Annotated in this window: 54 protein-coding genes (2 of these 54 cut by a window edge); 20 read left to right on the top strand and 34 right to left on the bottom strand. The window is 63.4% G+C overall.

Annotated features, from left to right (window positions below; all coding sequences use genetic code 11):
• A protein-coding gene (locus CHU95_RS10435; RefSeq protein WP_245838118.1) for an aromatic ring-hydroxylating oxygenase subunit alpha crosses the window boundary here: on the bottom strand, nucleotides 1-917 show its 5' portion. The gene continues 112 nt to the left of window position 1, outside the view; the window shows 917 of its 1,029 coding nt (coding positions 1-917); it begins with the start codon at nucleotides 915-917; its stop codon lies off the left edge, out of view.
• 5 nt (nucleotides 918-922) lie between these two features.
• On the opposite strand from CHU95_RS10435, the gene CHU95_RS10430 reads away from it, so the two are divergent.
• Nucleotides 923-1,684 (top strand): tetratricopeptide repeat protein, encoded by a 762-nt coding sequence (locus CHU95_RS10430; protein WP_245838116.1) that lies wholly within the window; start codon nucleotides 923-925, stop codon nucleotides 1,682-1,684.
• A 27-nt stretch (nucleotides 1,685-1,711) separates the two neighbouring features.
• Here the strand turns inward: CHU95_RS10430 and CHU95_RS10425 are convergent, their stop codons facing one another.
• The 11 genes from CHU95_RS10425 to CHU95_RS22880 form a co-directional block, all read right to left on the bottom strand.
• Nucleotides 1,712-3,505, bottom strand: coding sequence for an acyl-CoA dehydrogenase family protein (locus tag CHU95_RS10425; RefSeq protein WP_094456261.1), 1,794 nt, complete (start codon nucleotides 3,503-3,505; stop codon nucleotides 1,712-1,714).
• 94 nt (nucleotides 3,506-3,599) lie between these two features.
• Nucleotides 3,600-5,054: a TrkH family potassium uptake protein gene (locus CHU95_RS10420; RefSeq protein WP_094456260.1), complete on the bottom strand. Its 1,455-nt coding sequence runs from the start codon at nucleotides 5,052-5,054 to the stop codon at nucleotides 3,600-3,602.
• Nucleotides 5,055-5,216: 162 nt separating this feature from the next.
• The gene (locus CHU95_RS10415; RefSeq protein ID WP_054168339.1) at nucleotides 5,217-5,480 is read right to left on the bottom strand and encodes a DUF2312 domain-containing protein; all 264 of its coding nucleotides are present in this window, start codon (nucleotides 5,478-5,480) and stop codon (nucleotides 5,217-5,219) included.
• A 97-nt stretch (nucleotides 5,481-5,577) separates the two neighbouring features.
• Nucleotides 5,578-6,477, bottom strand: coding sequence for a DMT family transporter (locus tag CHU95_RS10410; RefSeq protein ID WP_094456259.1), 900 nt, complete (start codon nucleotides 6,475-6,477; stop codon nucleotides 5,578-5,580).
• A 91-nt stretch (nucleotides 6,478-6,568) separates the two neighbouring features.
• Nucleotides 6,569-8,710: an elongation factor G gene (gene fusA / locus CHU95_RS10405; protein ID WP_094456258.1), complete on the bottom strand. Its 2,142-nt coding sequence runs from the start codon at nucleotides 8,708-8,710 to the stop codon at nucleotides 6,569-6,571.
• A gap of 413 nt (nucleotides 8,711-9,123) precedes the next feature.
• Nucleotides 9,124-9,552, bottom strand: a complete 429-nt coding sequence (gene rplQ / locus CHU95_RS10400; protein WP_094456257.1) for a 50S ribosomal protein L17 — start codon at nucleotides 9,550-9,552, stop codon at nucleotides 9,124-9,126.
• A gap of 298 nt (nucleotides 9,553-9,850) precedes the next feature.
• Nucleotides 9,851-10,867: a DNA-directed RNA polymerase subunit alpha gene (locus tag CHU95_RS10395; RefSeq protein WP_094456256.1), complete on the bottom strand. Its 1,017-nt coding sequence runs from the start codon at nucleotides 10,865-10,867 to the stop codon at nucleotides 9,851-9,853.
• 131 nt (nucleotides 10,868-10,998) lie between these two features.
• Complete coding sequence (gene rpsK, locus CHU95_RS10390) at nucleotides 10,999-11,397, bottom strand: 30S ribosomal protein S11 (RefSeq protein WP_054168333.1); 399 nt, start codon at nucleotides 11,395-11,397, stop codon at nucleotides 10,999-11,001.
• An 18-nt stretch (nucleotides 11,398-11,415) separates the two neighbouring features.
• Nucleotides 11,416-11,784, bottom strand: coding sequence for a 30S ribosomal protein S13 (gene rpsM, locus CHU95_RS10385; protein ID WP_094456255.1), 369 nt, complete (start codon nucleotides 11,782-11,784; stop codon nucleotides 11,416-11,418).
• 346 nt (nucleotides 11,785-12,130) lie between these two features.
• Complete coding sequence (locus CHU95_RS10380; RefSeq protein WP_245838114.1) at nucleotides 12,131-12,604, bottom strand: thermonuclease family protein; 474 nt, start codon at nucleotides 12,602-12,604, stop codon at nucleotides 12,131-12,133.
• 154 nt (nucleotides 12,605-12,758) lie between these two features.
• On the bottom strand, nucleotides 12,759-12,926 hold the full coding sequence (locus CHU95_RS22880) for a succinate dehydrogenase assembly factor 4 (protein ID WP_245838112.1): 168 nt from the start codon (nucleotides 12,924-12,926) through the stop codon (nucleotides 12,759-12,761).
• Between the two features lie 145 nt (nucleotides 12,927-13,071).
• On the opposite strand from CHU95_RS22880, the gene htpX reads away from it, so the two are divergent.
• Nucleotides 13,072-14,034, top strand: a complete 963-nt coding sequence (htpX, locus tag CHU95_RS10370) for a zinc metalloprotease HtpX (RefSeq protein WP_094456254.1) — start codon at nucleotides 13,072-13,074, stop codon at nucleotides 14,032-14,034.
• Between the two features lie 36 nt (nucleotides 14,035-14,070).
• Here the strand turns inward: htpX and CHU95_RS10365 are convergent, their stop codons facing one another.
• Entirely contained in the window at nucleotides 14,071-14,955 is an 885-nt protein-coding gene (locus CHU95_RS10365) for a ribose-phosphate diphosphokinase (RefSeq protein ID WP_094456253.1), read from the bottom strand.
• A gap of 267 nt (nucleotides 14,956-15,222) precedes the next feature.
• Here CHU95_RS10365 and CHU95_RS23040 point away from each other — a divergent pair, with 267 nt between their 5' ends.
• On the top strand, nucleotides 15,223-16,215 hold the full coding sequence (locus tag CHU95_RS23040) for a protein phosphatase CheZ (protein ID WP_094456252.1): 993 nt from the start codon (nucleotides 15,223-15,225) through the stop codon (nucleotides 16,213-16,215).
• A gap of 6 nt (nucleotides 16,216-16,221) precedes the next feature.
• Nucleotides 16,222-17,496: a pentapeptide repeat-containing protein gene (locus CHU95_RS10355; protein ID WP_094456251.1), complete on the top strand. Its 1,275-nt coding sequence runs from the start codon at nucleotides 16,222-16,224 to the stop codon at nucleotides 17,494-17,496.
• Between the two features lie 443 nt (nucleotides 17,497-17,939).
• On the opposite strand, the gene acs is transcribed toward CHU95_RS10355, so the two are convergent.
• On the bottom strand, nucleotides 17,940-19,880 hold the full coding sequence (gene acs, locus CHU95_RS10350; RefSeq protein ID WP_094456250.1) for an acetate--CoA ligase: 1,941 nt from the start codon (nucleotides 19,878-19,880) through the stop codon (nucleotides 17,940-17,942).
• A 299-nt stretch (nucleotides 19,881-20,179) separates the two neighbouring features.
• On the opposite strand from acs, the gene CHU95_RS10345 reads away from it, so the two are divergent.
• A complete protein-coding gene (locus CHU95_RS10345; protein WP_094456249.1) occupies nucleotides 20,180-20,401 on the top strand; it encodes a hypothetical protein in 222 nt (73 codons plus the stop codon).
• A gap of 124 nt (nucleotides 20,402-20,525) precedes the next feature.
• Here the strand turns inward: CHU95_RS10345 and CHU95_RS10340 are convergent, their stop codons facing one another.
• The 6 genes from CHU95_RS10340 to fdxA all read right to left on the bottom strand — a co-directional run bounded on the left by CHU95_RS10340 (nucleotide 20,526) and on the right by fdxA (nucleotide 24,021).
• Complete coding sequence (locus CHU95_RS10340) at nucleotides 20,526-20,864, bottom strand: Rieske (2Fe-2S) protein (protein WP_094456248.1); 339 nt, start codon at nucleotides 20,862-20,864, stop codon at nucleotides 20,526-20,528.
• Nucleotides 20,861-21,274 (bottom strand): EVE domain-containing protein, encoded by a 414-nt coding sequence (locus CHU95_RS10335; protein ID WP_094456247.1) that lies wholly within the window; start codon nucleotides 21,272-21,274, stop codon nucleotides 20,861-20,863. The genes CHU95_RS10340 and CHU95_RS10335 overlap by 4 nt, the downstream gene beginning before the upstream one ends.
• Before the next feature lie 122 nt (nucleotides 21,275-21,396).
• On the bottom strand, nucleotides 21,397-21,675 hold the full coding sequence (locus CHU95_RS10330) for a YciI family protein (RefSeq protein WP_094456246.1): 279 nt from the start codon (nucleotides 21,673-21,675) through the stop codon (nucleotides 21,397-21,399).
• 173 nt (nucleotides 21,676-21,848) lie between these two features.
• Entirely contained in the window at nucleotides 21,849-22,667 is an 819-nt protein-coding gene (locus CHU95_RS10325; protein ID WP_094456245.1) for a metallophosphoesterase family protein, read from the bottom strand.
• A gap of 178 nt (nucleotides 22,668-22,845) precedes the next feature.
• On the bottom strand, nucleotides 22,846-23,346 hold the full coding sequence (locus tag CHU95_RS10320) for a CarD family transcriptional regulator (RefSeq protein ID WP_054168790.1): 501 nt from the start codon (nucleotides 23,344-23,346) through the stop codon (nucleotides 22,846-22,848).
• A gap of 342 nt (nucleotides 23,347-23,688) precedes the next feature.
• Entirely contained in the window at nucleotides 23,689-24,021 is a 333-nt protein-coding gene (gene fdxA / locus CHU95_RS10315) for a ferredoxin FdxA (RefSeq protein ID WP_094456244.1), read from the bottom strand.
• 146 nt (nucleotides 24,022-24,167) lie between these two features.
• On the opposite strand from fdxA, the gene CHU95_RS10310 reads away from it, so the two are divergent.
• Complete coding sequence (locus CHU95_RS10310) at nucleotides 24,168-24,776, top strand: DUF938 domain-containing protein (protein WP_094456310.1); 609 nt, start codon at nucleotides 24,168-24,170, stop codon at nucleotides 24,774-24,776.
• Here CHU95_RS10310 and CHU95_RS10305 read toward each other — a convergent pair.
• Both CHU95_RS10305 and CHU95_RS10300 read right to left on the bottom strand, forming a co-directional pair.
• The gene (locus CHU95_RS10305) at nucleotides 24,770-29,128 is read right to left on the bottom strand and encodes a translocation/assembly module TamB domain-containing protein (protein ID WP_094456243.1); all 4,359 of its coding nucleotides are present in this window, start codon (nucleotides 29,126-29,128) and stop codon (nucleotides 24,770-24,772) included. The two genes, CHU95_RS10310 and CHU95_RS10305, sit on opposite strands and share 7 nt — an antisense overlap.
• Nucleotides 29,129-29,141: 13 nt before the next feature.
• Nucleotides 29,142-30,956 (bottom strand): autotransporter assembly complex protein TamA, encoded by a 1,815-nt coding sequence (locus tag CHU95_RS10300; RefSeq protein ID WP_094456242.1) that lies wholly within the window; start codon nucleotides 30,954-30,956, stop codon nucleotides 29,142-29,144.
• A 370-nt stretch (nucleotides 30,957-31,326) separates the two neighbouring features.
• On the opposite strand from CHU95_RS10300, the gene typA reads away from it, so the two are divergent.
• Nucleotides 31,327-33,153 (top strand): translational GTPase TypA, encoded by a 1,827-nt coding sequence (gene typA / locus CHU95_RS10295; protein ID WP_094456241.1) that lies wholly within the window; start codon nucleotides 31,327-31,329, stop codon nucleotides 33,151-33,153.
• Nucleotides 33,154-33,483: 330 nt separating this feature from the next.
• Here typA and CHU95_RS10290 read toward each other — a convergent pair whose 3' ends face one another.
• Together CHU95_RS10290 and msrA are read right to left on the bottom strand one after the other, a co-directional pair.
• Nucleotides 33,484-34,371, bottom strand: a complete 888-nt coding sequence (locus tag CHU95_RS10290) for an RNA polymerase factor sigma-32 (RefSeq protein WP_094456240.1) — start codon at nucleotides 34,369-34,371, stop codon at nucleotides 33,484-33,486.
• Between the two features lie 86 nt (nucleotides 34,372-34,457).
• Nucleotides 34,458-34,967: a peptide-methionine (S)-S-oxide reductase MsrA gene (gene msrA, locus CHU95_RS10285; protein WP_094456239.1), complete on the bottom strand. Its 510-nt coding sequence runs from the start codon at nucleotides 34,965-34,967 to the stop codon at nucleotides 34,458-34,460.
• Nucleotides 34,968-35,103: 136 nt separating this feature from the next.
• On the opposite strand from msrA, the gene CHU95_RS10280 reads away from it, so the two are divergent.
• The gene (locus CHU95_RS10280) at nucleotides 35,104-36,426 is read left to right on the top strand and encodes an RsmB/NOP family class I SAM-dependent RNA methyltransferase (protein WP_094456238.1); all 1,323 of its coding nucleotides are present in this window, start codon (nucleotides 35,104-35,106) and stop codon (nucleotides 36,424-36,426) included.
• A gap of 1 nt (nucleotide 36,427) precedes the next feature.
• Here CHU95_RS10280 and CHU95_RS10275 read toward each other — a convergent pair whose 3' ends face one another.
• Entirely contained in the window at nucleotides 36,428-36,811 is a 384-nt protein-coding gene (locus tag CHU95_RS10275) for a YraN family protein (RefSeq protein ID WP_094456237.1), read from the bottom strand.
• Complete coding sequence (gene rsmI, locus CHU95_RS10270) at nucleotides 36,795-37,754, bottom strand: 16S rRNA (cytidine(1402)-2'-O)-methyltransferase (protein WP_094456309.1); 960 nt, start codon at nucleotides 37,752-37,754, stop codon at nucleotides 36,795-36,797. Before rsmI ends, CHU95_RS10275 begins: the two co-directional genes overlap by 17 nt.
• A 31-nt stretch (nucleotides 37,755-37,785) precedes the next feature.
• Between rsmI and CHU95_RS10265 the strand changes: the two genes are divergently transcribed.
• Genes CHU95_RS10265 through deoC form a run of 4 tightly spaced genes read left to right on the top strand, consistent with a single transcriptional unit; the run spans nucleotide 37,786 to nucleotide 40,930 of the window.
• Nucleotides 37,786-39,123: a penicillin-binding protein activator gene (locus tag CHU95_RS10265; RefSeq protein ID WP_165772114.1), complete on the top strand. Its 1,338-nt coding sequence runs from the start codon at nucleotides 37,786-37,788 to the stop codon at nucleotides 39,121-39,123.
• 8 nt (nucleotides 39,124-39,131) lie between these two features.
• A complete protein-coding gene (locus tag CHU95_RS10260; RefSeq protein WP_094456235.1) occupies nucleotides 39,132-39,701 on the top strand; it encodes a L,D-transpeptidase family protein in 570 nt (189 codons plus the stop codon).
• Between the two features lie 34 nt (nucleotides 39,702-39,735).
• Nucleotides 39,736-40,149 carry a cytidine deaminase gene (gene cdd, locus CHU95_RS10255; RefSeq protein ID WP_094456234.1) on the top strand — a complete coding sequence of 138 codons (414 nt, stop codon included), beginning with the start codon at nucleotides 39,736-39,738 and terminating at the stop codon, nucleotides 40,147-40,149.
• A gap of 1 nt (nucleotide 40,150) precedes the next feature.
• Nucleotides 40,151-40,930 carry a deoxyribose-phosphate aldolase gene (gene deoC, locus CHU95_RS10250; RefSeq protein WP_207762441.1) on the top strand — a complete coding sequence of 260 codons (780 nt, stop codon included), beginning with the start codon at nucleotides 40,151-40,153 and terminating at the stop codon, nucleotides 40,928-40,930.
• Here deoC and CHU95_RS10245 read toward each other — a convergent pair.
• The 4 genes from CHU95_RS10245 to galU form a co-directional block, all read right to left on the bottom strand.
• Complete coding sequence (locus tag CHU95_RS10245) at nucleotides 40,924-41,568, bottom strand: ATP-binding cassette domain-containing protein (protein WP_094456233.1); 645 nt, start codon at nucleotides 41,566-41,568, stop codon at nucleotides 40,924-40,926. The two genes, deoC and CHU95_RS10245, sit on opposite strands and share 7 nt — an antisense overlap.
• Nucleotides 41,561-42,259, bottom strand: coding sequence for a molybdate ABC transporter permease subunit (modB, locus tag CHU95_RS10240; RefSeq protein WP_094456232.1), 699 nt, complete (start codon nucleotides 42,257-42,259; stop codon nucleotides 41,561-41,563). The genes CHU95_RS10245 and modB overlap by 8 nt, the downstream gene beginning before the upstream one ends.
• Nucleotides 42,259-43,026, bottom strand: a complete 768-nt coding sequence (gene modA / locus CHU95_RS10235; protein ID WP_094456231.1) for a molybdate ABC transporter substrate-binding protein — start codon at nucleotides 43,024-43,026, stop codon at nucleotides 42,259-42,261. The genes modB and modA overlap by 1 nt, the downstream gene beginning before the upstream one ends.
• 148 nt (nucleotides 43,027-43,174) lie before the next feature.
• On the bottom strand, nucleotides 43,175-44,044 hold the full coding sequence (gene galU / locus CHU95_RS10230; RefSeq protein WP_094456307.1) for a UTP--glucose-1-phosphate uridylyltransferase GalU: 870 nt from the start codon (nucleotides 44,042-44,044) through the stop codon (nucleotides 43,175-43,177).
• 346 nt (nucleotides 44,045-44,390) lie between these two features.
• On the opposite strand from galU, the gene CHU95_RS10225 reads away from it, so the two are divergent.
• From CHU95_RS10225 to CHU95_RS10210, 4 genes are all read left to right on the top strand, one after another.
• Nucleotides 44,391-45,035 (top strand): LuxR C-terminal-related transcriptional regulator, encoded by a 645-nt coding sequence (locus CHU95_RS10225; protein WP_094456230.1) that lies wholly within the window; start codon nucleotides 44,391-44,393, stop codon nucleotides 45,033-45,035.
• Nucleotides 45,036-45,163: 128 nt separating this feature from the next.
• Complete coding sequence (locus tag CHU95_RS10220) at nucleotides 45,164-46,102, top strand: SAM-dependent methyltransferase (RefSeq protein WP_094456229.1); 939 nt, start codon at nucleotides 45,164-45,166, stop codon at nucleotides 46,100-46,102.
• A 151-nt stretch (nucleotides 46,103-46,253) separates the two neighbouring features.
• Nucleotides 46,254-46,796: a hypothetical protein gene (locus CHU95_RS10215; protein WP_094456228.1), complete on the top strand. Its 543-nt coding sequence runs from the start codon at nucleotides 46,254-46,256 to the stop codon at nucleotides 46,794-46,796.
• Nucleotides 46,797-46,934: 138 nt separating this feature from the next.
• Entirely contained in the window at nucleotides 46,935-47,927 is a 993-nt protein-coding gene (locus CHU95_RS10210) for an NAD(P)H-dependent glycerol-3-phosphate dehydrogenase (protein WP_094456227.1), read from the top strand.
• On the opposite strand, the gene CHU95_RS10205 is transcribed toward CHU95_RS10210, so the two are convergent.
• Genes CHU95_RS10205 through gloB form a run of 3 tightly spaced genes read right to left on the bottom strand, consistent with a single transcriptional unit; the run spans nucleotide 47,924 to nucleotide 49,812 of the window.
• Complete coding sequence (locus CHU95_RS10205; protein WP_094456226.1) at nucleotides 47,924-48,382, bottom strand: cupin domain-containing protein; 459 nt, start codon at nucleotides 48,380-48,382, stop codon at nucleotides 47,924-47,926. The genes CHU95_RS10210 and CHU95_RS10205 overlap by 4 nt on opposite strands.
• Nucleotides 48,383-48,387: 5 nt before the next feature.
• Complete coding sequence (locus tag CHU95_RS10200; protein ID WP_094456225.1) at nucleotides 48,388-48,999, bottom strand: glutathione S-transferase N-terminal domain-containing protein; 612 nt, start codon at nucleotides 48,997-48,999, stop codon at nucleotides 48,388-48,390.
• A gap of 42 nt (nucleotides 49,000-49,041) precedes the next feature.
• Nucleotides 49,042-49,812, bottom strand: a complete 771-nt coding sequence (gene gloB, locus CHU95_RS10195; protein ID WP_094456224.1) for a hydroxyacylglutathione hydrolase — start codon at nucleotides 49,810-49,812, stop codon at nucleotides 49,042-49,044.
• A 305-nt stretch (nucleotides 49,813-50,117) separates the two neighbouring features.
• Here gloB and CHU95_RS10190 point away from each other — a divergent pair, with 305 nt between their 5' ends.
• The 4 genes from CHU95_RS10190 to purH all read left to right on the top strand — a co-directional run bounded on the left by CHU95_RS10190 (nucleotide 50,118) and on the right by purH (nucleotide 55,192).
• Complete coding sequence (locus tag CHU95_RS10190; protein ID WP_094456223.1) at nucleotides 50,118-50,990, top strand: alpha/beta hydrolase; 873 nt, start codon at nucleotides 50,118-50,120, stop codon at nucleotides 50,988-50,990.
• 85 nt (nucleotides 50,991-51,075) lie between these two features.
• Nucleotides 51,076-51,762, top strand: a complete 687-nt coding sequence (rpe, locus tag CHU95_RS10185; RefSeq protein ID WP_207762439.1) for a ribulose-phosphate 3-epimerase — start codon at nucleotides 51,076-51,078, stop codon at nucleotides 51,760-51,762.
• Nucleotides 51,763-51,783: 21 nt separating this feature from the next.
• Nucleotides 51,784-53,418, top strand: coding sequence for a heparinase II/III family protein (locus tag CHU95_RS10180; protein WP_245838110.1), 1,635 nt, complete (start codon nucleotides 51,784-51,786; stop codon nucleotides 53,416-53,418).
• A gap of 190 nt (nucleotides 53,419-53,608) precedes the next feature.
• Nucleotides 53,609-55,192 carry a bifunctional phosphoribosylaminoimidazolecarboxamide formyltransferase/IMP cyclohydrolase gene (gene purH / locus CHU95_RS10175; RefSeq protein WP_094456221.1) on the top strand — a complete coding sequence of 528 codons (1,584 nt, stop codon included), beginning with the start codon at nucleotides 53,609-53,611 and terminating at the stop codon, nucleotides 55,190-55,192.
• Nucleotides 55,193-55,235: 43 nt separating this feature from the next.
• Here purH and CHU95_RS10170 read toward each other — a convergent pair whose 3' ends face one another.
• A protein-coding gene (locus tag CHU95_RS10170) for a Fic family protein (protein WP_245838107.1) crosses the window boundary here: on the bottom strand, nucleotides 55,236-55,885 show its 3' portion. Its footprint extends 403 nt past the window's final position; only the last 650 of its 1,053 coding nucleotides appear in the window; its start codon lies off the right edge, out of view; it ends in the stop codon at nucleotides 55,236-55,238.

Below are 55,885 nucleotides of genomic sequence, written 5' to 3'. Positions count from 1 at the left end.
TCGGCGTCTTTGATCAGCATCAGGGTTGGTTCATGGACCAACCCCTTCTGCTGCATCACGACCACATCACGGTCTTGGCCCAGGAAACGGCGCACGAAACGGCGCAGGATGGGCTTGGCGAGATCGGCCCAGCCCAGCGTCCAATAGAAGCTGTTGGTCACCTCGGTGTTGTTGGCGTCCAGTGGCGTGACGGTGGTCAGGTTTACGATGCGGTGCCGCCCGGCGGCGATGTGTTCGGTCCGTATGCCAGGAAGCCGGAAGGTGATCTCTGTCTCCGGTGCGCCGCCCAGCAGCTTATAGGCGGCAGAGTTGGAAGAAGGGCGGTGACGCTTCATGGCAAAGCCATAGGGGGCGGGACCAAAGGCCTTTGCCTTCTCATGGATTGAGCGGGACGACCGCCAATACCAGCTTTGATGCACAAAAGGCCCATGGGCAGGGTCCATCAGGCCGATGACGGCATGATCGACGGGGCAGGGGAAATGCATGACCTCTGTCAGATTGGGCACCCGCCCGTCCATGTCAGGCATCTGCGCCGGCTCGCCCTGCGGTGCGCTGTTGCCCATCCATATCCAAAGATTACCCTGCGCCTCCACGACCGGGTAGCGGCGGACCTTAATGCGGCTGATATCAAAATCCTGGTCGGGCACCAGAGAGGGGATGGCGGTGCAGCCGCCACCGCCATCGAATCGCCAGCCATGATAGCGGCACTCCACCTCCCGCCCGTCGAATCGGCCACAGGAAAGCGGGATGCCCCGGTGCGGACAGATGTCGCGCAGGGCGAAGGCCACACCGTCATTATCCCGCGCGAACAGGACAGGCTGACCCAGCAGGGTCTTCGCCTGCATTCGGCCGCGCTTCAGCGTCGCAGACGGCAGGGCGAAGTACCAGATGTCGGTCAGGAAGGCGGGTATATCCACCGTTCTTGCTCCAGGCGTTGAAACACTTTGCGGGCACCATAGGCGGGAGCCGGGGCTTCGTCCATCGCGGGGCTCTTGCTGCAATTGTGGATGTTGTTGAGTTGAATTACCTTCAATCGATACAAGAATGGGGTTGGGTGGTGATAGCGATGAGGGGACTTCATTTCTGCGTTTCGGCTGTCTTGGCGCTTTGTTTGTTCTCTGCGATCCCGTCATCGGCCGATGACATGGTCCAGATGCGGCAGGGGTTCGAAAAATCCTGCGCTGAAGGTGTTCCGGAGGGCTGCTTCGGTCTGGCCAACATGATGCATGCCGGTGCGGGTGGCCCAATGGATGAGTCGCAGGCGCGGCTTTTCTATGCAAAGGCCTGCGACGCCAGCGAGCCCCGCGCCTGCTTCAATTTGGCAACCATGTATGAGAGCGGTGCGGGCGGCTCCGTTGACCTGGCCAAGACCCGCGAGTTGTTGGGTCGCACCTGTGACCTAGGGGTACTCCAGGGTTGCGCGGTTGTGGCGACGATGCAGAGGAACGGCGAGGGCGGTCCGGCGGATTTTCCTGCTGCCCTCAAGAATTACGGTGCGGTGTGTGATTCCGGGGACAGCAATGGATGCATGATGGTCGGCATCATGACCTTCACCGGCCAGGGCACCAAAGCCGACCCCCAAGCCGGCTGGAGCAAGATGACCGATGCATGCAAGGCCGGCAATCAGATGGCTTGCGATACAGTAAAACAGCTTGAGGCCCTGATGCGTAAGAAGGGTGGCTGACCGCCAGCCACCACATCATTACCGGCGTCACAGCCACGCCGTCTCCACATCCAGAACCGTGCGGTCCAGGCTGGTGAGGATGCTGGCCTGTGTAACGGTCTTGGGCAATTCATGGGCGAAGAACCAGCGGCAGGCGGCCAGCTTGCCGTGCAGGTGATTGGTATCGCCTTTGCCCGCTGCCAGCCAGCTATTGGCCACCAGCGCCTGGCGCAGCCAGATCCAGGCCATGACGGTGTGGCCAAACATCTCCAGGTAGGTGGTGGCATTGGCCAGCGAAAGGGCTACCTGGCCACCCGCCCGCACAGCCCCCAGATGGCTGGTGACAGTGGCGACCCGGACCAGGGCCTCGCCCAGTGCGGCGGCGTGCGGGGCGAGAGCGGGTTGCCCGGCGGCCTGGGCGATGGTCGCGTTGATCTCTGCCCCCAGCACCTGCAGCGCGGCGCCGTTGTCCATGAACACTTTACGGCCCAGCAGGTCATTGGCCTGGATGCCGTAGGTCCCCTCATGGATCGGGTTCAGGCGGTTATCGCGGTAATATTGTTCCACTGGATAATCGCGGGTATAGCCATAGCCGCCCAGGATCTGGATGGCCCATTTATTGGCCTCCAGGCAATGCTCTGACGGCCAGGATTTGGCGATGGGGGTCAGCAGTTCCAGCAACAAGGTGGCGCGGCGGCGACCGGCTTCATCGGTCGCTGTACGTTCCTCATCCACCAGCCGGGCGCAGAGCAGGCAGAGTGCGATGGCGCCTTCCGATGCCGCCTTCTGCTGCAACAGCATGCGACGGACATCGGCATGCTCGATGATAGGTACCATGGGGCTGCTAGGGTCGCGCGCCTCCAGCGGGCGGCCTTGTGGCCGCGTGCGGGCATAATCGGCGGAATAGCGGTAGCCGGCATAGCCCAGTGCCGCTGCCCCCAGCCCGACACCAATCCGCGCCTCGTTCATCATCTGGAACATATAGGAAAGGCCGTGATGGGCCTGACCCACCAGGAAGCCCTGGCAACGCCCTTGCTCACCAAAGGACAGAATGGTGCTGGTGGTACCGCGATAGCCCATCTTATGCAGCAGGCTGACCAGCCGCACGTCATTGTCGGGGCCGATGCTGCCGTCATCATTGACGCGGTAACGTGGCACGATGAACAGGCTGATGCCCTTCACCCCCGCCGGCGCGCCCTTGATCTTGGCCAGTACCATATGGACGATATTGTCCGACAGCTCATGTTCGCCAGCGCTGATCCATTGTTTGGTGCCGGTGATGCTATAGCTCCCATCCGCATTGGGAACGGCGCTGGTGCGGATATCGGCCAGGCTGCTGCCGGCCTGGGGTTCGGACAGGGCCATGGTGCCGAAGAACCGGCCCGTCAGCATGGGGGCCAGAAACTTGGCTTGCTGCGCTTGGCTGCCGAAACTGCGGATCAGGTTGCCCGCCCCGATAGTTAGGAACGGATAGGCAGCGGTAGCGACATTGGCCGTCTGGAAGAAGCTGAAGGCCGCCTGCACCACACACCAGGGCAATTGCAGCCCACCCAGTTCCTCATCATGGTGGGCGGCCAGGAAGCCGGCCTCGGCAAAGGCGTCCACGGCCTCCTTGACGGCGGGCAGCATGACCACTTTGCCATCAATCCGGTCGGGCTCGTTCTTGTCGGCCTCGTGATAATGCGGCCCGAACTTCTCATCCGCCAGACCGGCGGCGGTATCCAGGACCTGGGACAGGGCGTCGCGGTCCAGATGGCTGAAACGGGGGCGCGACAGCAGGCTGTCCAGTTCCAGCAGACCATCCAGGATGAAATCAATCTCGCCACGGTCCATCCGGCTCATGCCCGCATCCTCCCGATACCTGTTTGCGGCCAGTGTGGTCTCGGCCTTCAAACAGATGTTTAAATTGTCGGGCGAAGCCTGTCGAGAGGCAGCTTCAGCGGCGCCAGAAAGAGGGGCTGAGCAGCACGAAGACCGTGAACAGTTCCAGCCGGCCCAGCAGCATGGCCAATGACATGATCCAGACCGCAAAATCATGCAGGGGTTCGTAATTGCCGACCGGACCGATCATCGGGCTGAGGCCGGGGCCGACATTGCCCAAGGCTGTGGCAGCGGCAGAAATCGCCGTCACATAGTCCAGCCCGGTCAGGCCCAAAAGCACCGCAAACATCATGATCAACGCGATATAAAGGAAGGTGAAGCTCATCACGGAGACGATGACATCGGCATCGACCAGCTTGCCATTATAGGTCAGCGGGATCATCCGGTTGGGGCTGAACAGGCGGTTGATCTGCATACGCAAAGCCAGCCACAGAATCTCGAACCGGAACATTTTGATCCCGCCCGAGGTGGACCCCGTGCATCCCCCCACCAGGGTCAGGATAAAAAACAGGGCTACGGGACCGTGGCCCCAGGCGAGATAATCGGTCGAGGAAAAGCCCGTTGTCGTGATCAACGACACGCAGTTGAACAGTGCATGCCGGATCGCTTCCATCGGCGCCAGATGGTCTTTGGCGATCAGATAGAGCGCCAGCAATCCTGCAACAATCAGCGTGAAGGCGGTGTAATGGCGAACCTGGCTGTCATGCCATAGCGCTTTCGCATCCCCCTTCATCATTGAAATAAACCGGACGAATGGCAGGCTGCCCAGGAACATGAACAGAATGATGGTCCATTCCACCCCGGCATTCTGGAAGTAGCCGATTGACGTGTCCTTGGTGGAAAAGCCGCCCGTCCCCAGAGCCGTCATTGAATGGTTGATGGCATCAAACATAGGCATGCCGGCCAGCCGCAGCATGATGATGCAGGCAATGGTCAGTGCCAGATAGACCCAGCCGAAACCCAGCGCCATGTCGGCCGCACGCGGCACCACCTTGTCCGACTTATCGGAGGATTCGCTGCGGAATAACTGCATTCCGCCGACCCGCAGGAAGGGCAGGATCACGATGCCCATGCCGACAATGCCAATGCCGCCCAGCCAGACCAGCAGCGACCGCCACAGCAGCAGGCCGGGCGGCAGCGATTGCACCGTGGCATAGGCGCTGGCACCGGTTGTTGTCAGGCCTGACATGGCCTCAAAGAAAGCATCGGCATAGCTCAGACGCTGTTCCGCGAACGTAAAGGGTAGGGCAGCAAAGGCGCAGACCACGATCCAGGCAAAAGTGGTCAGGATAAAGGTCTGCCGTAGCGACAGGGCGATCCGGTCAGCCCGGTTCACCAGCATCAGCAGAACGCCGAAAAACAGGGTCAGGCCGGAAGACACCGCAAAGACGCGCCAGTCATCTTGCCCCGCCGCCAGATCGGCAATCATCGGCGCCACCATCGCCAGGGCGATGACGGACAGAAGCGCACCGATTACATAGAAAATGGGACGAACGTCCAGGGAGAGCATGGCACTCCGGCGGTTAGGCAGGAAACCGCAGCCTTAATGGCGCGGAACGCGACACACACCCTTGTTGAAGCCGGCATGGCAGTCAAGCCCGCTTTGCCGCCCCGGAACAGCAACGGCCGGGGAAAGCCCCGGCCGTCCTCAAAGGTGCTCAAGAGGCTGGGGTCACTCGATCCCCAGAGCAGCCTTATACAGTTCCAGAAGCGCGTCCATCTCCTGACGGTCTTCTTTCTCCATCCGGCGGATGCGGATGATCTGGCGCATCACCTTGGTATCAAAGCCGGTGCCCTTGGCCTCGGCATAGATGTCCTTGATATCGTCCTGAATGCCCTTCTTCTCTTCCTCCAGGCGCTCAATGCGCTCAATGAAGGAACGCAGGCGGTCGGCCGCGATTCCGCCGACATCGTTGGAGGTTGCGGCGTCAGACATGGTGTCACTTACCTTGGCAAGGAGGGTGGAAAGTGCCGGGACCTTAGCCAGCCGGACGCGCTGACGCAAGCCGGTTGGTGGTCGGGATTGTCGACCCTTATCCCCGCCGGAGAACCAGGGCCACACCGACCACCGTCATCGCCATGCCACCCAGGGCCAGCGGGCCCAGTCTTTCCCCGAACAAAGCCCAGGCCATCAGAGCGGTGACGGGCGGGACCAGATAGAACAGACTGGCGATCCTGGAGGCTGCTCCCTGCCGGATCAGGGCGAACAACAGGAAGATCGCCCCTACCGACAGGACCAAGCAAAGCCAGACCAACGCAAAGATGAAGTCAGCGGTCCAGTTGATTTGCATGGTTTCCAGGAATGGCGCAGCAATGGCCAGCACGGTACCGGTTGCCGCATATTGGAGGGTGGTGCCGGTGCGCAGATCCATGTCGGCGCAGAAGCGCTTCTGGTACAGGGTGCCGATGGAAATGCCCAGCAGGGCTGCCGCCGATAGGCCAATGCCCAGTGGGCCGCCCATGTTCAGCGACAGCTTCTCCCACACCACCGCCGTCACACCGGCCAGACCCAACGCAAAGCCAAGCCATTGCCATCCCTTGATACGCTCGCCCAGCAGCGGCCCGGCGATCAGCGCCGTCAGCAAAGGCTGCAGACCAACAATAAGGGCCACGCTGCCGGCCGGCATGCCCTGCTTCAGGGCGCCAAATACCCCCCCGAGATAAATGCCATGCACCAGAAGACCAGCCACCGCGATATGCCCGACGGTGCGCCAGGAGGTGGGCCATGGCGCCTTCTGCCACGCGGACAGGGCCAAGAGCATCACAGCCACCAGCGCCATACGCCAAAGCAGAAAGGTCAACGGTTCTGCGTGGGGCAGGCCAAGCTTTCCGCCAATGAACCCCGTGCTCCACAGCAGGACAAACAGGGCGGGGGCCAGTTGCCCCCAGTCGGGTGCGGAAAGACCACCGGTGGGGGGTGACGGCGTGTTCATGTGACAGATCCCGAAACGGCAAACGGCCGCCCCCCGGGTAGGGAAGCGGCCGTCGACCTAACAGACCGAACAGATAACAGCGTGACCGTGATCAGCCGTTGTTCTTGCCCTGCTTGGCCACGATTTCGTCAGCGACGTTCTTCGGCACCGGGTCATAGTGCGAGAATTCCATCGTGAACGAACCACGGCCAGAGGTCATGCCGCGCAGCTGACCGATATAGCCGAACATGTCGGACAGCGGCACATGTGCTTCCACGGCGATGTTGTTGCCGCGCTCCAACTGACCCAGGATCGTGCCACGACGACGGTTCACGTCGCCGATGACATCACCCAGATAATCTTCCGGAACGACAACTTCGACCTTCATGATCGGTTCCAGCAGAACCGGACCAGCCATCTTCATGGCTTCGCGGAAGCAGGCCTTGGCGGCGATTTCGAACGTCAGGGCGTTCGAGTCGACGTCGTGGTACTTACCGTCAACCAGCGTGGCCTTGAAGTCCACAGTCGGGTAGCCGGCGATGACACCGTCTTCCTTCTGCATCTGCAGGCCCTTGTCCACCGACGGGATATATTCGCGGGGAACGGTACCACCAACGACCTGATCGACGAAGGCATAGCCAACGCCACGATCCTGCGGCTCGAAAATGATCTTCACTTCAGCGAACTGGCCCGAACCGCCGGTCTGCTTCTTGTGGGTATAGATGTGCGTGACCGGGCGGGTGATCGTTTCACGATAGGCCACCTGCGGACGACCCATGACGCCTTCCACACCATACTCGGTACGGACACGGTCCAGGGTGACTTCCAAGTGCAGTTCGCCCATGCCGCGCAGCAGGGTCTGACCGGTTTCGCGGTCGGTTTCCAGACGCAGCGAGGGATCGGCACGGACCATCTTGCCGATGGCGGCGCCGAACTTGTCCTGGTCAGCGCGGTTCTTCGGCTCGATCGAGACAGAGATCACGGGCTCGGGGAAGCGCATGCGCTCCAGCACCACGGGGGCCGTGGCATCGCACAGCGTATCACCGGTATCCGTTTCGGCCAGCGACACGAAGGCGACGATGTCACCAGCGCGGCATTCTTCCAGATCGTTGGTGTCCTTGGCGAACATTTCCACGATACGGCCGATACGCTCGCGCTTGCCACGGGTGGCGTTCAGCAGGGTCGTGCCCTTGGTGACGACGCCCGAATAGACGCGCACGAAGGTCAGCGAACCGTACTTGTCGTTCAGCACCTTGAACGCCAGACCGGAGAACGGCTCGTCGTCAGAGCACAGACGCTCGCCATTCGGGTTACCGTCGGGGTCCACCGTCTTGATGGCTTCCACGTCGGTCGGGGCCGGCAGATACCAGACAACGGCGTCGAGCAGCTGCTGCACACCCTTGTTCTTGTAGGAAGAACCGCACAATACCGGCACGAAGGCGCCGTTCAGGGTGGCCTTGCGGATGCACTCGCGCAGCTGGTCAGCCGACGGCTCGTTGCCTTCCAGATAGGCTTCCATCAGGGCGTCGTCCTGCTCCACGCAGGCTTCCACCAGATCCTGACGGTACTGCTTGTACTGCGACAGCAGTTCACGATCATAGGCGTTGGTGATCTTCAGCTTGTCAGCCAGATCATCCGTAACGTCCCAGATCTCCCACTTGCTGTCCTTTTCCTCGGAGAACCAGACATAAGCCTTCATCTCGACGAGGTCGATCATGCCATGGAAGTCATCTTCCGAGCCGATCGGCATCTGCAGGCAGACCGGACGCGAACCGAGACGATCAACAACCATCTTCACGGTGCGGCGGAAGTTGGCGCCCGAGCGGTCCATCTTGTTGATGTAGCACATGCGCGGAACCTTGTAGTTGTCCGCGAGGCGCCAGTTCGTCTCGGTCTGCGGCTCCACACCGGCCACACCGTCGAACACCACGACAGCGCCGTCGAGCACGCGCAAGCTACGGTTCACCTCAATGGTGAAGTCCACGTGGCCCGGGGTGTCGATGACGTTGATCTTCTTGCCCTTCCAGTGGCAGGACACGGCAGCCGACTGAATCGTGATGCCGCGCTTCTGTTCCTGCTCCATATAGTCGGTCGTCGTCGACGTCTTCAGATCCTTGGTATCATGAACGTCGATGATCGTGTGCTTGCGCCCGGTATAGTACAGGATGCGCTCAGTCGTGGTCGTCTTGCCGGCATCGACGTGGGCGATGATGCCGATATTCCGGATATCAGAAAGCGGGGTAGTGCGGGGCATAAGAAGGGCTCCGTCGTCCAGCGTCGTGTCAAAACAGATCAACCGACCCGGCGTGGTGAGGTCGAGTGCGTGGATGAGGCGGGAGGAACCACGATACCGCAGCACCCATCCCGCACGAAAAAAACCGGGGTGCCGTCAGCGCCAAGCGCCTCGGTTCCCCGGTGGCGGCCTATGTAGCGCGGATGCAGCCTTATGCCAAGGGGGGATATGGCATGACGGGTAAGCGCGTGGGCGATGGTGCAGTCCCGTATCGCGGACGCAGAGTGACATTGTGGATAGTCACCAGCATCATCAGACGGGACTTGCCGCCCGGCGCTCCCGGCCTACGGTGGCGTCTGGCAGGTCAGAAAAGAAAACCCCGCCGGAATTGCTTCCGGCGGGGTCTCTCTCAACCTTTAACGGTCGGGTCTGGATCAGGCGGCGGCTTCTTCGCCGTCCTCGTCCTTCACCAGCACCGGGCCGCTGTCCTTGCCCTTGGCGGACGTATCGCGGTCAACGAACTCGATGATGGCCATCGGGGCGTTGTCGCCATAGCGGAAGCCGGCCTTCAGGACGCGGGTGTAGCCACCGGCGCGGTCCTTGTAACGCTCGGCAATGACGGTGAACAGCTTGTCCACAACGGCATTGTCGCGCAGTTCGGCATAGGCCAGACGCTTGTTGGCGAGGCCGCCCTTCTTGCCGAGCGTGATCAGCTTTTCGACGATCGGACGCAGGTCCTTGGCCTTCGGCAGGGTCGTCTTGATCTGCTCGTGCTTGATCAGGGCGTTGGCCATGTTGGAGAACATGGCGAGACGGTGAGAAGTGGTACGGCTGAACTTACGCCCGGAAACACCGTGACGCATGGTTGCTCTCCTTCATATCCTGGCCCCGCTGGGCGGAACCGATGGCGATCCCCGCAAGCGCCGGTACCCGGATGGGCCAGTACGGCGGGGGTGGGCAGAATGCCCGAACCTGTACATTTCCCGTTGCTGGCAAGCCATCAACGGGCCTCAGTCGCCGGCGCCGACATCCGTCGGCTTGGCTACGCCGCATGGGCGGCGCGGCAGCAGTCGCTGCCGAGTTTAACAAAGGACAAGCATTGCCTGTCCTTTGTCAAATTGAGGCGGCGGACCATAGGGACCGCCGCCGACAAGGTCAAGCTCAGTACGGCTCTTCCAGACGCTTGGCCAAGTCCTCGATATTCTCGGGCGGCCAGTTCGGGATTTCCATGCCGAGATGCAGACCCATCTGGGCCAGCACTTCCTTGATCTCGTTCAGCGACTTGCGGCCGAAGTTCGGGGTACGGAGCATCTCCGCCTCGGTCTTCTGCACCAGGTCGCCGATATAAACGATGTTGTCGTTCTTGAGGCAGTTGGCCGAACGGACCGACAGTTCCAGCTCGTCCACCTTGCGCAGCAGGTTCTTGTTGAAGGGGATTTCGTCCGCCTTCGACTCGGCCACGGCTGCCTGCGGCTCCTCGAAATTGATGAACATCTGCAGCTGGTCCTGCAGGATGCGGGCGGCGATGGCCACCGCGTCTTCCGGCGTGACAGCACCATTGGTCTCAACGGTCAGCAGCAGCTTGTCATAGTCCGTGGTCTGGCCGACGCGGGTGTTTTCCACCTTGTAGGCGACCTTGCGGACGGGGGAGAAAATGCTGTCGACCGGGATCAGACCGATCGGTGCATCTTCCGGACGGTTCAGAGAGGCGGGGATGTAGCCCTTGCCCGAATGAACGGTCAGTTCCATGTTCAGCCGCGCGCCGGCATCCAGCGTGCAGATGACGTGATCGGGGTCCAGCACCTCGATATCGGCGCCGGTATCGATCATGCCGGCAACAACGTTGCACGGGCCTTCGGCGCGCAGACGCATGCGGCGGGGGCCTTCGGCACCCATCTTCAGCGCCATGGCCTTGATGTTCAGAACGATGTCCGTCACATCCTCGCGCACGCCGGGGATCGACGAGAATTCATGCAGCACGCCGTCAATATGGATCGACGTGACAGCGGCACCCTGCAACGACGACAGCAGGACACGACGCAGCGAATTGCCCAGCGTCAGAGCGAAACCACGCTCCAGCGGGCCTGCAACGATCATGGCTTCACGCTTCGGGTCGTTGCCCGGCGTGATTTCCAACTTGTTCGGCTTTTCGAGAGTCTGCCAGTTTTTCTGGATCACGGCTGTGCCTCATGCCATCGGGGACAAAACAACGTCCCGACACCGGGGATTCCGTTCCATTCTGGGCAGCCACGATGGCGTGTGACTGCCTTTCCCGAACGGGGCCTGTGCCGGGACGCGCTGTACTTGGATCAGACGCGGCGCTTCTTCGGCGGGCGAACGCCGTTGTGCGGGATCGGCGTCACGTCGCGGATGGACGTGATCTGGAAGCCAATCGACTGCAGCGCGCGCAGAGCCGATTCACGGCCCGAACCCGGACCCTTCACTTCGACTTCCAGCGTCTTCATGCCGTGCTCCTGGGCCTTGCGGCCCGCGTCCTCGGCCGCCATCTGGGCGGCGTAGGGCGTGGACTTGCGCGAACCCTTGAAGCCCATCGTACCGGACGAGGACCAGGCAATGGTATTGCCCTGGGCGTCGGTGATGGTGATCATGGTGTTGTTGAAGCTGGCGTTCACATGAGCGACGCCAGAGGTGATGTTCTTGCGCTCGCGACGGCGAAGACGTGCGGCGTTGGCATTGGGCTTGGCCATTTGGTCTTACTCCGTCTCTTACTTCTTCTTGCCGGCGATCGGCTTGGCCGGGCCCTTACGGGTGCGCGCATTGGTATGCGTGCGCTGGCCACGAACGGGCAGGCCCTTGCGGTGACGCAGGCCACGATAGGCCACCATGTCCATCAGACGCTTGATGTTCATGGCGGTTTCACGACGCAGGTCGCCTTCGACCTTGTAGTCGCTGTCGATGGTCTCGCGGATGCGCAGGACTTCGTCGTCGGTCAACTGGTTGACGCGACGCTCGGCCGGGATGCCGACCTTGGCGCAGATGTCAGAAGCGAACTTCGGGCCAATGCCATGGATGTACTGAAGGGCGATCACCACACGCTTTGCCGTGGGGATATTGACGCCAGCGATACGCGCCACGTGTCTTCTCCTCGTTATGCCCGACCACGATGGCCGGGCGATCTTCGTCCACATCCCGCCTGCCAGCGCCGGTACCCGTGGCGGGGCGTCCGGTTGGCTTCGGGACATCTCATCCGAAAAAACCCGGCTGATGCCAGGGCCTCCAAATGCATACGCACGACATAGCCTCCCCTCAGCCTTTCTTGGCTGACGGGCGGGCATGATCGCGCGCGTCCGATCCTGAGGGGTCAGGACCAGAGGCGCGGAGTATAGGCAGGGGAAGGGACGAGTCAAGTCGCAACAATGTGCAGTAAAGATGGCTGGGCAAGGGTTTGGCGCATGGCAGGGTCTGCGGCGAAGCGGGTTCTCACATGCCTTCACACCAGGGTTGGCGCTTGCCCCCCTGATAGGGGCGCGCATGGCCCGCGTTTATCATAGCCTGGGCCAGATCGGTTCCATCGGCGAGGGTAACGCGGGCCCTGACCCGCCCACCAAACTTGTCATGTTCGACATCATGCAGCCGGATTGTGCCATTGCCCTTGCCCTCGGTTGCCGTGGCAACAAGGGACGCCAGTTTCTGGCGTGCTTCCTGGGCCATTCGTTTTTCTTCGGCGCAGGCGGAGCGGCTTTCCGGCGTGTCGATCCCGTCGACCCTGACCCTTGTCGTCACCTCCTGGTCCAGCCAGACGGTGACGCGCACAGCCAGGGTATCGCCATCCACCACGGCCGTGACCCGGGCAAGCAGGGGGCCGCTGACCCGGCTGACTGCCGACGACGGCACGACACCCTGCATCAGCAGCGCAACCAGAGCCAGCATGATCAAGGGGCGGCGGCGTGGCATGGTCAGGAAAGGGTTCCGATCGTTAAGCACCCTATTCTAGGCGCATCCCGACCGGAACGGAACAAGAAACTGTGACCATCGTCCTAAGATGAATATACTTAGGATCATTAGCGCAAAAAACACTTACAAGTAGGTTCATCTGCAACTGACAGGATCAGAAATCGCTGCAACGACCCTTGAATTCCCAGTCCCCGAAACGTGTCGGCTCGGGTCCGGCTGGCCCGCCGATCTCGCCTGGGGGCTGGGTGACCGGTTGTTTGCGGGCGGGAGGGGTCTGGGTGGTCGCCTGTTCGGGTGTCTTGGTCTCTGTGTCGGTCATCATGCTCTCCGTCATGCCATTTGGAAGATATGGCGCGGCGCCGTGCTGGCGCCAAGTCTTGATGCGGGTGGTACCGGGGCCATATCTCAATGGCGTACAATCGGGTCCGCGCAACGGTTCAGGCATGAAGGAGCCTTAGGGTCAAAAAATGAACGGCTATTTCCGTACCGCCTTGTTGCTGGCTGGGTTGACGGGCCTTTTCCTGGCCGTCGGCTTCATGCTGGGCGGGCAGTCGGGCATGGTCATCGCATTGGGCGTGGCCGTGGCCATGAACGCCTTTGCCTATTGGAACTCCGACAAGATGGTGCTGCGCATGTATGGCGCGCGTCAGGTGGATGCCGCCAGCGCCCCGCAATTCTACACGATGGTGCAGCGTCTGGCACAGCGGGCAGAACTGCCCATGCCCAAGGTCTTTATCATTGAGAATGAACAGCCCAACGCTTTTGCCACCGGCCGCAACCCGGAGAACGCGGCCGTTGCCGCCACGACCGGGTTGTTGAACCGGTTGTCGGCGGAGGAGGTGGCGGGCGTCATGGCGCATGAACTGGCCCATATCAAGAACCGCGACACACTGATCATGACTGTCACGGCCACGCTGGCCGGTGCCCTGTCCATGCTGGCCAATTTCGCCATGTTTTTCGGCAGCTCTCATTCCAGTGACGGCGAGAATCGCAGCAACCCGCTGGGCTTTGTCGGGGTAATTCTGGTCTCCATCCTGGCCCCGATCGGCGCCATGCTGGTGCAAATGGCCATCAGCCGGTCACGTGAATATGAGGCCGACCGCATCGGCGCCGAAATCAGCGGCCGGCCCGACTGGCTGGCTGATGCGCTGGAAGGTATCCAGAGCGGTGCCACCCGTGTCCCCAATTACCAGGCAGAGAACAACCCCGCCACGGCCCATATGTTCATCATCAACCCGCTCCATGGCCGGGGTGTCGACAGCCTGTTCTCTACTCACCCCAGCACACAGGAGCGGGTCCGTCGGCTGCGGTCCATGGTGCTGGGAGGCACGGTACCGCCACACCGACCTGCGGGCACCCCGCCTCGACGCGGCGGCAGTGTGCCGAATGCCGGCGGCCATCGACCGCAAAAGCCCCGGCCGTGGGGCTGATGCGCCCTCTGTTCGGACCGCGATTGGTCATTGTGCCTAAAGCTGCCGAAGGCACTCGCCGATCAGGTCTGAAAGCCCGATCTGGTTGGTCGGGTGGGCGATGCCATCCGCCGACACGACCGTGTCAATGCCGGCGGCGTTGAAGGCCGCCATCCGGTCCATGGGGAAAACCGCATGCACGGTGGCGGCCAGAACGCGGGCCGCCCCGTGGGCGTAAGCGGCCTTGGCAGCATCAATCAGGGTGCTGCCGGAACTGATGATGTCATCGACAAACAACACAGTCCGGCCCGACAGGTCGGTTCCTTCGGGAAGGCCGACGGACACGTCATGGTCGCCACGCCGCACCTTCAGCCCGACAATGCCTTGGATGCCGGCAGCCTCAGCCGCACCCCGCACCAGATGCTCCGACTCCTCATCCGGTCCCAGCACGACCCAAGCCTGGGCCGTGGCCCCCTGTGCCCTGGCCCAAGCGCCCAGCAGCGGCCCGGCGGACAGGGCGGCCGAGCGGCCACCGGGAAATACCTCGCCCAGATCATGAGTGCGGTGCAGATGCGGATCGACCGTGATGATGCGGTCAAACAGCCCGCCCAGCCAGCGGCCCATGATGCGCTGGCTCACCACCTCTCCGGGCCGGAACTCCATATCCTGGCGCATATAAGCCAGATAGGGGGCGACCAGGGTCAATTCCTTGCACCCGCGCTCGCGCAACGCACCGGCCAGGAAGTGCAGTTCCACCAACTTGTCATTGGGCTGGTCAAGCGATCTGACAATGATGGCCCGGTCTGGGGCGGCCTCCAGCCTGACCAGGCTTTCGCCATCGGGGAATCGGTGCAGCGCCACAGGGTACAGGGCAAGCCCGGTGCGCGCTGAAAGGTTGTCGGCCAGGGCCATCCCCTCCGGAAAGCCGATCAGAATATCCATGATCTTTCCATCCCCACCGGGCCGTTGTCCGGGCCCCTTCTGTGATATCGCGGGATCAAACTACACCTGTCGCCCCGCCGGACGCACGCGGGAAGCGCGGATGTCAAATCACTCTGGCGAAATTTGGCATTTTTAGTTATCGGCTGTAATATCGGGAGGCTTGGGTCATTCTTAGGCAATTGTTGCAAGGTTCACCGATGCGCCGCTTGCTTCGATCATTGCGTTGGCGGCATCTTTGCGCTGGTGTCGTTTGAAAGGGGTGGCCCGATGTGGGGGCTTGGCGGTAGCGGCGGCTTAGATCCGTTGGAACTCTCCGACAAGGAATATGCTGCCCTGGAAGAGGCGCTGATGGCATCTGCCCGCGGGCGGGCCTTTCTGCGCCAGCGCGACCGGCAGACGCGGATCGTGGCCCAGGATGACTGGCGTGCCCTGCTGTCCGGCATGACGGAACAGGTCACACGCCTGCAGGGCATTGGCGGTGCGGCTGCTGCCGGGGCTGTTGTGGCAGACCAGAGCCCGCATCTCCACATCATGCGCGAAGAGCTGAAGCAGCTTTCCAATTACATTGAGCAGACGCGCCAGGAGATTGCCCAACTGCGACCCATGGATGCCGGTGCCAACCGCATCATGGCCGCCACCAACGAACTGGACGCCATCGTCACCGCCACCGAACGCGCCACCTCCGACATTCTGAACGCGACGGAGCGGATACAGGCCCTGGTCGCCCGGTTGCCGTCCAGCGACATCACCAACGATATCGATGCCCAAACCATCGAGATCATGACCGCCTGTTCATTCCAGGACATCACCGGTCAGCGCACCACCAAGGTCGTCAATACGCTGCGTTATATCGAGCAGCGTGTGAACACGATGATCGAGATCTGGGGCGTAGAGGATACGGAAGTTGGCGCCAAAAAGCTGGGCACCGACGGATTGATCGCCCTGCGTCCGGACGACGACCGACCGGACAAGCACCTGTTGCATGGCCCAGCGCTGGAGGCGGTCAGCCAGGCCAATATCGATGCCCTGTTCGACAGTCTGGATGGCCCGGCCATGCCGGCCAAGGCCGATGCCAATGACGCCCTGACCAATATGGATGATTGGGGGCTGCCGGCGGAGGAGATGGCACCACCGCCCCCTCCGCCGCCACCGCCTCCACCGCCGCCCCCTCCACCACCGCCGCCGCCACCCCCACCACCGCCCGCGCCGGCGGCCGGTGCGACGGTGTCGCAGGCCGATATCGACGCCTTGTTCGGATAAGCCGCCATGTCTGCAGACGGCAACAATGTCGCTCCCCGTGTGCGTCTCTCGCAGGCGCAGTTGGACCGCGCGTGCGAACGGCATCTGGCCTACCTGTCGGGCATGCAAGGCGGGGCCAAACTGAGCCTGCCCTTCTTTGACCTGTCGGGCATGTCGTTTAATGCCCGTAACCTGACCAATGCCAACCTGTCGGGTGCCATCCTGCGCGGCACCAGCTTTGTCGGGGCCAAGCTGGACTATGCCGACCTGTTCGGCTGCGACCTGTCCAATGCCGATCTGTCGGGCGCGCAACTGGTGCGCACCGACCTGCGTGCCGCCAGTCTGCGGGGGGCGATCCTGCGCGGCGCCAAGATGGTGGAATGCGACCTGCGTGATGGCAACATGGCCGTCAGCACCCGCAGTGATTTTAAGGTCCTGGGCCTGGATATCGGACCGGCCGACATCTCCTCCGCTGTCATGATCAATGCCGACCTGACACGCGCGCGCCTCACCGGTTCCTGCGCGCGGGAGGCAGATTTCTCCGGTGCCACCATGGCCGGCGCACAACTGGCCCGTGTCGACATGCGCAATGCCCAGTTCAAATCGGCCAACATGGACGGTGTCGATCTGGCGGATGCCGACCTGCGCGGGGCCGACCTGTCCGGTGCCAAGGTTTCGGCCCAAGCCCTGCAAGCCGCCATCCGAACCGATGAGGACGCAGCCCAGCGCGGCGTTGGCCAGCAATCCGAGATGCCACCGGCGCCGCCTGCGCCCGAGGCCATGCCCAACAGTCCGCCACCGCCTGAGCGGTTGGATGCCATGTTGCGCGCCCATGCGCAGTGGGTGGCCACGGGCGGGCAGGCGGGGCACCAACTGGATATCAGCGGACTTGACCTGTCGGGCAGTGACATGGCGGGCCGGGTCCTGACCTTGATGAAGGCGACGGGCGCCAATCTGCGCGGTGCCGACCTGCGCGGCGCCCAGATGCAGGCAGCGCAGCTTTCAGGGGCGGACCTGCGTTCCACCAATCTCAGCTTTGCCGATCTGCGGGGGGCCTGTTTGGACCGCGCCAACCTGATTGATGCGAACATCGAAAAGGCCAACCTGTCCAAACTGAAGACCGCGCGCGGGCACGAGCTGCGCACCTCTCTTGTGCGTGCCCGTCTGGCCGCTGCCATTCTGCGTGGTGCCGACCTGACCCTGGTCGACTTCACCGGTGCAGACCTCTCTGCCACCGTTCTGGATGGCGCCGACCTGACCGGCGCCACGCTGGAGGCGGCACGGGGCATCAATCTCGGGTGACATGGACCCGGCCGGGTTCGGGTGCCCCGTTGCGACAATTCCGCCGACTTGGACATCACACCCCCGTGATCGGAACCGATCATGGGACCTTTATCGCGGCCGCATCCGATCCGGCAGCAGGCCATGCGGCGCAGACAGGCGGGCTGTCAACGCGGTCCATTCGGAGATGGGGTCGTGTCAACTCCGGCCAGATGCAACCAAGTGAAACAGAAAATGAAGGGGTGTTTCACCATGCACGCCTCTCCCGCTCCGAAAGCGGGCGTCTGCGAATGCGCGCGCGGGAATGGCTTTGTTGGGGCAAGAATAACAGGATTGGTGCGGAAAGTCAGCAGATAGGAGCGGATCGCCGTTGTGACGGTATCGGGCCAGAGCCTTGCCCCATCACACATGCAAACGGCGGGGTTGCCCCCGCCGCCTGCCTTACCCCAACCGCTTCGCAAGCCTCAGCCGCGGTTCATGCGGCTGCTGACCAGGTCATTGACCACATTGGGGTCGGCCAGCGTGCTGGTATCGCCCAGGGCTTCATGTTCGTTGGCGGCGATCTTGCGCAGGATGCGGCGCATGATCTTGCCCGACCGGGTCTTGGGCAGGCCGGGAGCCCACTGGATCAGATCGGGTGTAGCGATGGGGCCGATTTCCTTGCGGACCCAGGCGACCAGTTCCTTGCGTAACTCTTCTGTCGGGTCCTCCCCGGCATTCAGCGTCACATAGGCGTAGATGCCCTGGCCCTTCAGGTCGTGCGGGTAGCCGACCACAGCGGCCTCTGCCACCTTGGGATGGGCGACCAGGGCGCTTTCAATTTCGGCGGTGCCCAGGCGGTGGCCGGATACATTGATCACGTCATCGACGCGGCCCGTGATCCAGTAATAGCCGTCCTCGTCGCGGCGGCAGCCGTCGCCGGTGAAATACTTACCCTTGAAGGTGCTGAAATAGGTCTGGATGAAGCGTTCATGGTCGCCGAACACGGTCCGCATCTGACCCGGCCAGCTATCCACAATGCAGAGATTACCCTCTGTCGCCCCTTCCAGGATGGTGCCTTCATTGTCCACCACCTGCGGCTGGACACCGAAGAAGGGCAGGGTGGCCGACCCTGGCTTCTGCCCGATGGCGCCCGGTAGCGGGGTGATCAGGATGCCGCCGGTTTCCGTCTGCCACCAGGTGTCGACGATCGGGCAGCGGCCATCGCCCACCACGCCGTGATACCACAGCCAAGCCTCTGGATTGATGGGCTCACCCACCGAACCCAGCAGGCGCAGGGAGGCGCGGCTGGTCTTCTTTACCGGCGCCTCGCCCTCACGCATCAGGGCGCGGATGGCGGTGGGGGCGGTGTAGAAGATGTTTACCTTGTGCTTGTCGATCACCTCCCAGAACCGGCTGACCGACGGGTAATTGGGAATGCCTTCAAACATCAGGGTCGTGGCGCCATTGGCCAGCGGGCCATAGACGATATAGCTGTGCCCGGTGACCCAGCCCACGTCAGCGGTGCACCAGTATATGTCGCCCTCGTGATAATCGAAGACATATTGGTGCGTCATGGCAGCATAAACGAGATAGCCGCCGGTCGTGTGCAAGACGCCCTTGGGCTTGCCCGTGGAACCCGACGTATAGAGGATGAACAGCGGGTCTTCGGCCCCCATCACTTCGGCGGCGTTCTCAGCGGAAACCTTCGCCATTTCATCATGGTACCAATGGTCACGGGCTTCATTCCAGGCAACGTTGCCGCCCGTGCGCTTGACCACGATCACCGAGGTCACGCCCGGCGCTTTTTCCAGCGCCTTATCGACATTGGCTTTCAACGGCACCTTGCGGCCACCGCGCAGGCCTTCATCGGCGGTGATGACCAGTTTGCTGTCGCAATCAACGATACGGTCATAGAGGCTGTCGGGGGAGAAACCGCCGAACACGATGGAATGGATGGCCCCGACCCGCGCGCAGGCCAGCATGGCATAGGCCGCTTCCGGGATCATCGGCAGATAGATGGTGACGCGGTCGCCCTTTTTGACGCCCTGTGCCTTCAGCACATTGGCCAGACGGCTGACCTTCTCATGCAACTCACGATAGGTGATGTGGGCGGATTCGGCCGGGTTGTCGCCTTCCCAGATGATGGCCGTCTGATCCCCGCGCGTGGCCAGATGCCGGTCAACGCAATTATAGGCGACGTTGGTGGTGCCATCCTCAAACCAGCGGATGGAGACATCGCCCTCAAAGCTGGTGTTTTTTACCTTCGTATAGGGAGTGAACCAGTCGATCCGCTTGCCATGCTCGCCCCAGAACGCATCCGGGTCCTTCACCGACTGTTCGTACATGGCCTTGTACTTGGCCTCGTCGACCCAGGCGGCGGCGGCCACCTCTTCCGTCACGGGAAAGAAAGTCGGGCTGCTCATGGCGTTGTTTCTCCCAAGTTTGGCGGGTGGTGACATCACCTCGCCGGTTGGTTGCCGGCCCCGCTTATCACTGGCGTCCGGAAGGGGGCGGCGTTGTCCGCGCCTGTCGGTCCCGTTCGCTTACGCAATTTATGTAAGCACTGGGCGCTGACATGGGAACATGTACATTCGTCGCGTGCGCATTTCGACGCATTCAACGGTTTTTCCAGGGAAATGTTGACACCGCCATACTGCGTGCGGGGTCTTGTGCGGCATGGTATGGTTGACGTTACGCAGTATGGAAACAAGGCGGGCAGGGAATGAGCGGGGTGATTCCCGAAGAGGGGGACAAGCATGGCCCCGGTGACGACCCGGCCCGTCTGGGTTTGCGCACCAGTCTGATGACCCTGAACCTGTTGCTGTCATCCCTGCCGACGGGCGCATCGGGCTTTGCCGATGCGGCGGCCGATGCCCGCTGTCTGTCGCGGCGTATTGCCAGGGCGGTGGGTGATTTCGGTGATGTGATGTGCAAGGCCGGGTAACGCGCCGCAGGCTTTGCCTTCACCCTAGCTTTTTCGCGGCTCCACCGTCGCCGGGGCAACAGCTTCTTGGTATTGATCGGTTGGCTTTGTGCGGTTTTCTGGAAGACCTCTCAGGTTCTTCCCATCAATCCCCGACCGCCACCACCCCATCATGGACCGTCAGCGGTACCGACCGCAGCGGGCGGCCTGCACAGGGGCCGATGATGCACATGCCATCTTCGACCCGGAACTGGGCGCCGTGCGTGCTGCATTGAAGCCAGCGGCCATCGATGCTCATGAAATCGTCCGGGTCCATTTCCAACGGCACCCCGACATGCGGGCAGGCGTTACGGTAACCGAAAACCTTGTCGCCCTTGCGGGCCACCAGGATCTTCACTTTCGTTTCGCCCTTCGGCCAGTCGAAGCCGCGTGCCGTGCCGTCGGGGATTTCCGCCACCCGGCACAGGACATGGCCGCCGCTCATGCCGGCACCCCGGCCAGGGCGCAGATATGAGCCCATTGATCGTCCGTGACGGGGCAGACGGAGAGACGCGACTGTTTGATCAACTGCATATCAGCCAGGGCGGGGTCACCCTTCATCTGCTTCAAGGTGACGGGGGTCTTCACGGCTGTCACTGGCTTCAGATCCACCATCACGAAGCGGCCGGCCGGATCGGACGGGTCGGGATAGGCCTCGCGGACGATCTCCGCGATGCCGACAATCTCCAGCCCTTCGTTGGAATGATAGAAGAAAGCCCGCTCACCGACCTTCATGGTCTTCAGATTAAGGGCCGCCTGATGGTTGCGCACACCATCCCAATGGGTGCGGCCATCGGCCACGAACGTGTCCCAGGAATATTTGAACGGTTCGGACTTCACCAGCCAGTAGGCCATGGTTGGTAACCTTTTCCTTGTTCGCTCAGGCGCGGGGCGCGGTCATCCGGCAGGGTAACGGCCTCGCGCTGCGGGCCGGCGGTCGCATTCTGCATCCTATCGGATTTCGCCGTGCGGCGGGCTTACGGCAGGACCTTGCGATAGGGGCGGATGCTCACCGACTGGAACAGCCCGGCCTTGGCATAAGGGTCGCCGGCAGCAAAGGCCTCGGCAGCATTCTTGTCGGCAAATTCCATGATCAGCAGGCTGCCCACCGGCTTTTCACCGGCATCATCCAGCAGCGGGCCCACAATGGCGATCTGCGGCAAAAAGCCATTCAGATAGTCGAGATGCGCCGGGCGGTTGGCCATGCGCAGATCCAACTTGTCGGGTTTATCGAGACAGGTAATGGCAAAAAGCATGGGATGATCCCGTCAGTTCGTGATGACGCTGTCATGCTTGGAGTGTGACCAATTCAAATAGGCTGATTTGAACTGTTCGCCACACGACAGAGCAAAAGCGGCGTGTTGATCTGATGTTTTTATAAACTTGGATCGGATTCTAGCCGGGCCGCCAGCCCTCGTCCAGAGGGGCGTCAGGCTTCGACCAGTTCCAGCAACTGCCCATCGGGTGCAAAGCAGGCACAGATCAACCGCCCGCCAAACCCGGCCCCACCATCCAGGCTGGCTGTGAAGTCGGTGACGGTCGGCCCTGGCCCATGGGTTGGATCATAGCCGCGGACGACCCGGCGGAAACCGTTATACGGTTCGGCGATGCGGGTAAAGCTGCTGCCGCCCCACCAGAAGATATCCGCCTGCATGTGTAAGGGTTTGGCCGGGTCCAATCCGGCATTGACGAACAGCAGATCAGTGGGGCTGCCGTCGCTGGCACTGGTATAGGCGCAGCGGCGCACAGCACTTAGCAGATTGTCATGACCGGGGGCGGCGCGCAGGGCAGCCCGCAACTCTCCGGTCCAGCGCGCCAGGGTCACGGCACCGTCGCGGGCCGCAGCCAGGCCGTGCTGGGCATTGCCGCCATAGGCCGCCAGGGTCGTGTCCAGACCTTGACCGATCATCCATTGAAGGACGGCGGCAGGGTCCGGGGCGAATTGCAGTTGCAGCAGCTTGTGCCACATTTCCTCCTGCCCGCCGCGCAGATAGGTGATGTCGGTGACCACCACCCCACGCAACGCCAGGATCTGACGACGGAAGGAGAGCAATTCTTCCATCGTGTCGCGCACGGCAGTGCCGCGACCGATCATATTGCCCAGATAGACCAGACGGTCACCGGGATAAAACCGTTTGCAAACGTCATCATGCAGGGCCGCCAGCCGTGTGGCCTCGCCATGGATGGCGCCAACGGCCCAGACACGGCGGGGACGACCCAACAAGGCATATTTGCGATCATCCGACATGGGTACCCGGCAGTAACGTCGCGCGGCCAGTGTAGGACTTGCGGCGGTGCAAAAAAAGAGGCGTTCAGCCCGTGAACGCCTCTTACATACTAAATATCCCACAATTGTAACAGCGGGATGCTTGATCTTGTGTGCGGCTGGTCTGGCCTGCGCCCTCCGGCGGCAGGCCAGGACAGCATCAGGCGGCCTTGCTCAGCACCGCTTCCAGCTTCTCGGTCGCCTTGCGTTCGTCGATCTTCTCGACCACCGCCAGCTCCCGGGCCAGACGCTCCAGGGCGGCATGATAGATCTGCCGTTCGCTGTAGGACTGGTCGGACTGATCTTCCCCGCGATACAGGTCACGCACGACCTCCGCGATGGAAACCGGGTCACCGGAATTGATCTTCGCCTCATATTCCTGGGCGCGACGGCTCCACATGATCCGCTTGATCTTGCTGGGGCCCTGCAGGGTCTCCATCGCGGCCTTGATCCGGTCCTTGGTGGACAGACGGCGCAGGCCGGAAGCCTTAGCCTTCGCCACCGGTACCTTCAGCGTCATCCGTTCCTTTTCGAACTGGATGGCGTACAGCGTCACGCTCATGTCGGCGATGCTGTGCGTTTCGATCCCGATGATCTGACCCACGCCGTGGGCCGGATACACAACGTGATCCCCAGTGGTGAAATCTAGGCTCTCGGACATGTTCGGTTGCTCTCTTCTTCCGCGCGGGCGGCGCGCCACGGGAACAAAAATAACTCAAGCCCCGACCGCGCCGGCGGCGGGACCCATACTAACGAAACACTGCGATGGCGAAAGCGGTCGGCACATCAAGCCACAATCACGGGCGCCGTGCCGAACCTCGCTGAATGGAATATAGTCGATGTTACGCCAACATGACAGAGGCGGAACGCATTGTTCGCCATCCGTTCCGCGCAAAGCGCGTTATGTCGGTCATGCGCCCATCGCATGGGCATGGCGCCGGCTTCTTAACCATCGGTCAAGCTTTTTGGACAGGGCCGGCGCCGCAGCCTGTTCCGGGCCGTGTTACTTGCCTGGCTTGGGGCTGAAATGCTGGGCGAACTTATCCGGCACACCCTTCCAGTCGTCGGCATCGGGCAGCGGGTCCTTGCGCCGATTGATCACCGGCCACTGTCCGGCGTATTCGCGATTCATGGCCAACCACTGCTCAGCGCGCGGGTCGGTGTCGGGCAGGATGGCTTCCGCCGGGCATTCCGGCTCGCACACGCCGCAATCAATGCATTCGTCGGGATGGATGACCAGCGTGTTCTCACCCTCGTAGAAGCAGTCCACCGGACAGACTTCGACGCAGTCAGTGTACTTGCACTTGATGCAGGCCTCGGTGACGACGTAGGGCATCCCCAAACTCCAACAAACATGCCGCGCGCGACGTGGATCAGACAGGGGCAGAGGTAGACAATCCCCGCATTGTGCGCAACTGCTTCCATGGTATCAGCGGTCATGCGCCCGCCAAAGGGCTGAAGCAGGATCAGGGGATTGACCGGATGACCGACGAGAAACGCCACGCGCCCGCCACGCTGCGCAATCGTCAGCCGCTGTTGGAGGCCCTGCGCCCCCATCTGCCAAACACCGGGTTACTGCTGGAGATTGCCAGCGGCAGTGGCGAGCATGCGGTTTTCCTGGCTGAAAACCTGCCTGGCCTGGTCTGGCAGCCCAGCGACCGGGACGCCGACGCGTTGTCCAGCATCCGCGCCTGGATGGGTGACGCGGCCTTGCCCAATATCCAGCCCCCCTTGCTGCTCGATGCCGGCGATCCCCGGACCTGGCCGGATCTGCGGCCCGATGCGATCCTGTGCGTCAACATGATCCACATCGCCCCGTGGTCGGCCACGCTGGGTCTGTTCGCCGGTGCCGCTTCGCTGCTCCGTCCGGGGGCGCCCCTGTGCCTTTACGGTCCATACAAGCGGGCCGGACAGCACACGGCGGAAAGCAATGCTGCCTTTGATGCCGATCTGCGTGCCCGCGACCCGGCATGGGGGGTGCGGGACCTGGAGGCGGTGGCAGAAGTGGCGGTCGGCCATGGTTTTGCCCCGCCGGTGATTGTGGAGATGCCGGCCAACAATCTGACGGTCATTTTCCGGAAGGCTCAATAATCCCACTGGAACTGCACACCGACCTTGCTCTCGGTCCCGACCTCGCCGCGGGCCTTGATATGGTCGGTAATGCCATACTCGACCGTTGCCTTGCTCTGGCCCGTGCCCAGCTCCTGCTCCACCCCGACATAGATGTTGTCACCGATATAGCGACCAGCGGCCACGGTGCCGGCCCCGCTTCCGTCCTCGCTGCCACGGAATTCCAGGCGATCGACACCCAGGGACCGTTTGACATTGTCGACAAAACCCGGACCGCCGCCAAAAAGGCCGGATAATTGCGCCGCCGACTGCGCCAACTGCACGGCTTCAAGGGCCGACAATTGTCCGGCCCCGCGGTTGAAAAGCAGCCGAGCCAGCACCTCATCCTCAGGATAGGGCGGTTGTGAGGACAGTTTGACAGACGGCTTCGACGGGCGGCCGGTGACAGCGACAATGGCGGTCAGTTCCCCGCGCTGTGTCCGGGCCTCCATATCCAGGGATGGGTCCAGGGTGCCATCGCCCAGGAAGGTGATATTGGCGCGCGACAGGGTAAAGGTCTGACCCAGCAGGGCCAATTCGCCCTTTACCAGAGAGACATTGCCGGATACCAGCGGCAGGTCCGCCGTCCCCCGCAATTTCAGGGCGGCTTTCAGTTCCGCATCCAGCCCGCGCCCGCCAATGTAAACCTTGTTGGGCGCCTCGATATCGATGTTCAGCCGGACGATAATGGCGGGCGTGTCGTTGCCTGCTGCGTCGGCGGCAGCATCGCTGTCGGCGCCGGGTGGGCCAAGACGGCGGGGGCGGTTGATCTCCACCACCTTCACTTCCACCACGGTGGGCGGCAGTTTGTCGGGGATGCGGATATGGGCGTTGGCCACGTCCACGCGGCCGGCGATCATCATGTCGGTGGGCATGCCGGTTACGGTGATTTCCGCCCCGGCCACCGCTTCCACCATATCAATGCCTGCCAGTTTGGCTTTGGTCGCCGTCAGGCGCAGGTCGATCTGCCGGTCACCCCGTTCGGGCCGCAACCCGACGCTGCCGGCCACAGAGACGGTACCGCCACCCGGCGTCTTGCCTTCAAACCTTTCAATCAGCAGTCCCTGCGGGTCGCCCTTCAGTACGGCCTGGATATCCGTGACCAGCGTGCCCCATTGCTGGTTTTCATAGCGTGCATTGTTCAAGGTCACACTGCCTGTCAGTTGCCGGTCGGCCAGTGTGCCGCCCAGCGTCAGGTCCATGACCATCTGTCCACCCAGCCGATCACCGCTTGTAGCCAGCAGGTCATTGAGCCGGCGCAGCGCCAGATTGCCCTCCAGCCGGCCGTTGACCGGCTTGTCGGTGGGGATGGTGATGGCCGTGACCGTCCCCTGCATCTCCAACGGCAGGTTGGCGCGGGCCGACAGGCCGACACCCGATCCGGCACTGTCGATGCGGGCGTCCAGCGCCACACGACCGGCCTGCCAGTCCGCGGTCAGGGTGGCCCCCAGCGGAGACGGCCCCTTCAGCACCTGTGGTGCCAGCGCGAAATCGGACAGGGTCAGGTCCAAGCGGCCGCGCGGGTCAGCCACGGTGCCCGACAGGCTGGCCGTTCCATCCAGGTGACCATAGAGCGTCAGGGTTGGGTCGATCAGGCGCACCCAGGTGAGGGGCAGCCGGGTCAGCGATAAATGCCCGCCCAGACCCGTAGATGACAGGTCAGCAGTGACCGCCACCCGCGCATCGCCGGCCAGCAGCACCAGCCCCTGGACGCCGATCACCCCATTCCCGATGGCCAGGGAAGCGGGGTTGGCCAAACGGAAGTCGGTATCGGCATACGCGCCCGTCAGGGTGGCCAGCCCCATGCGGGTGATACCGTCCTTGGCGCCGGTGGCCAGTTGCCCGTCCAGTGTGAGACGGACCGGCACCGATCCACGCTTGCCCGACAGGTCGAATGCCAGGGCCGCGGCTGACAGGGGGCCACGCATGGAGCCGGTGATCCGGTCCAGGTCAAGGGTGCCGGCATCAAGGCCGGTGATATTGAACCCCGCGTCAATACCGGAAGCGCCGGGCGCAGCCTCCAGGCGTGCCGCCAGGGAGAGTGTGGCCACCTTCTGTCCATGCCAGCGACGCCACAGTTTCTTGAAATCGGCCTTGATGCTGGCCGATTGCTGCCCACCATCATGTGACAGGGCCACATTCACCGTGCCATTGCCCCAGACCTCATCCCCGGCAATGAAGGCCAGGATGCCCAGATCGGGCACTGTGCCTGCCACATGCCCGGCGGCGAGCCCGCTGCTGGTTTCCAATCTCAGGTCGCCCTCGAACCGGTTCAGGCCGATGACCGCGTCAATCCCCGACAGCGACAGGGTTGAACCTGAATGACCAAGGTCGCTGCCAAGGGCGATACGCTGGCCGTTCAGGGTGGTTTCCAGGTCCAACCGGCCCTTCGATGCCTTGGGTAGTCCGCTCAGCCGGGCGGCCAGGCGGGTATCAACCAGCCGCAGCCCATCGATCTCCAGCCCGTCTCCCGCCATTTCCAGGCTCAGCGTGTCGGGTGAGGGGCTTTTCAGCCGGGCGGTGACGGCGCCGGCCATCCGGATGCCCAGGGCTGGGGTCAGGGGTGACAGGTCCGCCACTTGCACCAATGCATCGGCACGGAGCCCGGCGGGTCCAAAGCGGCCTTCCCCCCCAATCGTCAACTGTGGATTGCGGATCGACAGCCGGTGCAGCACGGTGTCCGTTCCGGCGGTGAGGTCGGCGGAAAATTCCGTGCGACCGGACAGCAGCGGGTCCAGGGCCGTGATGCCGGCGGCCAGGTCCCGTCCCTCCCCCTTGACCTGCAGTGCCGTCTGTCCCGCCTGTCGGCGCAGGGTGGCCTCTGCTGTCAGGAGCCCAGCCAGATTGCGGCCGGTCAGTCCCGACAGGGGAGCCACGTCCTTGACCGACAGGGTCAAGGTCAGGTCGCCATCCCGGCCCCACCCGGTAAGGGTCCCGGCGGCCGTAGCGGACAGGGCCGTGCCGACAAAGCCCGATTTGGCGATGTCGATGCGCCCGCTGCCGGGCGTGAGGGTGGTTTCCGCCGTCAACCGGGCGCTGGGACCGGTGAGGCTGGCCAGAGGCCCCGCTGCCCCCTGCATCTGAAGTTCGGTGGTGATGGACAGCGTGTCCCGGCCCTTGCCCACCAGCTTTACGCCCAGGCGTTCCACTGTGAGGTCGGGCAACCGGATAGTGTCCAATGCCAGGTCGGTGGCCAGTTGTGGCAGCTCGGGTGTGCCGGTCAGGGTCAGGCTGCCGCGAAAGGCGGAGAGGGTGGCGGGGGCGGTCAGCGGTGACAGGAAGGCCCCGTCCGGCATCTCCACCCAGGCGCCGACATTCAACGCGCGGGTTTGCAGGTCAAACTGCCCACCGCCGGAAAGGGTGCCGGCCGCCGTGCGGATGCTGACACCATCCAGGGCCAGAAGCATACCGGGATCAACCAGGCCCCCCGCCCCGATACGCAGGTCCGGGCCGACCAGGGGGCGGAGGGCAGGCGGCAGAAGCGCCAGCACATTGCCCGACAGATCCAGCCCGAAAGTCAGCTTGTCCCCCGAGGGCCGAATGCGGAATTCAGCCGTGGCATCGGCGGCATCCCCCGCCTTGGCCGTAGCCTTGCCGGTCCAGTCGGTCAGCGGTCCATCGCCTTTCAGCGTCAGGCTTACCGGCGGGCGGCCGGGTATGCCCAGCAGTTGGGCAATCAGGCCGTTGCCCTGTTCAAGGGCTTCAGCCGCAAGGGTCATGCGGCGCCCCGGCACAAATTCGCCGGAGATGGACAGGGTGCCCGGATGATCGTCGATGCGTTTCACATCCAACGAACCGGCACCGCCCAGAGCACCAGACGGCAGTCTGGCCTGCCCTGTGGCGCTGATCACAGCCGTGCTGCCGCCCAACAGATCGGCCCCCAGTGTCACCCGGTCCAACGCCAGACGGGAGAGGGTGACAGAAACGGGCAGGCGGGGCAGGCCCGCAGCGTTGGTGGGGGCATCAGGTTTTGGCAGGGGCGGGCGCATGATATCGATGGTCGCCGCCGACAATGTGTCGATGCTGGCGGACCGGGACAGCAGCGCCCAGGGATTCCAGGCCAGATGCACGCCTGTCACGGACAGCCACACCCCATCGGCATCGGCCAGGGTGAGGCGGGCCAGACGCAGATCGAAAAGCGATCCGTCCGCCCCGTCGATCACCAACCCGTCGACATGGGTTCGCGCCTGGTCCAGCACGAAATCGCGCCCCGATGGCGTGGCCAGCCAGATCCCGGCGGACAGGCCCAGCAGCATGCTCAGCGCCACAAGCAAAGCAAACCCGGCCGCAATCCAGGTGAGGACGGGGTGTGCGCGGTGGATCGTTACCGTCATCGCCGCCTCCCCCTCAGAACGCCTGACCGATGGAGATATAGAACTGGAACGCTTTGTCCCCGTCGCGTTTGTTCAGCGGGATCGCGACATCCAGACGGATCGGACCAATGAGCGTGTGATAACGCCCGCCGATCCCGGCGGCATAACGTAGCCCCTGTCCCAGCTTAGGATATTCGGTGGTGTAGACATTGCCGGCATCAATGAAGGGTACGACGGCGATATCCTGTGTCACCTTGACCCGCATTTCGGCAGACAGTTCCAGCAGGGAGACGCCGCCCAGCGGTTCGCCCGCACTGTCGCGTGGGCCGACTTCCTGGTAACCGTACCCGCGGATGGAGCCGCCGCCGCCCGCAAAGAATCGCTTGTCCGCAGGCACGTCCAGCAGGCCGCCGCCGATAACCGTGCCATAGACACCGCGCAGCGCGCCCACATACCAGCCGTCCCCCTTGAAGTCGACATAACCCCGTCCCTCCATCCGGGCGATGGTGAAGCTGTTGCTATCCCCAAAGGCTGCCAGATAGGGGGTCAGGGCGCCAGCTAGTCGGAAACCTGTGGTCGGGTTCAACAGATCGTCCGACCGGTCCCAGGTCAGCGCAAACGGCACACCGACCAGAGTGTTCTGGGTTGTTTGCAGATTTTCCGCAATTCTTGACTGTTCGGCGGTGACGCCCAGGCTGGCTTTCAGGCCCTTGGCCAGCGCGCGTTCCACCGCCCCTGTCAGCACCAGCGCCTGACGGCGATAGGCGTCGGGCCGTTCAGACAGGGCTTCTGCCGACAGGTTCAGGGATTGGTGCCGCGACAGGAAATCAGGCTGCTGATAAGTCCCGGCCAGGCGATAGTCGAACTTACTGGCATCCGTTTCGCCCCGCCTGGAAATGCCGGCAACCGACGCATCGACACGCAGCTTTTCCGCATTACCCATCAGGTTGCGGTCGCCCCAATAGGCATTGCCGCCGAACCCATCCTCGGTCCCATAATCGGCGCCGAACCCGACAAAGTTCATCTCACGTTCGGCAAGGTCGATCAGGACGGGGGCCTTGTTGTCATCGGTCGGTTGATCGGCCAGTCGCAGCCGAACGGACGAGAACACCCCCAGATCAGCCAGGGCCTGACGCCCTTCCTCCATCGTGGCGGGGTGATAGGGGCTTCCTTCACGCCAGGGCAGACGGCGGCGGGCGGCGGTTTCGGATACCGTCTCCAGCCCGCTGAAGCGAAGGGAACCAAAGGCGACTTTTGGTCCCGGATCAACCTGATAGGTTACATCCATGCCCTGGGCCGCGTGGTCCACCACCAGCCTGCGGTCCAGCAGCCTTGCATAGGCATACCCTCGCTCCGCCAGACGCGGCAGGATACGGCCTTCGGCATCAACCACAGCAGGCGCGCGTGCCGGCGACCCGATGGCCAGACCCAGCGTATCCGGTGCCGGCGCGCCATCCGGCAGGGCAGCCCCGTCTGGGCCGGTCAGATGGATAGCGGTCACCTTGTACCGCGCCCCTTCCTCCACCCGGATCAGCACCCGGGCCGGCACGACATCCACATCAATCTCGACATTAACGTTGGCATCGTAGAACCCTTCCGACCGCAGGGCGGCGCGGAACCGGTCCAGATCGGCATCAGCCCGGCGCCCCAACCCGATCGGCGAAGGCGGGGGCTGCTCCTTCAGGGTTACCAGGCTGGATACCTCGTTCAGCAGGCGCGACAGGTCGGGCTGGTCCTCAACCCCTTCAATCACCACGGTGTAGTTGGTTTCCTGGGCATGGACCGGCAGCGTGGCCATAGCCGCCACCAGCGCCGAGCCCATCCATTTTCGCCACGTGCCTTGGGTCATTATCCTCCCCCGGTTGCCGGCATGGTGGCATGGGCCGGGGTCTGCTTTCCAGGGGTAAGGGGCCGGCGCTTTGGTGTTAGGCCATGGGGAAGGGCGGCTTCGCCCCCCACTTCATAATGCCAATGCAGGCAGGGTCTTACGGCATCGTTAATGTTACACGGCCAAACGCAGGGCTGCCCCCTTGTCGGCGCCCTACCCGACGCGACGCGAAACGATTATATTGCGCCGCGATAGAGCCCGGCCACCCGTGTTTCCGCCCCCTCAGGCGGTCCAACAGGGTGGCCGGGCGTTTTTCATGCGCGAACCCCGATCCGGCGGACATAGTCATTGGGCGGCGCGCGACCAGCACCAGGCACGCAGGACCGTACCCATGCAATTGCGCAATATCGCCATCATCGCCCACGTCGACCATGGCAAGACCACACTCGTCGACATGCTTCTCAAGCAGTCGGGCACTTTCCGTGAAAACCAGCAGGTCGCCGAACGTGCGATGGACAGCAACGATCTGGAACGTGAGCGTGGCATCACGATTCTGGCCAAGTGCACGTCCGTCGTCTGGAACGACGTGCGCATCAACATCGTCGACACGCCCGGCCACGCCGATTTCGGTGGTGAGGTGGAGCGTATCCTGAACATGGTGGACGGTGTCTGCCTGTTGGTCGACAGCGCCGAAGGCCCGCTGCCCCAGACCAAGTTCGTGCTGGGCAAGGCCCTGAAGCTGGGCATGCGCCCGATGGTCGTCGTCAACAAGATCGACCGTCAGGATGCGCGGCCCGACGAAGTGCATAACGAGATTTTCGATCTTTTCGCCAGCCTGGACGCCAGCGACGAGCAGTTGGATTTCCCGACCCTGTTTGCTTCGGGCCGCAATGGCTGGGCCGTTGTCGACCTGAATGACGAACGCAAGGACCTGACCCCGCTGTTCGAACTGATCGTCAACCACGTTCCGGCCCCCAAGGTCGGCAGCGTTGACGAGCCGTTCACGATGCTGGCCACGACCCTGGAAGCCAACCCCTATCTGGGTCGCATCCTGACCGGCCGCATCCAGTCCGGCCGCGTCAAGACCAACATGTCGATCAAGTCGCTGTCGCGCGACGGCAAGCTGATCGAACAGGGTCGCGCGTCAAAGGTTCTGGCCTTCCGCGGCCTGGAGCGTGTGCCGGTGGATGAAGCGCAGGCCGGTGACATCGTCGCCATCGCCGGTCTGGTCAAGACCACCGTCGCCGACAGCATCGTCGATATGAGTGTGGATACGGCCCTGCCGGCCCAGCCGATTGATCCGCCGACCCTGGCCATGACCTTCTCGGTCAATGACAGCCCCTTGGCCGGCCGCGAAGGTGACAAGGTCACCAGCCGCATGATCCGCGACCGTCTGCTGCGTGAAGCGGAGGGTAATGTCGCCCTGCGTATCCGCGAGACGGAAAATGCCGACGCTTTTGAAGTGGCCGGCCGTGGTGAATTGCAGTTGGGCATCCTGATCGAGACGATGCGCCGCGAAGGGTTCGAGCTGTCGATCAGCCGTCCGCGCGTGGTGATGAAGACCGACGCCGCCACCGGTCAGCGTCTGGAGCCGATTGAAGAAGTCGTCGTCGATGTGGACGAGGAATTCTCCGGCGTCGTCGTGCAGAAGATTGCCGAGCGTAAGGGCGAGATGCTTGAAATGCGCCCGTCGGGTGCCGGCAAGGTCCGTCTGGTGTTCCATGTGCCGTCCCGCGGCCTGATCGGTTATCAGGGCGAGTTCCTGACCGACACGCGCGGCACGGGCGTCATCAACCGCCTGTTCCACGATTATGCCCCCTACAAGGGCCCGATCCCCGGCCGCCGCAACGGCGTTCTGATCTCCAATGCCGAGGGCGAGGCCGTGGCCTATGCCCTGTGGAACCTGGAAGATCGCGGCCCGATGATGATCGAGCCCGGCTGGAAGGTCTATGAAGGCATGATCGTTGGTGAGCATACCCGCGACAATGACCTGGAGGTCAATGTCCAGAAGGGCAAGAAGCTGACCAATATCCGCACCACCAGCAAGGATGAAGCCGTCGTCCTGACGCCGCCCATCCGCATGTCCCTGGAAAAGGCCCTGTCTTACATCCAGGACGATGAATTGGTGGAAGTCACGCCGAAGTCCATCCGTCTGCGCAAGAAGTTGCTGGACCCCAACGCCCGCAAGCGTGCGGAAAAGCAGGCTGAAGCCGGCTGATTTCTGGCCGATTACGGTTTGAGGATGAAGGGGAGGTCTGGAAACAGGCCTCCCTTTTTCTTGGGCGGGGTGTTGTCGTTTGGGGCCAGATGCGCGCGGGCGGGAAAATGGGGACGCCGTGTCCCACCGCCATGAGCAGGCCAGGCCGATGCCGGCCTGCTGTCGGGGCGTGGCCCAAGGTCTGTAAAGATCAGGTTTCGGGAATAAGGGGGCGCCCCCCGCCCGCGCGTCGGCGGTGAGGGGGGCTTACCCGTTTTCAATCTGTAACGGGCGGGATCGGGGCATGGGACGGGGCGTCGCCGTCCCCAGATCCAACAATGTTGGTCCTGATTATGCTTCCATCAGCAGATCACGGCCATCACTGACGCGCTTCATCATGCTGGCGCGCAGCTTGCTCATGGCGCGGTTCTCCAACTGGCGGACCCGTTCTTTGGACACGCCCAGGGCGCGGCCCAATTCCTCCAGGGTCGCCCCTTCATCCCGCAGACGCCGTTCGGCAATGATACGCCGCTCGCGGGGGCTCAACTCGCCAAGTGCTTCGGCCAGCCAGCGCGACCGCATGTTGCCATCACGCATGCCGATGACGATGTCTTCGGGATTGGGGCGGTTGTCAGGCAACACATCCTGCCATTCCGCCTCACCATCCATGCTCATGGTGGCATTCAGCGACTGGTCACAGGCGGCCAGACGCATTTCCATCGTCTCCACCTCACGCGGATCAATATCCAGTTCGCGCGCCACAAGCCGGCGGGCATCATCGGACATGTTCTCCGCCGAAGGATTGTCAGCGATCTTCGCGCGCAGGCGGCGCAGGTTGAAGAACAGAGATTTCTGCGCTGCTGTGGTGCCGGTGCGTACAATCGACCAGTTGCGCAGGATATGATCCTGGATCGCCGACCGAATCCACCAGGCGGCATAGGTGGAGAACCGAACGTCGCGATCGGGCTCAAACCGGGCGGCGGCCTGCATCAGACCGATATTTCCTTCCTGGATCAGATCCCCGGACGGAATACCGTAATGGCGGAAGCGTGCGGCCGTCGCCACGACCAGACGGGTGTAGGAACGCACCAGTTCGTGCAGGGCTTTCTCATCCCCCTGTTCACGCCAGCGCCGGGCCAGATCCAGCTCATGGTCACGGGCCAGCAACGGCTCCTTCATCGATGAACGGATGAAGGCCATGTTGGCCCGCTGCGTCTGGGGATCATCGATTGAAGCCATCCGTCACTCTCCCACGTGCAATGATCTTGTTGATCGTTGATACGTGGGGCAGCGACGGCTGGATCACCGAACTCTGATAAAAAAGATCAGCGTCCGTTCAGCACCCAGTCGGGCCGAACCCAGTGGCAGGTATAGCCATGGGGATTGCGCTCCAGATAATCCTGGTGGAAGTCCTCGGCCTCCCAGAAGGGCCCGGCATCGGTAATTTCCGTGACCACCTTGCCCGGCCAATGGCCGCTGGCATCAACCTCTGCCTTCACATGGCGGGCGGTTTCGGCCTGAGCCGCATTTTCAACAAAGATCGCGGAACGGTACTGACTGCCGATATCATTGCCCTGACGGTTGGATGTGGTCGGGTCATGGATCTGAAAGAAGAATTCCAGCAGGCGACGGTAGGTCAGTTTTTCACTGTCGAAACTGATCTCAATGGCTTCGGCATGACCGGTCCGACCTGTTTTCACATCCTTGTATGTGGGGTTGGTCAGCGCCCCGCCGGTATAGCCCACACGGGTACCGACCACGCCCGGGACCTTGCGGATCAGATCCTGCATGCCCCAGAAACACCCGCCGGCCAGGATGGCGCGTTCGATGGTCATGTGCGTTTTCCTTATCATCCTTCAACAGGATGGTAGATGTGGTGCGCACCAAGGGTTAAGTCCAGTATCGGGTGGCGGGCACCTTTGCGTCATCGGCGTTCGACAAGCGGTGACGGGCAGGGTACATCCCCAGGCCATGAATGATGCGACCACCAGCCCGGCCGACAGCGCGCTTGCGACGCGCGGTGCGGCCCTTGACCTTTTGTTCACCGTGCTGGCCAAGCGCGTGCCCTTTGATGATGCCTGGGATGCCAGCCGCTCCTTGCGCGCGCTGGAGCCGCGCGACCGCGCTTTTGTACGGATGCTGGTCGCCACCACCCTGCGCCGCCTGGGCCAGATTGATGCCGCCATCCAGGGCAGCCTGAACAAGCAGGGCCAGCAGTTGAAGGCCGTGGTGCAGGATATCCTGCGGCTGGGGGCGGCCCAGCTACTGTTCCTGGGGACCCCTGCCCATGCCGCCGTCGATACGGCGGTTGAGTTGGCGGTGGCGCGCAAGCAGCACCCCTATAAGGGGCTGATCAATGCCGTTCTGCGTCGGCTGGACCGCGAACGCCTGTCCATCCTGGCAGAACAGGATGCCGGGCGGCTGAACACGCCCGACTGGCTGTGGCTGTCCTGGCGCAAAGCCTATGGCACTGCCCTGACCCGCGCCATTGTGGAGACCCATCTGGGCGAGGCACCGCTGGATATCAGCGTGAAGCGCGACGCCGCCATCTGGGCTGAACGGTTGGAAGCCCAGGCATTGCCGACGGGTAGCCTGCGCCGCGCCGCGGGCGGGCAGGTCACGGAACTGTCCGGCTTTGATGAAGGCGGATGGTGGGTGCAGGATGCCGCCGCCGCGATCCCCGCCCGCCTGTTCGGCGACCTGACGGGCCGTGACGCCATTGACCTGTGTGCCGCACCCGGCGGGAAGACGGCGCAGTTGGCCGCCGCCGGTGCCCGCGTCATCGCCGTGGATCGATCGGACAAGCGTCTGGTCCGCCTGTCGGAGAACATGGCCCGCCTTGGCTTCGGCGCGCAGGTGACGACGGTGGTGGCGGACGCGGCCGAATGGCGTCCCGACGTGACGGTGGATGCCGTGCTGCTGGACGCGCCCTGCTCGGCCACCGGCACCATCCGGCGTCACCCCGATGTGGCGCGGCTGAAGTCGGAAGAAGACGTGGAGAAGCTGGGCCGTATCCAGTCCCGCCTGCTTTATCGTGCTGTCGACATGCTGAAGCCCGGTGGCACCCTGGTCTATTGCACCTGCTCGCTTCAGGCGGAAGAGGGCGAGAACCAGATCACCAACCTGCTCTACCGTCGTCCGGAGATGCAGGTGGTGCCGGTCACGGCGGATGAGGTCGGGGGTCTTGTGGACCTGCTGACCCCGGAAGGTTATGTCCGCTGCACGCCGGGCCATTTGGCCGAGATTGGCGGCATGGACGGGTTCTTTGCGGCGCGGCTGCGGCGGGTGCCGTAAGTTACGATCCCTCTGCCCGCCAGACATCCTTCACATGCCGGGGCAGGCGGCGGGGCAGAACGGCCATCAGGTCGAAGCGGATGGCGTACTGGGCCAGATGCGGGCGATGGGCAACATATTGGCTGATGGCGGCATACCGTCGGCGCCAACTGGTGCGGGGCAGGGATGACAGGGCCAGGGCCAGATTGCGCCGCGCCTTGACCTCCACCACCGCCAGCACCCCGCGTTTGGCGGCGATGATATCAATCTCGCCCATCGGCAGGCGCAGACGGGTGGCCAGGATACGGTAGCCTTTCAGCCACAGAACCAGACAGCATAGCCATTCGGCGATGCGGCCCAGCCGTTCGGCGCGGCGGCGGTCAAACTTGTCACGGCTCCCCGCCATCGCCCCCCGTCCCGAGTTGCAAGGCCCGCGCATAGACCTGTTTCTTGGGCTGGCCCGTGATGGTGGCGACATGCGCGGCGGCGTCACGCACGCTCATCCCGCCCTGCAAGGCTTGCTTCAGCAGGCCATCCATGTCGGCCGCATCGCTGGCGGCGGCCCCTTCGGCCGGCGGGCCGATGACCACCACCACCTCGCCCTTCGGGGGCCCCTTCTCGGTATAGTGGGCGGACAGGTCCGACGCCGTGCCCCGCCGCACCTCCTCAAACAGTTTGGTCAGCTCGCGCGCCACCGCCACTTCCCGGTTGCCCAGGCTGGCGGCGACATCGGTCAGCATCTCGGCCAGACGCTGCGCTGATTCATAGAAGATCAAGGTGGCGGGCAGCGTGCGGAAAAGATCCAGCTCGGTTCGCCGTGCCCCTGATTTGGCCGGCAGAAAGCCACCGAACAGAAAGCGGTCGCTGGGCAGTCCCGACAGGACCAGCGCCGTGATGGCAGCGTTGGCACCGGGAAGATGGGTCAGGGCGAGGCCCCTGTCCTTCGCCTCTCGCACCAGCTTGAAGCCCGGATCGCTGACCAGGGGTGTACCGGCATCGCTGACCAGGGCGATCGCCTGACCCTGGGCGATGCGGTCCAGCAGAATGGGCCGCATTTTTGCCGCGTTATGGTCGTGATAGGGCAGCATCCGGGTACGGATACCGTATCGGCGCAGCAATTTTCCGGTGACGCGCGTATCCTCGCAGGCGATAGCATCGACCCCCCGCAGGATGTCCAGCGCGCGCAAGGTGATGTCGCCGGCATTGCCGATGGGGGTGGCGACGATGTAAAGCCCGGCCCCAGGTTTACGGATGGCGCCGCTGCCGCTAGGCTGCGCCACCACATCATTATCGCCTTCCTCGGGGAATTCCCCGTCCAGGGCGGCGTCAAGGTCGGGTTGGTCGTCCATGCTGGGTGACGTCAAAGGGAAGGGGTTCCGAATGCGTGGGATGGAAAGTCGGCGCAATGCGTCGTGGCTGGTGACGCTGGCGGCCTGCGTCGGGCTGCTGGCGGGTTGCGCCGGCTCTGGCAGCGTACCGGCCCCGGCCCCCGCCCCGCAACCCCCGCCGCAGGTGGCACCCAAGCCTGCCCCCCCGGTGACCCCGCCGCCCGTGGCCGAAACGCCGGTGACCGCACCCAAGGATGACAAGGTGCGGGTGGGCCTGCTGCTGCCGCTTTCGGGTGCAAACGCTGCCTTGGGCCAGTCCATGCTGGACGCGGCGCAAATGGCGCTGTTCGACCTGGGGGATGAGAAATTCACGCTGCTGCCCCGTGACACACAGGGCAGCCCCGGCATCGCCGCCACCGCTGCGCAGGGCCTGATCGAGAATGGGGCGGAGATTATTCTGGGCCCGCTGTTCGGGGCCGAAGCCGCGGCGGTAAAGCCAGTTGCGTCCCGATCGGGCACGCCCGTCCTGTCCTTTTCCAGCGACTGGAACGTGGCGGGCGGCGGCGTCTGGACCCTGGGTTTCCAGCCGCACGAACAGGTGCGGCGGGTCGTCGGCCTTTCCCTGGCGCGGGGTCTGATGCGCTTTGGTGTGGTGGCCCCTTCCACCCCCTATGGTGATGCGACGGTTCAGTCTCTGCGGGAGGCGGTGGAACAGGCGGGCGGGACCGTGACCAAGGTCGAACGCTACACGGCGGGCGCCACCAACCTGACCGAACTGGTCAAGAGCCTGTCGGATTTTGAGCAGAGACAGGCGGCGCTGGGCGCCGAACGCGCCCGGCTGACAGCTTTGGGTGATCCCGAGTCGCTGGCAGCGCTGCGCCGCCTGTCGAATGCCGACACATTCGGGCCGCTGCCTTTCGATGCCGTCTTAATCGCCGAAGGCGGTCAAACGCTGCGTGAACTGGCAGCCCTGTTTCCCTTCTTCGATATTGATCCCGGTCCCGTTCGTATGCTGGGCACCGGTTTGTGGGACGAGGCGGGATTGGGCCGGGAGGCAGCCCTGGTTGGTGGCTGGTTCGCTGCCCCAGCCCCTGAAGGGCGCGATGCGTTTGAGGCGCGGTTCCAGCAGACCTTCGGCTATCGCCCACACCGTCTGGCCACGCTGGCCTATGATGCTGCGGCACTCTCCGCCGTGCTGGCCAAAGGCGGGGCGGGATTCACCGTCCCGACGCTGACCAATGCCAATGGCTTTGCCGGGGCGGAGGGGATTTTCCGCCTGCTGCCGGGCGGCACGGCGGAGCGCGGACTGGCCGTGATGGAGGTGACGCGCACCGGCACCACCCCTGTCGATCCCGCCCCGCAGAGCTTTGTTCCCGCCCCGACTTCTTGAGGGTGCCCATGGATATCCATGTCGCCAAGGCCCGTGACGGCCAGCATTATCTGACCTGGAATGGCGCAAGCGTGCGCTGTGCCGTGGGGCGGACGGGCATTCGGCTGGATAAGCGGGAAGGGGACGGGGGAACGCCCGTCGGGGCCTTCACCCTGCGCCGGGTCCTGTACCGCGCCGACCGTCTGGCGCCGCCGATGACGGGGTTGCCCGTATCGGCGATCAGCCGGGATGATGGCTGGTGCGATGACCCCGCCCATCCCGACTATAACCGCCCGGTCAAACTGCCCTTTGCCGCCAGCCGGGAGGAATTGTGGCTCGACAGGCTTGTCTACGACATCATCGTCATCCTGGGCCACAATGATGACCCGCCGGTACCCGGTATGGGCAGTGCCGTGTTCTTTCACCTGAGCGACGCCGATTACGGCCCGACAGCGGGCTGCGTGGCGGTGCAGCTTGCCGACATGCTGACCCTTCTGTCGGCGGCGAAGCCCGGTGACCGCATGGTCATCGCCCCCTCGCCAGAGGCGCTGGCTGTCTGTGATCCGGCCGGTGGCAACGGCCCTGAATGTCTGCTGTAACGCTTTGCCTTTTCCTTTGACCGTGCAGGTTCCAATGACCAGTCCCGTCCCCGACCTGTTTGCCGCTGCGCTGGCCGTGCGGGCCCATTCGCATTCACCCTATTCCGGGTTTAAGGTGGGTGCCGCGATCCGGTCCGACAGCGGACACATCTATGCCGGATGCAATGTGGAGAATGCGGCCTATCCGCAGGGCCAATGCGCCGAGGCGACGGCCATCGGCCTGATGGTGGCGTCGGGGGATCGCCGGATTGCGGAGATTGTGGTGGTGGGCGGGGAAGCGGGGTCCGGCCTGATGTGCACGCCCTGTGGCGGCTGCCGTCAGCGCATCCGGGAATTCGCGGGCCCCGACACGCCCATCCATGTTCATGACGCTGGCGGCCATCGCCGTAGCTTCACCCTGGGGGAGTTGCTGCCGTTCAGCTTTGGTCCCGACAATCTGGGGTTTTAATATGTCCGGTACCGAAATGAACATTCTCGACATTGCCACACGGACCCTGCCATTGCTGGATCTGACCAGCTTGAACGATGCCGATGATGCGTTCAGCACCGCAGCGCTTTGCACGAAAGCTGTGACCGCGGTAGGCCATGTGGCGGCAGTCTGCCTCTGGCCGTCTTTTGTTCCGCAGGCAAAACGATGCCTGACGGGCACGGGCGTGAAGGTAGCAACGGTGGTGAATTTCCCCGGCGGGTCCTTGCCGGCGGAAAAGGTTGTGGATCAGATTGCCCGCGCCCTGGCCGATGGGGCGGACGAGATTGATGTGGTGATGCCCTATGCCGCGATAATGGCGGGAATGGGGGGGGACCAGCGGGCGGCGGACCATCTGCTGGCCTGTCGTGCCGCCTGCGGTCATGCCACGATGAAAGTCATCCTGGAAAGTGGGGCCTTGGCAAAGCCAGCCCTGATTGCGCGGGCCGCGCAAGTGGCTGTTGCGGCGGGGGCTGACTTCCTGAAAACCTCCACCGGCAAGGTCCCGGCCGGGGCGACGCTGGGCGCTGCCCGCATCATGCTGACCGCGTGCCGCGATGCCGGGCGCGCGGTCGGGTTCAAGGCATCGGGTGGTATCCGCGACGTGGAGACGGCTGGCCAGTATCTGGCCTTAGCGGATGAAATCTGTGGCCCGGACTGGGTTTCACCCGCCACCTTCCGCTTTGGCGCTTCCGGGTTGCTTGATGCGCTGCTGGGCGTGTTGGGGCAGGGACCGGTGATGCCGGTGACAACGGGTTATTGATCGGCGGTGACCATGCCGTTTTCGACCCGTACCCAGGCGGTGGCCAGCTCCGCCACCTCTTCCCGCTGGTGGGTGACATAGAGCATGGGCAGGCCGGTACTGTCCCGCAACCGGCGTAGATAGGGCAACAGTTCCGCTTTGCGCACCGGGTCCAGGGCGGATACCGGTTCGTCCAGCAACAGCAAGGTGGGGTTGGATAGCAGCGCCCGGCCGATGGCCACCCGCTGCCGCTCCCCCCCCGACAGGTCACGGGGCCGGCGGTGTAGCAGCGGCGCGATGTCCAGCAGATCGACGATGGTCTCCAGGGCCGGTCCGATCCTGTTTCGGCCAGCGAACAGTCGGCCATAGAGAAGGTTATGACGGACATTCAGGTGCGGAAACAGCCGCGCCTCCTGAAACACCTGCCCGATATGGCGGCGATGCGGCGGTACAAACTGTTTCGTCTCCGTATTGACCAGGGAAATGCCATTCAGGCTGATCTGCCCGCGCGCCGGTCGTGTAAGGCCGGCAATCAGGGATAACAGCATTGTCTTGCCTGCCCCCGAGGGACCGGTGATGGCCGTGACGCCAGCACCGATACGCAGTTCTGCCGTCAAGGTGAAATCACCAAGGCGGTGGGCCAGCGACAGGTCAAGCATCCCGCCCCTCCACCTGCCGCCGAACCCGCCGGGCCAGCAACTCGCTGGCGGTTACAGCCATGATGGCGATCAGGGCGGCCACCAGCGTCAGGCGCAGGGCCGCGGCATCCCCGCCCGGTACCTGGGTCAGCCCATAGATGGCGGCAGGCAGGGTCTGGGTTACGCCAGGAATGGCGGCGACAAAGGTGATGGTGGCGCCGAATTCCCCCAACGCCTTGGCAAAACATAAAATGGCGCCCGACAGGATGCCGGGTAATGACAGGGGCAGCGTGACGGTCAGGAATACAGCCCAGGGAGGGGCGCCCAGCCCGGCGGCGGCATCTTCCAATTTTGTATCTACCGCCTCCATCGACAGGCGGATGGCACGGACCAGCAAGGGGAAAGCCATGACTGAACAGGCCAGAACCGCGCCTGTCCAGTTGAACGACAGCACGATGCCGATATCCGCCAGCATCCGACCGATCGGACCGTTGCGCCCGAACAGCAGCAACAGCAGATAGCCCGTCACCACCGGCGGGAGGACTAACGGCAGGTGGACAAAGGCGTCCAGCAGGATACGACCCGGAAAGGATCGTCGGGCCAGAAGCCACGCCACGAGAATGCCGGGGACCAGGCTGACGGCGGTGGCCCAGCAGGCCACCTTCACCGACAGCCAGATGGCCGTCATTTCCTCTGCTGTGAAATCGCCCATTACCTGGTCAGTACCGTGAAGCCCTGGTTCATGAAGTGCCGCCGTCCTTCCTCGGATTTCAGGAAATCGAGCAGCGGTTTGGCCTTGGCGGTGTCTGCCCCCTTGACCAGGGCCACAGGATACTCAATCGGGGCATGGCTGTCGGCGGGGAACACACCGACAATGGCCACGCCAGGTTCCAGCCGCGCATCAGTGGCATAAACGATTGCCGCCCCGGCCTCACCCCGCGCAACAAGGGCCAGCGCGGCACGCACATTTTCCGCCGGTGCCAGTTTGTCCGCAACCTTGGCCCAGAGGCCCAGTCTGGTCAGTGCAGCCTTGGCATACCGCCCGGCCGGCACAGCATTGACCTCCCCCACCGCCAGACGCCGCCCGTCCAGAAGGGCGACGAGATCCAGGGTTCTGTCAATAGTCAGGCGTTTGGCCCGCGATCGTTCGATGACCAGAACCAACTGGTTGCCCAGAAAGGTGAAACGGGTGTCGGTCTGGATCAGGCCAGCCTTGGCCAGATGGTCCATCCATTCCTGGTCGGCCGAAATGAAGATGTCGGCCGGTGCCCCGGCCTCGATCTGCTTGGCCAGCGCCGAACTGGCGGCATAGGCTGCGACGGCCCCGGCCCCAGTCTGCGCCCGGTACCCGATCAACACTTCATCCAATGCCACTTTCAGGCTTGCAGCCGCATAAATGGTGGTGTCGCGCGCCGAGGCGGCCGGCGCCAGCAATAAACCCAACGCAATCAGCAGGGGCGTGAAGCGGGATAAGCGCATGGGGTACCCGGCAGCAGGGGACAAGGGTGAGTGTGAGATTATCGTTATGTCCTATGGAATACAACGTCCGCTGTTCGACCGTGCTTCCAAACAAAAAGGGGGGGTGGACCCGCCACCCCCCTCTCCTGATCCCCAGTACGGGAGAGGATCAGAGCATTTCCTTCAGTGCGGCCCGGACCTTTGCTGCCATGTCCGGGCGTTCCAGCGCGTAGGCAACGTTGGCCAGCACAAAGCCCAGTTTATCGCCGCAATCAAAGCGCTGGCCTTCGAACTTGAAACCATGGAACGGCTGATGGCCGATCAATTTGGCCATCGCATCCGTCAACTGGATCTCACCGCCAGCGCCCTTTTCAAACACGGACAGATGTTTGAAAACCTCCGGCTGAAGGATATAGCGGCCTTGGATTGACAGGTTTGACGGGGCGACAGCCGGGTCCGGCTTTTCCACCAGACCCTTGACCGACACCAGCTTTCCATCTTCCGACGCAATGTCCAGGATGCCGTATTTATTGGTCTGTTCGCGTGGCACCTCGAACACGGACAGCAGGTTGCCGCCCACCTGATCATAGGCTTCCATCATCTGGGCGAGACAGGGCTTGTCGCCGAGCACCTGTTCATCGGGAAGCAGAACCGCAAACGGTTCGTTGCCGACAAATTCGCGCGCGCACCAGACAGCATGGCCCAGACCCAGCGGTTGCGCCTGACGCACATAGGACAGATAACCCGACTCGATCTGAATATCTTCGACGATCTTCAGCAGATCGGCCTTGCCCCGCCGGCGCAGCGTCTCGTTCAACTCATAGTTCAGGTCGAAATGGTCCTCCAGCGGGCTTTTGCCGCGGCTGGTGACAAAGCAGAACTGGTCGATGCCGGCAGCCTTGGCCTCATCCACGGCATGCTGGATCAGCGGGCGATCGGCCAGCGGCAGCATTTCCTTAGGGATGGCCTTGGTGGCCGGCAGGAAGCGGGTGCCGAGACCAGCGACCGGAAACACGGCCTTGCGCACTTTTTGGGGCATCTTCATCCCTGTTTTGACAGCCATCATCATCTGTTCCGCAGCCCGCCGGAACGGGATGCTTTTGTCTGTTGTGCCACGTCCCGCACGCCTCCCGCAACAAAGCCGCGAAGGCAACCCGGAGAAGCCGGTGCGTTATCGCCAACCAGCCGGCCTTGCGGTTTGTGCCGCCGATGCCGGATGACCGCGATACTTGTCACAGACAGCCATGGGATTTTGATTTAATAAGGGTGTGACGCTGTCCATAAGATGGCGACACTGGGACTTCCGTCCCTTGCGGCCGTCATATCATTCCGCGTGGGGCGGCGCGGGGTGGGCGGATGTGTGATAATCGGGCTGGGATCGACTGATGAAAATCCTGATTGGTGACGACCATCTTTTGTTCCGTGAGGGGCTCTGCCGCCTGCTGGTCCAACTGGATGATCAGGCCAGTTTCGTGGAAGCCGGTACATTTGACGAAGTGCTGGAAATGGCCCGTGAAGGGCAGGATTTCGATCTGGTGCTCTTGGACCTGCAAATGCCCGGCTTTCCGGGTTTTTCCGGTGTGCAGGAAATTTGCGAGGCGCAGGCCGGCACGCCGGTGGTGATCGTCTCTGCCTCGGAGGCGCAGGCCGATGTCCGCGCTGCGCTGGATGCTGGTGCCTCGGGCTACATCCCCAAATCTTCTTCTGTGAAGATCATGCTGTCGGCCCTCAACCTGATCTTCTCCGGCGGCATCTATGTTCCGCCGGCGGCCATTCTGGGCGATGGGCCGGGTGTGGCGGGCAGTGTATCCCATGCTGGTGGCCATAGCGGCGGGACGGCCCCGGTATTGACACAGCGCCAGCGTGACGTGCTGCGCTGCCTGCGCGAGGGCAAGTCCAATAAACAGATCGCCTACGAACTGGGGCTGTCCGAAGGCACGGTCAAGATCCATGTCACGGCGGTCATGCGCAGCCTGGGTGTCCGCAACCGGACGCAGGCCGTGATCGCGTCGGGGGATCTCCAGGCCTGATCCGGTTCACACACCCGTCTTCTGTTGGGGATGGCGGGATCGCTTGCCGTTGGATGCTGTTCGCCCCCGCTTGACGGGCCCATGACGGCTGTGTTCTGTGCCACGGCTTTTCTGGAAGGGGACCTGCCATGGGCATGGACGAAGTGACGGCCCCGGTGGCCACGCCATTGGGCGCCACCGCTTATCTGGCAGCCGACGAGTTTCTCGACCCTCTGCTGGTCGAACTGGGCGATGTGCGGTCGGTTCATGGTCGACTGGTTCTGGCGGATGGCCCGCCGCGCGCCGCCGCCTGGGCCCAGAATATCTGGTACGACCCGGTGCTCATCCCCATCCAGTCCATCAAGCAGGGCGCCAAGGCCCTGCGCTCCATCCAGCGCAACTGGGCGCTCTATGGGTTTCAACATCACCGTCGGGCCCAGCTTATCCAGGATAATCTGCCCCATGTGTCGGCAAAGCCCCTGAGCTTCTTCACGCCACCGCCGACAGCCCCGCTGGGGTCGTGGACCCTGTTGAACGAAAACACCATCCTGGCGGCGGCCCATTGTTCCAGCCCGTTCCGCAATGGCGAGATTGAACTGATTGAGGATAAGGTCACCCCGCCCAACCGGGCCTATCTGAAACTGTGGGAAGCCTTCACCCGCATTGGCCGGACGCCACAGCCAGGGGAACAATGTATCGACCTCGGGGCCTGTCCCGGTGGTTGGACCTGGGTGATGCAAAGCTGCGGCGCCAGGGTCATTGCTGTGGACAAGGCACCGCTAGACCCCCGGATCGCCGCCCTGCCCGGCGTCACGGAACGGCGGGAAAGCGCATTTGGCATCAAGCCATCGGATATCGGTCCGGTGGACTGGCTGGCCTGCGATGTCATCTGCTACCCGTCGCGTCTTTATCGCATGATCCAGGGCTGGCTGGAGTCCGGTCTGGCCCGAAATTATGTCTGCACCCTGAAGTTCCAGGGAGAGACCGACCATGAGACGGCACGCGCCTTCGCCGCCATTCCCGGCAGCCAACTGGTCCATCTGTGCCAGAACAAGCATGAGCTGACCTGGATCAAGCTTGCCGATTGATGGCGGTTTGATGGCAGCGCCTCTGAAATCCGCCCAAAACAAGGTCTTTTCGTGACCGGTGCAACCGGGCGGGAACCCGGCTGCGATGGGCTGTGTTCTCCCCCGTGAAGCCAACCGGAGCCGGTTGGCACGACCGTCACGGAGGGACATCATGTCGACGATCAGGTTCGTGCTGGCGACCACCGCCGCTATCATTGCCTTCCCGCTGCTGGCCCAGGCGGCCAAGCCGGAACAGGGTCTGCGCTCCCTGTCCGGCGTGGGTCAGGAAGCCATCGCCATGTATGACAAGCTGCAAGGCCCGAAAGCCCTGGCTCTGGCCGATGATGGTGCCGTCGGCTATGCGTCGGGTGTCGATCATGGAGAGGCCCGTATTGCGGCCCTGGCCCGCTGCGCTGAGGTAACGCGCGAAACCTGCCGCATCATCTCTGTCGATGGTCAGGCGGTGGCGGGCGGGACCATGCTGGGTGAACTGGCGCGCAGCCACACGGATGCCCCCGACCTGAAGGGTGAGGTTGTGGCTGATTATGAAAAGGCCATCGGTGCCAAGGCATTGGCCTGGTCAGCGGAGGGTGGCTTCGGTTGGGTTGTCCGCGACACGGAGGAACAGGCCCGCACCGATGCCCTGGCCCAGTGTGAGACCCATGGCACCCAGTGCGCCATCCAAGCCTCTTCCCCCGGTCCATCCGGGCAGTAACGCCACGCGGGCAGGACAATTTTGGGCCGGGTGGGAATGATCCTGCCCGGCCCTGTTTATTTTTAGGCCCCCGCACGTTAAGCCTGTTCCCATGAACGGGGAGAAGCCCCGGCTGGATAAGGTAAAGGGGGCAAGGCCATGCGGCGAATCGGTGTGATCGGGGCGGGTGCCTGGGGCACGGCACTGGCCATGGCGGCTGCCCGCGCAGGCGCCGAGGTCGTATTGCAGGCGCGGGAGGCGGACGTGGTGGAGAGCGTGAATGCGCGCCACGAGAACAGTCTGTTCCTGCCCGGCATCCCCCTAGACCCTGCCATCCGGGCAACTGACAGCCTGTCCATGGCGGCCGATGCTGATGCGGTGCTGCTTGTCACGCCAGCCCAGCATCTGCGCGCCGCCTGCCGGGCCCTGAAGGCCGACCTGAAGCCGGGCGCGCCGGTTGTCATCTGTGCCAAAGGGATCGAGATTGAAACGGGCAGCCTGATGAGCGAGGCCGCCCAGGCCGAACTGGGGGACCAGCCCCTGGCGGTGCTATCGGGTCCGACCTTCGCCGCCGAGGTGGCCAAGGGTCTGCCCACCGCCGTGACACTGGCCATCCGCGATGAGACGTTGGGCCGCCAACTGCTGGCGGCGCTGGGCGGACGCACCTTCCGCCCCTACCTGTCGGATGATCTGGTGGGGGCGCAGGTAGGCGGGGCGGTGAAGAATGTGCTGGCCATCGCCTGCGGTGTCGTCCATGGCCGCAATCTCGGCGACAATGCGCGCGCCGCCCTGATCACCCGCGGCCTGGCAGAGATTGCCCGCCTGGGCGGCCGGCTGGGGGCGCGGGCAGAAACGTTGATGGGCCTGTCGGGGCTGGGGGATCTCACGCTGACCTGTTCGTCGCTGCAATCGCGCAACATGTCGCTGGGCGCCGCCCTGGGTCAGGGTCGGGCGCTGGCAGAGGTGTTGGGCGAACGCCGGTCGGTGGCGGAAGGCGTCTATACCGCCCGCGCCGTGACCAGGCTGGCCGTGGCCAAGGGCGTCGATATGCCTCTGTGCCAGGCGGTCGATGCCCTGCTTAATCAGGGTGCGGACCTGGACGCCATCATTGACGCCCTGATGGCGCGGCCCTTCAAAACCGAAACGGTTTAGCCACCCGACGGCCTGCGTGGCACCGGGCGCCAGTCGGGTGGCGCCAGTTCGAATTTTGCAAACTCAAATCCAGGCACCACGGTGCAGCCCACCAGGGTCCAGGTGCCAAGACTGACCGCTGTCTGCCAGTGGCCAGCCGGGACAATGATTTGTGGCCGATGGCCGGCCGCTAGGTCGGTCCCCAGATGGTGGGCCGATGCATCATGGCCATTGGGTGACATTGTCAGGACCAGAGGCGCCCCGGCATGGAAATGCCAGATTTCGTCGGCATCCAAGACCCGGTGCCAATGGGAATAGTCGCCTGCCTGCAACAGGAAATAGATGGCGGTATGTGCCGCCCGTCCGCCCCTGTCGGCAGGAGCCCGGAAGGTTTCCACATAATGGCCGCCTTCGGGATGCGGCTTCATGCCCAGCAGTTCGATGATCTGCTGCGCGGTGAGGGTGGGCGGATACATAACGGTCACTCCCGGGGTGGTAACGTGGCCTCAAAGCTGGCGCGGCGCGCGGCGTTGTCGAACCAGCGGGCCAAGGCCGAACGGCCAGTGCGCCAGGGTTCGCGGGCAAACCGGAAATCCATGTAACCCATGGCCGACAGGATGGCGAGGCCGCCCACTGTCTGCTGCTCTGGGTCAGGCAGGTCACCGGCATCGATCTCCAACCGGTCGAACGCGCGGAAGATGGCGGCACGCTGCCGACTGTCCCATTCGGCTGAGCGCAGGGTGGCGGGCCGCAGTTCTTCCATCCGGCGCAGGACAGCGGCGTCACAGATGCCATCACCGATGGCCTGCTGCCGGAGCGCCAGCCAGCGGGCAGGGCCGGCGGCGGGGATCAGCTTGCGGCCATCATGCAGGCTGTCCAGATATTCCATGATGACCGGACTGTCGAACAGCACCATGCCGTCATCGGTCAGCAAGGTCGGGATCTTGGACAGCGGATTCTCCCGAACGATGGGGCTGTCAGGGGACCAGACGTCGGTCGGCGACAGTTCGATCCGGTTGGCCACGCCCACCTCATGCGCCGCCATAAGCACCTTGCGCACGAAGGGTGAGGTCTGACTGTAACGCAGCTTCATGGGTTCTCCGGTGTGCAGGGGTGGGGCGTTGGTGGGGCGGACTCAGCCCCGGAATTCATCCTTGGCACGGCGGATGGCGGCGAAGATGCGGGCGTGCGGCGCGTCGGTGAGGCCGACATGGGCGGCGAGGCCGGGATCGTCGGCCCGCAGAAACGGGTTGGCCGCCACCTCATCCGACAGGCGGGCGGGAATGGTGGGCAGGCCCTTGGCCCGCAACGCCGTCACCTGTTCAGCCCTGGCCTTCAGGGCCAGATTGTCGGGGTCGATGGAAAGGGCAAAACGCGCATTGCTGGCCGTATATTCATGACCACAATAGATCAGGGTTTCAGGCGGCAGCGCACGCAGCTTTGTCAGGCTGTCCCACATCTGCGCTGCGGTTCCTTCAAACAACCGGCCGCAGCCGAGTGAGAACAGCGTGTCGCCGCTGAACAGCAGCCGTGCTTGCTCACAAAAAAAGGCGCAATGGCCGCGCGTGTGGCCGGGCGTGTCGAAGACACGGACGGTCTGGCTGCCCAGGGCGAAACTGTCGCCCTCACCATAGGTGGCGTCCATTTCGGGGATGCGGTCGATCTCCGCCCTGGGGCCAATAAGCATCGCGTGGCTGTCCGCACGCAGGTCGGTGATGCCCCCGATATGGTCGCCATGATGGTGGGTGGCCAGGATATGGGTCAACCGCCAGCCGCGTTCGGCCAGAAAGGCGCGCACCGGCCCTGCCTCACCCGGATCGACCACGGCAGTGATGCCATGGGCGGCGTCATGCAGGATGTGGATGTAATTGTCGGTCAGTGCCGGAACGACATGTACCTCAACCATGGACCACCCTTTCTCACCCCCGGGTCGACAGGGCCTTCACCTTAACAGGTTGGGATCATCGCATCGGCCGTCACCAGCAGCAAAGCCTCCATCCTGGCCTGCGCGATCAACATACGATCGAGCGGGTCCGGTTGCGAGCGACAACGGCCAGCTTCACGTTCTCCTGGCCCAGCCACCAGTTGGCCATCACGGCGATGCCGGTGGGGCCGGATAACCCGCCGTCAAAGGCCCGGATCGGTGCTTGACCGGGCAAACTGCCCGTGCGTACACAGGCCTCCCTCCTGCCACAAGATGGGAAATCCCGGATGCGCCTTGCTTGGATTCTGGCCGCCGCCCTGTTATTCCCCGCCGCCGCATCCCAGGCACAGGAAACCCTTCAAGCCTATCAGGTGGAACGGAGCAGCGTTCTTACCGTGACATCGGCACAGAATGGCCGGACCTATGACCTCTATATCAAGCTGCCCCCTGGTTATGCTGATCCGAAGAATGCCGGTAAACGTTACGGCGTGCTGTATCTGACCGATGGGGATTATACGTTCCAGGTGGCGTCCGGCATTACACGGCTGGCGCATAATCTGAAACGACTGGAGGAATTCATCCTGGTCGGATTACCCACGGCCAAAGGCGAGGATGGCATGGTCAGCCGTCGCCGCGACCTGACACCCTGGTCGGACCCGGAGTTGCCCGGTGTATCGGGCGGGGCCGCGGCCTATCTTGGCTTCCTGGTGAAGGAGGCGATGCCGTTGGTGGAGAAGACCTACCGCATCGATCCGACCCGCCGCACCCTGGTGGGGCAGTCCTATGGCGGGCTGTTCGGCCTGTGGGTTCTGTTCACCCAGCCGCAGCATTTCAGCAGCTATATCCTGACCAGCCCATCCATCTGGTACAAGGATTACGCCCTGGCGACGCTGGAGGCCGATTATGCCAGGGCACACAAGGATTTGAGGGCCAGGGTCTATATGGCCACCGGGTCGTTTGAGGCAGCAAAACCCGGCGATAAACGCTATAATCAAAACCGCGACATGGTGGCCGATCAGCAGGAGATGGCCAAACGGCTGCGGTCGCGGCAATATCCGGGCCTGCAGGTAGTGTCGGAGGTGTCGCCCGGCACCTATCACGAAACCACTTTCCCCGTGGGCCTGATCCAAGGGATGCAATGGTTATATCCGGCACCCTGACAGGGTCGCCATGTGCCGGTAACCGGCCTTTCATGCGCCGAACCCGGCTTGTCGCCGGGGCCTGATATTGATACCAACCGGGGCCATGATGACCAAGCCTGTCAAGATCGCCCCGTCCATCCTGTCCGCCGACTTTGCCCGTTTGGGAGAAGAGGTGCGCGCCATCGACGCCGCCGGTGCGGATTATATCCATATCGACGTGATGGATGGGCATTTCGTGCCCAACATCACCATCGGCCCCGGTGTGGTGAAGGCGTTGCGTCCGCACACGTCGAAGATCTTCGACGTGCATCTGATGATCGCACCCGTCGATCCCTTCATCCAGGGTTTCGCCGATGCTGGTGCCGACATCATCAGCTTCCATCCTGAAGCCGGGCCGCATCCGCATCGGACGGTGCAATTGATCCGCAGCTTGGGCAAGAAGCCGGGCATTGTGCTGAACCCGCACACCCCGCTGTCCATGGTCGATTATCTGCTGGGCGACCTGGACCTGGTGCTGGTCATGTCGGTCAATCCCGGCTTCGGCGGGCAGAGCTTCATTGCGTCCCAGTTGGACAAAATTGCCGAACTACGCCGCCGTATCAATGCCGTGTCTGACGCCCAGGGCGGACGGCAGATCGACCTGGAGGTTGATGGCGGGGTGAATGTGGAGACGGCAAAGCAGTGTATCGCCGCCGGTGCTGATGTGCTTGTCGCAGGCACGGCCACTTTTGTCGGCGGGCCTTCTGCCTATGCCGCCAATATGCGCGCCCTGCGCGGCCAGAACGGTTGATGGCGCAATATGGCCGGGGGCATGACGCATAAGCGGTTTAATCCCGGTGCTGGTGGCTGGTATCGCGGGACTGCGCTGTACCAGATGATGGCTTTGTCAGGGCCGGCGCCACGGCAGCTTTCCCTTGTGCCGCCCGATCCCTGGCCGGGTGATGCGCATCTGGGGCAGGAACTGTTGAATAACCGGTTCCGCTTTGCCGGTCAGATCTTTTTTGGCGATGTGCCGCCCTGGCTCGAAAAGTCGGCGTCGGCGCCCTGGCTGGTTGAGATGCACGGGTTTGACTGGTTGCGCCATCTTCGCGCGACCGGTGGGGATGCGGCCCGGCGACAGGCGCGTGTGCTGGTCAGCCACTGGTTGGATCTGTTCGGAAAGCGGTGGCACCCCGTGGCCTGGGCGCCCGATATTCTGGCGACCCGCATCGCGGCCTGGATCGGCCAACATGATTTTTTCCTGGCCAGCGCCGATGACCAACTTCGGGCCCGGATCTTCGACAGTCTGGCCCGGCAGGTGCGTTTCCTGGAACATGCGGTTCCCGGCCGCCTGAAAGGCACGGCGCTACTGGGGACCATCAAGGGCATGGTCTATGGTGGGATCTGTCTGAACGGGCTGTCGCGGGTCACCGACCGGGCCCGCGCCCTGCTCAACCGGGAATTGCCAAAGCAGGTTCTGCCCGATGGCGGGCATATCGAACATTCACCGGCGGCCCAGTTGCTGGTGTTGCGTCACCTGATCGACATCCGCGGCTGTTATCGCGCCGGTCGGGAGGATGTGCCGGAAGCGGTGCAGCACGCGATCGACCGGATGACCCCGACACTGCGGTTCTTCCGGCATGGTGATGGTGGTCTGGCCCTGTTTAATGGCGCACAGGAAGGGGAGGCGGTGTTGATCGACACCGTCCTCGGCCAGGCGGATGCACGGGGTCGGCCCTTAAAATCAACCCCCCATATCGGGTTTGAACGGATAACGGCCGGGCGTACCTGTCTTTTGATGGATGTCGGCACGCCACCGGCCCCTGGTCTGGACGAACATGCCCATGCCGGTACGCTGTCGTTTGAGATGAGCGTCGGGCGTGAACGCCTGGTGGTGAATTGCGGGGCGCATCCTGGTGACCAGGGCGTCTGGCGACAAGCACTGGCCGCCACCGCCGCCCATTCGACGCTGGCCATTGATGATACAAACTCCAGCGGTGTGAATGAGGATGGCGGTTTATCCCGCCGTCCGTCCAAGGTGCAGTGCCTGCGCCAGGATGGGGATGAGGGCACACTGGTCGATGCCCATCATGACGGGTATTTCGACCGAGGCAGCATCATCCATCACCGCCGCCTGTTTCTGGCCGAAACGGGGGAGGATCTGCGCGGGCAGGACAAGCTGACAGGCACACCGGGTCATGAATTCGCCATCCGCTTCCATCTGCATCCCGGTGTTCGGGTGGCGACACTGGAGGATGACGCGGCCTTGCTGCTGCGTTTGCCATCCGGTGCCTTGTGGAAGTTCCGGGCCAGCGGTGCCTTTATCGAAACCGCCGACAGTATCTATCTGGGCCAGGGCGCCGATCCAAGGCCGACCACCCAGATCGTGCTGCGTGGCGCCACACAATTGGGGGAAACCCTGGTTAAATGGGGCTTCCGCCGGGAAGGCAGCGACATCGACACCTGATACGCCCGGCGATGCCGGGGCGGATCTATCCGCGCCGGTGGCGTTCACGGGCATGACCTTGCTGGCGCGCCTACCGCGCTAACCAAACGGCTGATCGCCGCTTGGGTTTCGTCACCGCCGGGCCGGTCCAGATAGATGGATCGGCCCGGTTCCGTTTCTTCCAAAGCACCATCCGCCAGGGTACCGAACCATGAGCATCGATCTCGTTCCCATCCGCCGCGCCATTATCTCCGTCTCCGACAAGACGGGCCTGATTGATCTGGGCAAGGCGCTGGCCGCGCGCGGCGTCCATATCCTGTCCACAGGCGGTTCGGCCAAGGCGCTGGCCGATGCCGGGATCGCCGTGACGGAAGTGTCTGATCATACGGGCTTTCCGGAGATGATGGATGGGCGGGTGAAGACCCTGCATCCCAAGATCCATGGCGGCATCCTGGCCCGGCGCGATTTCCCCACCCATACCGAGGCCATGTCCACCCATGACATCCCCGGCATCGACCTGGTGGTGGTCAATCTCTACCCGTTCGAGGCGACCGTGGCCAAGGGTGCGGATTTCGAGACCTGTATCGAAAATATCGACATTGGCGGCCCCTCTCTGATCCGGGGGGCGGCCAAGAACCATGATTTCGTGGCTGTGGTCACCGATGCGTCGGACTATGCAGAGCTGTTGAGCCAGTTGCAGGCCAATGATGGCCAGACCACCCTGGCCTTCCGCCGCACGCTGGCCGCCAAGGCCTATGCCCGCACCGGTTCCTATGACGCCGCCATTTCCCGCTGGTTCGCAGGTCAGTTGGGGCAGGATTATCCCCAGCGCCTGACCTTTGGTGGCGAGTTGCGCCAGACGCTTCGCTATGGCGAAAATCCGCACCAGTCGGCAGCCTTCTACACCACCAGCGACCAGCGCCCCGGCATCGCCACGGCCACGCAGTTGCAGGGCAAGGAACTGTCCTACAACAACCTGAATGACACGGATGCGGCGTTCGAGCTGGTGTCTGAATTCGACCGCCCGGCCATCGCCATCATCAAGCATGCCAATCCCTGTGGCGTGGCCGAGGGCGACAATCTGCTGGATGCCTACACCCGCGCCCTGGCCTGTGATCCTGTGTCGGCCTTTGGCGGCATCATCGCCATGAACCGCACCCTGGACGCGGCCACGGCGGAGCAGATCGCCAAGCTCTTCGCCGAAGTGGTGATCGCACCGGATGCCGATGAGGCGGCCAAGGCCTTCCTGGCGACCAAGAAGAACCTGCGCGTGCTGCTGACCGGGTCCATGCCGAACCCGGCAGAGGTTGGCCTGTTCGTGAAGTCGGTGTCGGGTGGCTATCTGGTGCAGACCCGCGACAATGGCCGCATCGCCCAAGCCGACCTGAAGGTTGTGACCAAACGCGCGCCGACCGAGGCTGAACTGGCCGACCTGCTGTTCGCCTTCCGCGTGGGCAAGCATGTGAAGTCGAACGCCATCGTCTATGCCAAGGCCGGGGCCACGGTGGGCATCGGGGCCGGACAGATGAGCCGTGTGGACAGCAGCCGCATCGCCGCCTGGAAATCCGCCGACGCCGCCAAGGCCGCCGGTCAGGAAGAGGCAGGCACCAAGGGTTCGGTGGTCGCGTCCGACGCCTTCTTCCCGTTTGCCGACGGTCTGCTGGCCGCCGCGGATGCGGGCGTGACGGCGGTGATCCAGCCGGGCGGGTCGATGCGCGACGCAGAGGTGATCGCCGCTGCCGACGAGCGTGGTCTGGCGATGGTGTTCACCGGCATGCGTCACTTCCGGCATTGAGGGTTGGGGCGGGGGCGGTCCGGTGGGCCGCCCTCTGGCGGCCCTACCTATCCGGTAGCGCCGGTTCCGTGCCAAAGGGTCGGTTCAGGATCGACAGCACCTCCGTGGCCGCGAACAGGCGGTTACGGCGGTGGCCCGTGCGTTCAGTCAGCACTCCCATCGACACCAGTGTGTCCACCGCCTTTGCCGCAGCCGGGAATGTGATGTCCAGCCAACTGGCCAAGCGGTTGACAGTTAATACTGGATAGTCTGACAGCACATTGAGAGTGCGCAAGGCACTCGATCCACCGCGTAGCTTTCGCCGCTCAAGCCACAGCATCCGAAGGTGACGCAATGCTTGTCGAGTGGCGTTCAACTCCTGGACAGTTGCCACCACTGCTTCTGCCATGAACCCTGCGGCGGCACCCCAGTTCAGTTGCTGCTGGGCGGCCTTCAGATTGGCGTAATAGCGGTCCTTTCTCGCCTCGATATAGGGGGACAGGTACAGGGGCACCCGCCCGTCTGCGGCCATTATCAATGGCAGCAGAAGGCGACCCACACGGCCATTGCCATCGCGGAACGGGTGTACGGCCTCAAAATGTGCATGCGCCACCGCCATACGGGTGAGCAGGTTCTGGGTCTGGGCCTGCATGCCCTGGTTTCGCAAATAATCGACCGTATGCAAGAGGCAGCCTTCAACACGATCTGGCGGCG

Origin of the sequence: Niveispirillum lacus, assembly GCF_002251795.1 — a bacterium.
Taxonomy (GTDB): domain Bacteria; phylum Pseudomonadota; class Alphaproteobacteria; order Azospirillales; family Azospirillaceae; genus Niveispirillum; species Niveispirillum lacus.
The sequence above is the reverse complement of the archived record's forward strand: the minus strand, read 5'-3'. Positions and strand labels throughout refer to the sequence as shown.

Excerpts from the sequence above, each read along its gene's own strand:
- CHU95_RS10410 (WP_094456259.1), bottom strand. The coding sequence starts at position 6,477 with ATGAACACGCCGTCACCCCCCACCGGTGGTCTTTCCGCACCCGACTGG.
- rsmI (WP_094456309.1), bottom strand. The coding sequence starts at position 37,754 with ATGGACGACCAACCCGACCTTGACGCCGCCCTGGACGGGGAATTCCCC.
- CHU95_RS10415 (WP_054168339.1), bottom strand. The coding sequence starts at position 5,480 with ATGTCTGACGCCGCAACCTCCAACGATGTCGGCGGAATCGCGGCCGAC.
- CHU95_RS10325 (WP_094456245.1), bottom strand. The coding sequence starts at position 22,667 with ATGTCGGATGATCGCAAATATGCCTTGTTGGGTCGTCCCCGCCGTGTC.
- CHU95_RS22880 (WP_245838112.1), bottom strand. The coding sequence starts at position 12,926 with ATGATGACCGACACAGAGACCAAGACACCCGAACAGGCGACCACCCAG.
- CHU95_RS10220 (WP_094456229.1), top strand. The coding sequence starts at position 45,164 with ATGGGCATGGACGAAGTGACGGCCCCGGTGGCCACGCCATTGGGCGCC.
- rplQ (WP_094456257.1), bottom strand. The coding sequence starts at position 9,552 with ATGCGTCACGGTGTTTCCGGGCGTAAGTTCAGCCGTACCACTTCTCAC.
- CHU95_RS10345 (WP_094456249.1), top strand. The coding sequence starts at position 20,180 with ATGAGCGGGGTGATTCCCGAAGAGGGGGACAAGCATGGCCCCGGTGAC.
- msrA (WP_094456239.1), bottom strand. The coding sequence starts at position 34,967 with ATGACCATCGAACGCGCCATCCTGGCCGGCGGGTGTTTCTGGGGCATG.
- purH (WP_094456221.1), top strand. The coding sequence starts at position 53,609 with ATGAGCATCGATCTCGTTCCCATCCGCCGCGCCATTATCTCCGTCTCC.
- fusA (WP_094456258.1), bottom strand. The coding sequence starts at position 8,710 with ATGCCCCGCACTACCCCGCTTTCTGATATCCGGAATATCGGCATCATC.
- fdxA (WP_094456244.1), bottom strand. The coding sequence starts at position 24,021 with ATGCCCTACGTCGTCACCGAGGCCTGCATCAAGTGCAAGTACACTGAC.
- CHU95_RS10425 (WP_094456261.1), bottom strand. The coding sequence starts at position 3,505 with ATGAGCCGGATGGACCGTGGCGAGATTGATTTCATCCTGGATGGTCTG.
- gloB (WP_094456224.1), bottom strand. The coding sequence starts at position 49,812 with ATGGTTGAGGTACATGTCGTTCCGGCACTGACCGACAATTACATCCAC.
- modA (WP_094456231.1), bottom strand. The coding sequence starts at position 43,026 with ATGCGCTTATCCCGCTTCACGCCCCTGCTGATTGCGTTGGGTTTATTG.
- cdd (WP_094456234.1), top strand. The coding sequence starts at position 39,736 with ATGACCAGTCCCGTCCCCGACCTGTTTGCCGCTGCGCTGGCCGTGCGG.
- CHU95_RS10245 (WP_094456233.1), bottom strand. The coding sequence starts at position 41,568 with ATGCTTGACCTGTCGCTGGCCCACCGCCTTGGTGATTTCACCTTGACG.
- CHU95_RS10210 (WP_094456227.1), top strand. The coding sequence starts at position 46,935 with ATGCGGCGAATCGGTGTGATCGGGGCGGGTGCCTGGGGCACGGCACTG.
- modB (WP_094456232.1), bottom strand. The coding sequence starts at position 42,259 with ATGGGCGATTTCACAGCAGAGGAAATGACGGCCATCTGGCTGTCGGTG.
- acs (WP_094456250.1), bottom strand. The coding sequence starts at position 19,880 with ATGAGCAGCCCGACTTTCTTTCCCGTGACGGAAGAGGTGGCCGCCGCC.
- htpX (WP_094456254.1), top strand. The coding sequence starts at position 13,072 with ATGAACGGCTATTTCCGTACCGCCTTGTTGCTGGCTGGGTTGACGGGC.
- CHU95_RS10190 (WP_094456223.1), top strand. The coding sequence starts at position 50,118 with ATGCGCCTTGCTTGGATTCTGGCCGCCGCCCTGTTATTCCCCGCCGCC.
- CHU95_RS10380 (WP_245838114.1), bottom strand. The coding sequence starts at position 12,604 with ATGCCACGCCGCCGCCCCTTGATCATGCTGGCTCTGGTTGCGCTGCTG.
- CHU95_RS10335 (WP_094456247.1), bottom strand. The coding sequence starts at position 21,274 with ATGGCCTACTGGCTGGTGAAGTCCGAACCGTTCAAATATTCCTGGGAC.
- CHU95_RS10205 (WP_094456226.1), bottom strand. The coding sequence starts at position 48,382 with ATGTATCCGCCCACCCTCACCGCGCAGCAGATCATCGAACTGCTGGGC.
- CHU95_RS10290 (WP_094456240.1), bottom strand. The coding sequence starts at position 34,371 with ATGGCTTCAATCGATGATCCCCAGACGCAGCGGGCCAACATGGCCTTC.
- CHU95_RS10260 (WP_094456235.1), top strand. The coding sequence starts at position 39,132 with ATGGATATCCATGTCGCCAAGGCCCGTGACGGCCAGCATTATCTGACC.
- CHU95_RS10305 (WP_094456243.1), bottom strand. The coding sequence starts at position 29,128 with ATGACGGTAACGATCCACCGCGCACACCCCGTCCTCACCTGGATTGCG.
- CHU95_RS10280 (WP_094456238.1), top strand. The coding sequence starts at position 35,104 with ATGAATGATGCGACCACCAGCCCGGCCGACAGCGCGCTTGCGACGCGC.
- CHU95_RS10365 (WP_094456253.1), bottom strand. The coding sequence starts at position 14,955 with ATGGATATTCTGATCGGCTTTCCGGAGGGGATGGCCCTGGCCGACAAC.
- CHU95_RS10225 (WP_094456230.1), top strand. The coding sequence starts at position 44,391 with ATGAAAATCCTGATTGGTGACGACCATCTTTTGTTCCGTGAGGGGCTC.
- CHU95_RS10180 (WP_245838110.1), top strand. The coding sequence starts at position 51,784 with ATGACGCATAAGCGGTTTAATCCCGGTGCTGGTGGCTGGTATCGCGGG.
- CHU95_RS10300 (WP_094456242.1), bottom strand. The coding sequence starts at position 30,956 with ATGACCCAAGGCACGTGGCGAAAATGGATGGGCTCGGCGCTGGTGGCG.
- CHU95_RS10275 (WP_094456237.1), bottom strand. The coding sequence starts at position 36,811 with ATGGCGGGGAGCCGTGACAAGTTTGACCGCCGCCGCGCCGAACGGCTG.
- CHU95_RS10200 (WP_094456225.1), bottom strand. The coding sequence starts at position 48,999 with ATGAAGCTGCGTTACAGTCAGACCTCACCCTTCGTGCGCAAGGTGCTT.
- CHU95_RS10355 (WP_094456251.1), top strand. The coding sequence starts at position 16,222 with ATGTCTGCAGACGGCAACAATGTCGCTCCCCGTGTGCGTCTCTCGCAG.
- typA (WP_094456241.1), top strand. The coding sequence starts at position 31,327 with ATGCAATTGCGCAATATCGCCATCATCGCCCACGTCGACCATGGCAAG.
- rpe (WP_207762439.1), top strand. The coding sequence starts at position 51,076 with ATGATGACCAAGCCTGTCAAGATCGCCCCGTCCATCCTGTCCGCCGAC.
- galU (WP_094456307.1), bottom strand. The coding sequence starts at position 44,044 with ATGCCCCAAAAAGTGCGCAAGGCCGTGTTTCCGGTCGCTGGTCTCGGC.
- rpsK (WP_054168333.1), bottom strand. The coding sequence starts at position 11,397 with ATGGCCAAGCCCAATGCCAACGCCGCACGTCTTCGCCGTCGCGAGCGC.
- CHU95_RS10310 (WP_094456310.1), top strand. The coding sequence starts at position 24,168 with ATGACCGACGAGAAACGCCACGCGCCCGCCACGCTGCGCAATCGTCAG.
- CHU95_RS10340 (WP_094456248.1), bottom strand. The coding sequence starts at position 20,864 with ATGAGCGGCGGCCATGTCCTGTGCCGGGTGGCGGAAATCCCCGACGGC.
- CHU95_RS10320 (WP_054168790.1), bottom strand. The coding sequence starts at position 23,346 with ATGTCCGAGAGCCTAGATTTCACCACTGGGGATCACGTTGTGTATCCG.
- CHU95_RS10215 (WP_094456228.1), top strand. The coding sequence starts at position 46,254 with ATGTCGACGATCAGGTTCGTGCTGGCGACCACCGCCGCTATCATTGCC.
- CHU95_RS10420 (WP_094456260.1), bottom strand. The coding sequence starts at position 5,054 with ATGCTCTCCCTGGACGTTCGTCCCATTTTCTATGTAATCGGTGCGCTT.
- CHU95_RS10330 (WP_094456246.1), bottom strand. The coding sequence starts at position 21,675 with ATGCTTTTTGCCATTACCTGTCTCGATAAACCCGACAAGTTGGATCTG.
- deoC (WP_207762441.1), top strand. The coding sequence starts at position 40,151 with ATGTCCGGTACCGAAATGAACATTCTCGACATTGCCACACGGACCCTG.
- CHU95_RS23040 (WP_094456252.1), top strand. The coding sequence starts at position 15,223 with ATGTGGGGGCTTGGCGGTAGCGGCGGCTTAGATCCGTTGGAACTCTCC.
- CHU95_RS10265 (WP_165772114.1), top strand. The coding sequence starts at position 37,786 with ATGCGTGGGATGGAAAGTCGGCGCAATGCGTCGTGGCTGGTGACGCTG.